Origin of the sequence: Photorhabdus sp. S10-54, assembly GCF_963878145.1 — a bacterium.
In the GTDB taxonomy this organism is placed as follows: Bacteria; Pseudomonadota; Gammaproteobacteria; order Enterobacterales; family Enterobacteriaceae; genus Photorhabdus; species Photorhabdus kayaii.
This window is the reverse complement of the sequence record NZ_CAWNXG010000028.1, coordinates 1-57,671: the sequence shown is the minus strand read 5'-3', so window position 1 is coordinate 57,671 and position 57,671 is coordinate 1. Positions and strand designations below refer to the sequence as shown.

The 57,671-nt window shown below is 43.1% G+C and carries 51 protein-coding genes and 5 pseudogenes (1 of these 56 running past the window's edge); 30 read left to right on the top strand and 26 right to left on the bottom strand.

Annotated features, from left to right (window positions below; all coding sequences use genetic code 11):
• A pseudogene (locus AACQ83_RS15395) lies at positions 1–169 on the bottom strand (recombinase family protein); its annotated part reaches 164 nt to the left of the window's first position; the annotation flags it as partial.
• A 191-nt stretch (positions 170–360) separates the two neighbouring features.
• Between AACQ83_RS15395 and AACQ83_RS15390 the strand changes: the two are divergent.
• Together AACQ83_RS15390 and AACQ83_RS15385 are read left to right on the top strand one after the other, a co-directional pair.
• Positions 361–951 (top strand): RNA polymerase factor sigma-70, encoded by a 591-nt coding sequence (locus AACQ83_RS15390; RefSeq protein ID WP_112878423.1) that lies wholly within the window; start codon positions 361–363, stop codon positions 949–951.
• Complete coding sequence (locus tag AACQ83_RS15385; protein ID WP_112878422.1) at positions 944–1,144, top strand: hypothetical protein; 201 nt, start codon at positions 944–946, stop codon at positions 1,142–1,144. Before AACQ83_RS15390 ends, AACQ83_RS15385 begins: the two co-directional genes overlap by 8 nt.
• A 10-nt stretch (positions 1,145–1,154) precedes the next feature.
• On the opposite strand, the gene AACQ83_RS15380 is transcribed toward AACQ83_RS15385, so the two are convergent.
• The 5 genes from AACQ83_RS15380 to AACQ83_RS24680 all read right to left on the bottom strand — a co-directional run bounded on the left by AACQ83_RS15380 (position 1,155) and on the right by AACQ83_RS24680 (position 3,881).
• Positions 1,155–1,649 carry a DoxX family protein gene (locus AACQ83_RS15380; protein WP_240000823.1) on the bottom strand — a complete coding sequence of 165 codons (495 nt, stop codon included), beginning with the start codon at positions 1,647–1,649 and terminating at the stop codon, positions 1,155–1,157.
• A 1-nt stretch (position 1,650) separates the two neighbouring features.
• Complete coding sequence (locus AACQ83_RS15375) at positions 1,651–2,400, bottom strand: HvfC/BufC N-terminal domain-containing protein (RefSeq protein ID WP_112878421.1); 750 nt, start codon at positions 2,398–2,400, stop codon at positions 1,651–1,653.
• Complete coding sequence (bufB, locus tag AACQ83_RS15370; RefSeq protein ID WP_112878420.1) at positions 2,369–3,292, bottom strand: MNIO family bufferin maturase; 924 nt, start codon at positions 3,290–3,292, stop codon at positions 2,369–2,371. Before bufB ends, AACQ83_RS15375 begins: the two co-directional genes overlap by 32 nt.
• A gap of 27 nt (positions 3,293–3,319) precedes the next feature.
• Positions 3,320–3,613: a BufA1 family periplasmic bufferin-type metallophore gene (locus AACQ83_RS15365; protein WP_112878419.1), complete on the bottom strand. Its 294-nt coding sequence runs from the start codon at positions 3,611–3,613 to the stop codon at positions 3,320–3,322.
• A gap of 133 nt (positions 3,614–3,746) precedes the next feature.
• Positions 3,747–3,881 carry a DUF4160 domain-containing protein gene (locus AACQ83_RS24680; RefSeq protein ID WP_112878418.1) on the bottom strand — a complete coding sequence of 45 codons (135 nt, stop codon included), beginning with the start codon at positions 3,879–3,881 and terminating at the stop codon, positions 3,747–3,749.
• Between AACQ83_RS24680 and AACQ83_RS15360 the strand changes: the two genes are divergently transcribed.
• Positions 3,828–3,959 carry a hypothetical protein gene (locus AACQ83_RS15360; RefSeq protein WP_255566984.1) on the top strand — a complete coding sequence of 44 codons (132 nt, stop codon included), beginning with the start codon at positions 3,828–3,830 and terminating at the stop codon, positions 3,957–3,959. The genes AACQ83_RS24680 and AACQ83_RS15360 overlap by 54 nt on opposite strands.
• Before the next feature lie 479 nt (positions 3,960–4,438).
• On the opposite strand, the gene trpS is transcribed toward AACQ83_RS15360, so the two are convergent.
• The 11 genes from trpS to pilM all read right to left on the bottom strand — a co-directional run bounded on the left by trpS (position 4,439) and on the right by pilM (position 13,892).
• Positions 4,439–5,476 (bottom strand): tryptophan--tRNA ligase, encoded by a 1,038-nt coding sequence (gene trpS, locus AACQ83_RS15355; RefSeq protein WP_112878417.1) that lies wholly within the window; start codon positions 5,474–5,476, stop codon positions 4,439–4,441.
• A gap of 4 nt (positions 5,477–5,480) precedes the next feature.
• Positions 5,481–6,185, bottom strand: a complete 705-nt coding sequence (locus AACQ83_RS15350) for a phosphoglycolate phosphatase (RefSeq protein ID WP_112878416.1) — start codon at positions 6,183–6,185, stop codon at positions 5,481–5,483.
• A complete protein-coding gene (gene rpe / locus AACQ83_RS15345) occupies positions 6,175–6,855 on the bottom strand; it encodes a ribulose-phosphate 3-epimerase (RefSeq protein ID WP_112878415.1) in 681 nt (226 codons plus the stop codon). The genes AACQ83_RS15350 and rpe overlap by 11 nt, the downstream gene beginning before the upstream one ends.
• A gap of 60 nt (positions 6,856–6,915) precedes the next feature.
• Complete coding sequence (gene dam, locus AACQ83_RS15340; RefSeq protein ID WP_112878414.1) at positions 6,916–7,728, bottom strand: adenine-specific DNA-methyltransferase; 813 nt, start codon at positions 7,726–7,728, stop codon at positions 6,916–6,918.
• Between the two features lie 84 nt (positions 7,729–7,812).
• Positions 7,813–8,739 carry an SPOR domain-containing protein gene (locus AACQ83_RS15335; protein ID WP_112878413.1) on the bottom strand — a complete coding sequence of 309 codons (927 nt, stop codon included), beginning with the start codon at positions 8,737–8,739 and terminating at the stop codon, positions 7,813–7,815.
• 181 nt (positions 8,740–8,920) lie between these two features.
• Entirely contained in the window at positions 8,921–10,009 is a 1,089-nt protein-coding gene (gene aroB / locus AACQ83_RS15330) for a 3-dehydroquinate synthase (protein ID WP_112878412.1), read from the bottom strand.
• 47 nt (positions 10,010–10,056) lie between these two features.
• Complete coding sequence (gene aroK / locus AACQ83_RS15325) at positions 10,057–10,578, bottom strand: shikimate kinase AroK (RefSeq protein ID WP_036779445.1); 522 nt, start codon at positions 10,576–10,578, stop codon at positions 10,057–10,059.
• 370 nt (positions 10,579–10,948) lie between these two features.
• Entirely contained in the window at positions 10,949–11,983 is a 1,035-nt protein-coding gene (gene pilQ, locus AACQ83_RS15320; RefSeq protein WP_112878411.1) for a type IV pilus secretin PilQ, read from the bottom strand.
• A complete protein-coding gene (locus AACQ83_RS15315) occupies positions 11,976–12,521 on the bottom strand; it encodes a hypothetical protein (protein ID WP_112878410.1) in 546 nt (181 codons plus the stop codon). Before AACQ83_RS15315 ends, pilQ begins: the two co-directional genes overlap by 8 nt.
• Positions 12,508–13,059: a PilN domain-containing protein gene (locus AACQ83_RS15310; protein ID WP_112878409.1), complete on the bottom strand. Its 552-nt coding sequence runs from the start codon at positions 13,057–13,059 to the stop codon at positions 12,508–12,510. Before AACQ83_RS15310 ends, AACQ83_RS15315 begins: the two co-directional genes overlap by 14 nt.
• 2 nt (positions 13,060–13,061) lie before the next feature.
• The gene (gene pilM, locus AACQ83_RS15305; protein ID WP_112878408.1) at positions 13,062–13,892 is read right to left on the bottom strand and encodes a pilus assembly protein PilM; all 831 of its coding nucleotides are present in this window, start codon (positions 13,890–13,892) and stop codon (positions 13,062–13,064) included.
• Positions 13,893–14,011: 119 nt separating this feature from the next.
• Between pilM and mrcA the strand changes: the two genes are divergently transcribed.
• Positions 14,012–16,540, top strand: coding sequence for a peptidoglycan glycosyltransferase/peptidoglycan DD-transpeptidase MrcA (gene mrcA, locus AACQ83_RS15300; RefSeq protein WP_112878407.1), 2,529 nt, complete (start codon positions 14,012–14,014; stop codon positions 16,538–16,540).
• 42 nt (positions 16,541–16,582) lie between these two features.
• On the opposite strand, the gene nudE is transcribed toward mrcA, so the two are convergent.
• Positions 16,583–17,131 (bottom strand): ADP compounds hydrolase NudE, encoded by a 549-nt coding sequence (gene nudE / locus AACQ83_RS15295; RefSeq protein WP_112878406.1) that lies wholly within the window; start codon positions 17,129–17,131, stop codon positions 16,583–16,585.
• A 351-nt stretch (positions 17,132–17,482) separates the two neighbouring features.
• Here nudE and AACQ83_RS15290 point away from each other — a divergent pair, with 351 nt between their 5' ends.
• The 4 genes from AACQ83_RS15290 to pckA all read left to right on the top strand — a co-directional run bounded on the left by AACQ83_RS15290 (position 17,483) and on the right by pckA (position 22,818).
• On the top strand, positions 17,483–19,615 hold the full coding sequence (locus tag AACQ83_RS15290; protein ID WP_112878405.1) for an intracellular growth attenuator family protein: 2,133 nt from the start codon (positions 17,483–17,485) through the stop codon (positions 19,613–19,615).
• 57 nt (positions 19,616–19,672) lie between these two features.
• On the top strand, positions 19,673–20,089 hold the full coding sequence (hslR, locus tag AACQ83_RS15285; protein WP_112878404.1) for a ribosome-associated heat shock protein Hsp15: 417 nt from the start codon (positions 19,673–19,675) through the stop codon (positions 20,087–20,089).
• A gap of 22 nt (positions 20,090–20,111) precedes the next feature.
• The gene (gene hslO / locus AACQ83_RS15280) at positions 20,112–20,984 is read left to right on the top strand and encodes an Hsp33 family molecular chaperone HslO (protein WP_112878403.1); all 873 of its coding nucleotides are present in this window, start codon (positions 20,112–20,114) and stop codon (positions 20,982–20,984) included.
• Positions 20,985–21,198: 214 nt separating this feature from the next.
• On the top strand, positions 21,199–22,818 hold the full coding sequence (gene pckA, locus AACQ83_RS15275; protein ID WP_112878402.1) for a phosphoenolpyruvate carboxykinase (ATP): 1,620 nt from the start codon (positions 21,199–21,201) through the stop codon (positions 22,816–22,818).
• 47 nt (positions 22,819–22,865) lie between these two features.
• Here pckA and AACQ83_RS15270 read toward each other — a convergent pair whose 3' ends face one another.
• Positions 22,866–23,561, bottom strand: coding sequence for a pirin family protein (locus tag AACQ83_RS15270; protein WP_112878401.1), 696 nt, complete (start codon positions 23,559–23,561; stop codon positions 22,866–22,868).
• A 718-nt stretch (positions 23,562–24,279) separates the two neighbouring features.
• Here AACQ83_RS15270 and AACQ83_RS15265 point away from each other — a divergent pair.
• From AACQ83_RS15265 to AACQ83_RS15230, 9 genes are all read left to right on the top strand, one after another.
• Positions 24,280–25,617, top strand: a complete 1,338-nt coding sequence (locus tag AACQ83_RS15265; RefSeq protein WP_240000822.1) for a sensor histidine kinase — start codon at positions 24,280–24,282, stop codon at positions 25,615–25,617.
• Positions 25,617–26,243, top strand: a complete 627-nt coding sequence (locus tag AACQ83_RS15260; protein WP_112878399.1) for a response regulator transcription factor — start codon at positions 25,617–25,619, stop codon at positions 26,241–26,243. The genes AACQ83_RS15265 and AACQ83_RS15260 overlap by 1 nt, the downstream gene beginning before the upstream one ends.
• Before the next feature lie 107 nt (positions 26,244–26,350).
• A complete protein-coding gene (locus AACQ83_RS15255) occupies positions 26,351–26,842 on the top strand; it encodes a GlcG/HbpS family heme-binding protein (RefSeq protein WP_112878398.1) in 492 nt (163 codons plus the stop codon).
• 261 nt (positions 26,843–27,103) lie between these two features.
• Positions 27,104–27,307: a hypothetical protein gene (locus tag AACQ83_RS24675; RefSeq protein ID WP_370446064.1), complete on the top strand. Its 204-nt coding sequence runs from the start codon at positions 27,104–27,106 to the stop codon at positions 27,305–27,307.
• Between the two features lie 369 nt (positions 27,308–27,676).
• Positions 27,677–30,949 carry a pullulanase-type alpha-1,6-glucosidase gene (gene pulA, locus AACQ83_RS15250; RefSeq protein WP_112878396.1) on the top strand — a complete coding sequence of 1,091 codons (3,273 nt, stop codon included), beginning with the start codon at positions 27,677–27,679 and terminating at the stop codon, positions 30,947–30,949.
• A gap of 408 nt (positions 30,950–31,357) precedes the next feature.
• Positions 31,358–32,818: a DUF3375 domain-containing protein gene (locus tag AACQ83_RS15245; protein ID WP_112878395.1), complete on the top strand. Its 1,461-nt coding sequence runs from the start codon at positions 31,358–31,360 to the stop codon at positions 32,816–32,818.
• A gap of 41 nt (positions 32,819–32,859) precedes the next feature.
• On the top strand, positions 32,860–33,777 hold the full coding sequence (locus AACQ83_RS15240) for a DUF4194 domain-containing protein (RefSeq protein ID WP_112878394.1): 918 nt from the start codon (positions 32,860–32,862) through the stop codon (positions 33,775–33,777).
• Positions 33,770–37,165: an ATP-binding protein gene (locus tag AACQ83_RS15235; RefSeq protein ID WP_240000821.1), complete on the top strand. Its 3,396-nt coding sequence runs from the start codon at positions 33,770–33,772 to the stop codon at positions 37,163–37,165. The genes AACQ83_RS15240 and AACQ83_RS15235 overlap by 8 nt, the downstream gene beginning before the upstream one ends.
• Positions 37,162–38,358 (top strand): Wadjet anti-phage system protein JetD domain-containing protein, encoded by a 1,197-nt coding sequence (locus AACQ83_RS15230; protein WP_112878392.1) that lies wholly within the window; start codon positions 37,162–37,164, stop codon positions 38,356–38,358. The genes AACQ83_RS15235 and AACQ83_RS15230 overlap by 4 nt, the downstream gene beginning before the upstream one ends.
• Positions 38,359–38,405: 47 nt before the next feature.
• On the opposite strand, the gene cynR is transcribed toward AACQ83_RS15230, so the two are convergent.
• Positions 38,406–39,308, bottom strand: a complete 903-nt coding sequence (gene cynR, locus AACQ83_RS15225) for a transcriptional regulator CynR (RefSeq protein WP_112878391.1) — start codon at positions 39,306–39,308, stop codon at positions 38,406–38,408.
• A gap of 418 nt (positions 39,309–39,726) precedes the next feature.
• On the opposite strand from cynR, the gene AACQ83_RS15220 reads away from it, so the two are divergent.
• Positions 39,727–40,386 (top strand): carbonic anhydrase, encoded by a 660-nt coding sequence (locus AACQ83_RS15220; protein WP_112878390.1) that lies wholly within the window; start codon positions 39,727–39,729, stop codon positions 40,384–40,386.
• 27 nt (positions 40,387–40,413) lie between these two features.
• Positions 40,414–40,884, top strand: coding sequence for a cyanase (gene cynS, locus AACQ83_RS15215; protein ID WP_112878389.1), 471 nt, complete (start codon positions 40,414–40,416; stop codon positions 40,882–40,884).
• Between the two features lie 255 nt (positions 40,885–41,139).
• Here the strand turns inward: cynS and AACQ83_RS15210 are convergent, their stop codons facing one another.
• A complete protein-coding gene (locus AACQ83_RS15210; protein WP_112878388.1) occupies positions 41,140–42,015 on the bottom strand; it encodes an alpha/beta fold hydrolase in 876 nt (291 codons plus the stop codon).
• A 760-nt stretch (positions 42,016–42,775) separates the two neighbouring features.
• Here AACQ83_RS15210 and AACQ83_RS15205 point away from each other — a divergent pair.
• From AACQ83_RS15205 to AACQ83_RS15190, 4 genes are all read left to right on the top strand, one after another.
• A complete protein-coding gene (locus tag AACQ83_RS15205) occupies positions 42,776–43,273 on the top strand; it encodes a hypothetical protein (RefSeq protein ID WP_112878387.1) in 498 nt (165 codons plus the stop codon).
• Positions 43,273–43,746 (top strand): hypothetical protein, encoded by a 474-nt coding sequence (locus AACQ83_RS15200; protein WP_112878386.1) that lies wholly within the window; start codon positions 43,273–43,275, stop codon positions 43,744–43,746. The genes AACQ83_RS15205 and AACQ83_RS15200 overlap by 1 nt, the downstream gene beginning before the upstream one ends.
• Before the next feature lie 571 nt (positions 43,747–44,317).
• Positions 44,318–45,508: an ATP-binding protein gene (locus tag AACQ83_RS15195; RefSeq protein WP_240000820.1), complete on the top strand. Its 1,191-nt coding sequence runs from the start codon at positions 44,318–44,320 to the stop codon at positions 45,506–45,508.
• 193 nt (positions 45,509–45,701) lie between these two features.
• Positions 45,702–46,640 carry a helix-turn-helix domain-containing protein gene (locus AACQ83_RS15190; protein WP_112878384.1) on the top strand — a complete coding sequence of 313 codons (939 nt, stop codon included), beginning with the start codon at positions 45,702–45,704 and terminating at the stop codon, positions 46,638–46,640.
• A 273-nt stretch (positions 46,641–46,913) separates the two neighbouring features.
• Here AACQ83_RS15190 and tnpC read toward each other — a convergent pair.
• Positions 46,914–47,547 (bottom strand): annotated as a pseudogene (tnpC, locus tag AACQ83_RS15185) (IS66 family transposase); the annotation flags it as partial.
• A 223-nt stretch (positions 47,548–47,770) separates the two neighbouring features.
• Here tnpC and AACQ83_RS15180 point away from each other — a divergent pair.
• Together AACQ83_RS15180 and ltrA are read left to right on the top strand one after the other, a co-directional pair.
• Entirely contained in the window at positions 47,771–47,980 is a 210-nt protein-coding gene (locus AACQ83_RS15180) for a hypothetical protein (RefSeq protein ID WP_146747905.1), read from the top strand.
• A 59-nt stretch (positions 47,981–48,039) separates the two neighbouring features.
• Positions 48,040–49,516, top strand: a pseudogene (gene ltrA / locus AACQ83_RS24670) (group II intron reverse transcriptase/maturase).
• 1,032 nt (positions 49,517–50,548) lie between these two features.
• Here ltrA and AACQ83_RS15165 read toward each other — a convergent pair.
• Positions 50,549–51,109, bottom strand: coding sequence for a hypothetical protein (locus AACQ83_RS15165; protein WP_112878383.1), 561 nt, complete (start codon positions 51,107–51,109; stop codon positions 50,549–50,551).
• A gap of 16 nt (positions 51,110–51,125) precedes the next feature.
• Positions 51,126–51,797, bottom strand: coding sequence for a papain-like cysteine protease family protein (locus AACQ83_RS15160; protein ID WP_112878382.1), 672 nt, complete (start codon positions 51,795–51,797; stop codon positions 51,126–51,128).
• A gap of 215 nt (positions 51,798–52,012) precedes the next feature.
• Between AACQ83_RS15160 and AACQ83_RS15155 the strand changes: the two are divergent.
• The 4 genes and pseudogenes from AACQ83_RS15155 to AACQ83_RS15140 all read left to right on the top strand — a co-directional run.
• Positions 52,013–52,559 (top strand): annotated as a pseudogene (locus AACQ83_RS15155) (IS630 family transposase); the annotation flags it as partial.
• Between the two features lie 224 nt (positions 52,560–52,783).
• Complete coding sequence (locus AACQ83_RS15150; RefSeq protein ID WP_112878381.1) at positions 52,784–53,050, top strand: hypothetical protein; 267 nt, start codon at positions 52,784–52,786, stop codon at positions 53,048–53,050.
• Positions 53,051–53,211: 161 nt separating this feature from the next.
• Positions 53,212–53,688, top strand: coding sequence for a plasmid pRiA4b ORF-3 family protein (locus AACQ83_RS15145; RefSeq protein ID WP_240000816.1), 477 nt, complete (start codon positions 53,212–53,214; stop codon positions 53,686–53,688).
• A 191-nt stretch (positions 53,689–53,879) separates the two neighbouring features.
• Positions 53,880–55,145, top strand: a pseudogene (locus tag AACQ83_RS15140) (IS4 family transposase).
• A gap of 19 nt (positions 55,146–55,164) precedes the next feature.
• On the opposite strand, the gene AACQ83_RS15135 reads toward AACQ83_RS15140, so the two are convergent.
• Positions 55,165–55,746 carry a plasmid pRiA4b ORF-3 family protein gene (locus AACQ83_RS15135; RefSeq protein ID WP_112879833.1) on the bottom strand — a complete coding sequence of 194 codons (582 nt, stop codon included), beginning with the start codon at positions 55,744–55,746 and terminating at the stop codon, positions 55,165–55,167.
• Between the two features lie 328 nt (positions 55,747–56,074).
• Here AACQ83_RS15135 and AACQ83_RS15130 point away from each other — a divergent pair, with 328 nt between their 5' ends.
• Positions 56,075–56,392, top strand: coding sequence for a hypothetical protein (locus tag AACQ83_RS15130; RefSeq protein WP_112879834.1), 318 nt, complete (start codon positions 56,075–56,077; stop codon positions 56,390–56,392).
• A 270-nt stretch (positions 56,393–56,662) separates the two neighbouring features.
• Here AACQ83_RS15130 and AACQ83_RS15120 read toward each other — a convergent pair.
• On the bottom strand, positions 56,663–57,671 hold a 1,009-nt coding region (locus tag AACQ83_RS15120), incomplete at its 5' end, for an IS4 family transposase (RefSeq protein WP_112879835.1).

Sequence of the window (57,671 nt, the reverse complement as noted above, 5' to 3'; positions counted from 1 at the left end):
GTTGTTCCTCATTAAGTACCGAACGGCGTCCCATGTGTTTTCCTACTGCTTTAGCTCGTGCAATACCAAAATGAGTGCGCTCTATCAGTAAGTCTTGTTTAAACTCTGCCATTGCAGCTATTATCTGCATGGTCACTCTCTCGGCAGAACTGGTCAGATTTACTTCTCCATGACGCTATGAAGTTGAACGAAAAATAGGTGACGCTGGGGAAAAGACACGTCCCCTGCTGTACAAAAAACAGATTTAATTTAGAATTGTCCCCGTTCCCCAAACGGTCCCTAAGTCATGTGAGTGAATTTAAACGATTCCGCCAGTAATACCCGGTTATCCCGAACAATCCTGTTGAGATAGAAACTAAGATGTCCGATATCAATAATCTGCTGCGGGATCCGCAGTTTTTTTCCATGCTGCATAAACAGATGTTGCAGTTTGCTAGCTTGCAGTTGAATGATTTTCATCAGGCGGAAGACGTTGTTCAAGAGGCGCTGGAAGGGGCGATGAAGAATGCCTCTTCCTTTGCCGGACGAGCCGCCTGGAAAAGCTGGGTGTTTACGATCCTGCGCAACAAAATCTCGGACGCCTTGCGTATGCGTTATCGGTACAGCAGCGTGCAACTGACTGATGATGTTGATGAGCAAAATTTCGAAGCGCTGTTTGATGAATCTGGTCACTGGCCACGAAACGAGCATTCTCAGCGCTGGCATTTACCGGATGAGGCGGCCGAACAGGAGCAATTTTGGACGGTTTTCGAGCTTTGTCTGACACAGTTGCCAACGCAAAACGCACGGGCATTTATGATGCGCGAATTTATTGGTCTTGAGACTCAGGAGATCTGTCAGGAGATGGCGCTCTCTGTCAGCAACCTGAATGTGATGCTCTGGCGTGCGCGTATGCGTTTACGCGAATGTTTGTCACAACGCTGGTTTTCCCAGGAGGATAAATATGCTTAGTTGTTACCAAGCTACACGCCTGATGTCTCAGGCGCTGGATGAAAAAATCGTGCTTTCTCAACATGTTCAGCTAATGCTGCATTTGAAAATATGCGACGGGTGCCGAAACTTCAGACAACAGCTTGCCGACCTGCGCACTATCACTTCCGCATTCGCTCGTGGCGAAAATGAGAATCAAAATAAAGTAACGTAGGGAGGGGGAATCAGGTACGATGTCGGTAAATCAGGCGATCAAGCGAAAACCTCCCACCGCCATAAGTCACCAGATACAACTGAGCCGTCAGCCAGGTAGCGTGAACAGGCCAGGCATCCGGATAAACAAATATCTGAATCACCAGCGTCATCACCATTAATGCTAGCGCGGAGAAGCGTGTCGCTAATCCGACAATCAGCAGCAGCGGAAACAAGTGTTCTGCGGTCGCGGCCATGACGGCAGCAACATCGGGTGGCAGTAGAGGAAGCTTGTACTCGCTGGTAAAGAGCGACACGGAGCTATCGGTAACTCGCGGAATCCCTAATTGCCAGGGTGTGCGTGTCTCCAGAATATCTATGTTTAATCCCACCACTTTGCTTTGGCCTGACAGCCAGAATGTTGCGGCAAGGCTAATGCGCGCCAGAAGGGGAATAACACTTTCCTGCGCAATGTGTTGCCCTTTTAACGCTAACATTTTGAGTAATGCTATATTGAGTAATGCCATTTTAGCGCTCCGTGTTGCTGTATAGAGAAAGGATCAGTCCATAGTGCTGCATGCGTTGTAAAACCGACTGAGGCTCAAAAGTTGCATCCTCCCTGGCGGCAATATCTAGGGCTTCGGTAAGACACCGACCGGACTGGAGCATAGCAACAAATTGCATTTCCGCACGGCTGAGCAACATTATTCGCACGTCGTCGTCAACGCGGCACAGCAACATATGTTCAGGCTGGAATGGGTCCAGCAGCATCTCGTTTTCATTTTGTTGGTGTGAGGCCCATAGGCTGAAGACGGCATAATCTGAACTAAAGAGCCGTACCGAAGGATGGAGCGCCATCAGCAACTGTGCGGGGTCGTCAACGGGGGCCGCTTCTGCCGTCTGTTTGGCAGGGTCCGCTGCATGCAGTGATTCGATAAACAACATTTCCAGCCGGGTGAGATCGCTCAGCCAAGGCCAGTCTGCCAACGGCTGAAATGTCGCAATCCAGTCCGGCAATTGTGCGCCATAGCTTGCCAAAACAGGAGAGGGTGGAGGTTGTTGACGTATAAACTCCGCCGCCATCGCACGAAAAAAGCACTCTCCGAGCTGGGCGAGAAGGACAGGGCAGTTTTCGGCCAGTGCGTCGATCAGCGACGCCATGACATTATTACGATAAACCGCAAAACGTACCGCTGGATCGCTATCGTTCCAGACTGTTAGCCCCTCTGGTACCGCGAGGTCGGGGTCAAGAAGTGCTTGATACAGTTGTTGTTGCATTTTTCGTGCTCTCCGTAATGTAACGCTGGGCATGGCCGGCTTCGTTTAGTAACACGTCTAATGGTGGGATATTGCTGTCCCATTCGATCAGGGTGGCGATCGGCCCTGTTTCATTCAGGGTCTCGTTATAAAGATCCCAGACAGGCCCGGTCACATGACTGTCGTGTGAATCAATCAACAGCAAGTCGTTTGCCCCATCGCGGCTTTCCGTATAGCCTGCCAGATGAATTTCACCGACACGGTGAAGTGGCAGTTCGAATAGCATCTGCCGTGGGCAGCGATTATGGTTGACGCCACTGATATAGAGATTGTTCACATCCAGCAGTAGTCCGCATCCGGTGCGGCGTATCACCTCGGAGATAAAGTCAGTCTCGCTCATGGTTGAGGCACTGAACTCGATGTAAGTAGATGGGTTTTCCAGCAGAATGGGGCGACGCAGCGCATTTTGTACCTGATCGATGTGTTCGCAGACCCGCGTCAGCGTGACGTCGGTATAAGGCAGCGGTAGCAGATCATTGAGAAATAGATCGTTGTGCGTCGACCAGGCAAGGTGTTCAGAAAAAACGGTCGGCTGGTAGCGTTCAACCAGCGCAGCAACACGTTGTAAATGAGTCTGATTCAGAGGACTTTCTCCTCCGATGGACATGCCCACACCATGAATAGAGAGCGGATAATCTTGGCGAATGGCGGTTAGTGCTTGATGAAACGGACCTCCCGCAACCAAATAATTTTCCGCGTGAATTTCAAAAAAACCAATGTCGGGTTTATCGCGCAGGATAGCGCGAAAATGCTCCGGCTTTAACCCGATCCCTGCTCTGGTCGGAAGCCTATTTAGCATGAGACAGTCAGGAGCATCACAAGAGACGCTATGTAAGGGTAAAGAAATTGTCATCGTATGAGCTCCTGCCTGATGCCAGAATTACGCTTCTTTAAATGCGCCCAGTTGACCAAAACCAGTTGGGGAGGTCGGAGACTTCATTTTTACGCAGGAACCCGCCGGTACCATTTTCCAGGCATTACCCTGATAATCCTTTTTTGAGGTACCAGCACAGGTGGTGCCTGCGCCTGCTTTACAGTCGTTTTTCCCTTTCAGAGAAACGCCATAGCATTTCTCCATTTTGCTGCCGGAATCCGCCATTGCTGAAGTGCCTACCGTAATCAGTGCGCTGCCTAAGGCCAGGGCCAGTAATGCTTTTGTCGTTTGTTTAGTCATAGAACGTTCCTTTTATATTGGTGTAGAAGGTGAATTACTGCTTCGCTGAAACGAGCATTTGCTTCACTCGATTAGTCGCACCGCACATCAATTTCTTACAGTGAATATGATAAAAAAAATGATTTTTTTATAGTTAACTGATTTTTAATGACTTATTTTTGTGAATCAGATATTGGTCTGTACAAGGAATAGGCTTTTTTAGGATGTTTTCCGTATGTTCATCGTAGTAGGCATGAAAGTGGGGTGGGTTGTGATCGTCATAGTACATCGGTATCAGGGTGACAAAGAACTTCCGATTAAACCGAATAAAAATCAGGTGATTAAAAGTGGTAAAAACAACGGTTAAAACCTTATACTATTAAAATTAAAACTAAATAACTTTCCAAAATGGTGCTACACCTTATCTACTAACAACCCTATGCATAACAATGGGTTGAAGGAAACCACGTGTAGCGGAATTATGAAACCTTATTTAGAGGGTAAAACAACGGCCTTTAATAATGGCTTAAAATTTGCCTGTCATAAAACTATCAATGGAAAATGAGAAGCAAAAATTGGTTTTGTTAATGGTTATATTCCCCGAAAAAAGTAAATATGAATAGGTTAATCAGGTAATATATTTTCCAAAATGAACCGCTTTAATAATATTTTCAACCGCAGAATAAACTTTTTAATAAACCAGTTAAATAATCGAATATGAAAAATCGGAATATCTTAAATAGGTCAGTTTAAGCTTGCTTTATACTGTTTTAATTTGTCCAATCGTATTGCTTTTCTGTAGCCTGAAATGTGCACGTGGTGATACGTGCACATTTTATCTCTTAATTAAGGGTGAGCAATAAAACCAACAGCTTCATACACTTTATCTAGCGTAATCTGAGCGCGGGCTTTTGCCTTCGCTGCACCTTCTGCCATGATTTTGTTCAGCAGGATTTCATCATTACGGAAATAGTGGAAACGCTCTTGTAACTCAGTCAACATACCGGAAACTGCATCAGCAACAGCACTTTTTAAATGACCATACATCTGGCCTTCAAATTCTGCTTCCAGTTCAGGAATGGTTTTGTCAGTAACACCCGCGAGGATATCTAATAAATTGGAAACACCCGGTTTTTGTTCCAGATCATAGCGAACACGAGGAGGTTCTTCTGAATCTGTGACTGCGCGTTTTATCTTTTTAGCGGCTGATTTTGGATCTTCCAACAGAGCGATAACGTTGTTACGGTTATCATCTGACTTGGACATTTTCTTTTCTGGGTCTTGAAGGGCCATAACACGGGCACCACCGGTTGGGATAAACGGCTCTGGTAAAGAGAAGATATTGCCGTAGATGGCATTAAATCGTTGAGCAATATCACGGCTCAATTCAAGATGTTGTTTCTGATCGATACCTACAGGAACCTGATTTGTTTGGTATACCAAAATATCCGCTGCCATCAGTACAGGATAGTCAAACAAGCCTGCATTGATGTTTTCGGCATGACGAGCTGATTTGTCTTTAAACTGAGTCATGCGGCTGAGTTCACCGAAATAAGTATAACAGTTTAGAACCCAGCTTAACTGAGCGTGTTGTGGGACATGAGATTGGACAAAAATAGTACTTTTCTCTGGGTCAATGCCACAAGCTAGGTAGAGAGCTAGTGTATTCAGAGTGCGTTTTCTCAACTCTTTTGAGTCCTGGCGGACTGTAATTGCATGTTGGTCAACAATGCAATAGATGCAGTCATAATCATCCTGCATTTTAACCCACTGACGTAACGCCCCCATATAGTTACCGATGGTTAGTTCACCGGAAGGCTGTGCGCCGCTGAATACAATAGGTTTTTGGGAGTTTAGTGTTTCAGATACAGTGGGTTTATTCATTTTATTATGCTTCCTGAAGTTTTAAATATGGGAGTCTAATTATGGATAGCAGATCCGAAAAATTCGTTAATATGCAATCTGGATTGCTTAATGCAATAGATTCACCGTAGTTATATCCATAAGTTAAACCAACACAAGGGCAACCAGCCGCTTGTGCTGCTAAAATATCATTACGGGAATCACCGACAAAGAGCAATTCTTCCTTACGCAGTCCGAATGTGCCCATTGTTAAATAAATAGGTGCCGGATGTGGCTTTTTCTCTTTAACATCATCACCACCTAACACTAATGAAAAATATTCACTGATGCCTAAAGAAGCCAGCAGAGGAGCAATGAAAGGTGTTGGTTTATTGGTGATGATACCCATTGGCAAATTGTGTTTTGCCAGTTCAGCCAATGTAGCTTTGACTTCTGGGAACAGTTGACTGCCTGTTGTTACAGTTGTTTCATAGAATCGATCAAATAGCTCACGGGTTTCTTTATGCAGTTGCGCGGTCAATTTGACTTTGGCCCATGTCAACGCCCGTTCGACCATAATATCTGCGCCATTGCCGACCCAGACAGCAACCCGCTCTTTTCCCGCAGCAGGGAGATCTTTGGCTAACAGCGCTTGATCCAGTGCATCAGCCAAACCATCGGCGCTGTCTACCAGTGTGCCGTCCAGATCAAAAGCGATAGCACGAATACCTTTTAATACCTTACTTGCCATGAGATACCTTTGACAATTCACTACGCATATTATCAATAACAGTTTTGTAATCAGGCTGATTGAAAATAGCTGAGCCAGCAACAAACATATCTGCTCCCGCGGTTGCTGCTGCGGCAATGTTGTTAGCTTTAATGCCACCGTCTACTTCAAGACGAATATCATAACCGCTTTCATCAATGATTTTACGAACCTGACGCAGTTTCTCTAGTGTTCCAGGGATGAAAGATTGGCCACCGAAACCGGGATTTACCGACATCAATAGAATGATATCCAGTTTATCCAAGACATAATCAAGATAACTCAATGGAGTTGCAGGATTGAATACCAAGCCAGCTTTACAACCATGCTCTTTGATCAGTTGTAAACTGCGGTCAATATGCTCGCTGGTTTCTGGGTGGAAGGTAATGTAAGTTGCTCCTGCTTTGGCAAAATCAGGGATGATGCGGTCAACCGGTTTTACCATCAAATGGACATCGATTGGTGCAGTGATGCCATAATCTCGTAGAGCCTGGCAGACCATAGGCCCGATAGTCAGGTTAGGGACATAATGGTTGTCCATCACATCAAAGTGAACAACGTCAGCCCCTGCTGCCAGCACCTTAACTGTATCTTCACCCAGCCGCGCAAAATTTGCAGATAAAATGGATGGGGCAATCAGAAAGTCTTTCATTATCTTCTCCAAATCGTTTCTATCATCCCTTAATTGCCAGGCAAAAGGGGAGTGGATAAATCAGCGATATAATGCCAAAAGTTCGTCTACCTTACTGCGGGCAAGGATATTCCTGCTGATAGTACGACGTGCTTTGACAATATGAAGTGAAGCCTGATAGTACCATTTTCGCGTCATTGGCGTATCGTGGTTGGATATCAAAACAGGAATTGCACGTTCTGATGATAACTTAAATGCAATATTTGCCAGATTTTCCTGATCTGCAACGTTAAAACTATTGGTGTGATACGCCGTAAAGTTCGCTGTTGCTGACAAAGGAGCATAAGGAGGATCGCAATAGATAACTGAGCCTTTATGTGCTTCGTTCAACGTGTGTTGGTAGTGCTCACAGATAAAAGTCGCATTTTGGGCTTTTTCAGCAAACCAGTGTAATTCTTCTTCGGGAAAGTAGGGTTTTTTATAACGGCCAAAAGGTACGTTAAATTTACCATGAGAATTATAACGACAGAGGCCGTTGTAACAATGGCGATTGAGATAAAGGAATAACACGCTGCGATGGAACGGGTCAGTGCTTTGGTTAAATTGCTCTCGTAACTGATAAAAATGTTCGGCTGTATTGTATTCTTGGGTAAACAGAGGCTGTGTGTGGACGATAAACTCATCAGCCCTGAGTTTTACTGTGTTGTACAGGTTAATCAGGTCACTGTTGATATCAGCGAGGATATAAGAATCGTAGTCTGTGTTCAAAAAGACAGAACCTGCGCCAACAAATGGCTCTATCAGACAACTACCGGCTGGCAGATGACGTTTGATATCATCTACCAACGGGTATTTTCCACCGGCCCATTTTAAGAAAGCGCGTTTTTTTTTCATGCTGTCAATTAATTACTCAATCATTCCAGAGCCGCAGATTGTACTCTGTTTAGGACAGCATATCAGCGCCTAATAAATATTGTTTTATTTTCTTAGGTCTTGTTGCACTTGCTGCATCGTTCTAACCCAAGGTTTTTTCGCCTGAATCTCGGCTGGTAGAGATGAAACGGCCCGTTTGGCTTCAGAAACGGAACGGTAATCACCATGAATTAAAACAAACCAAACTTTTCCATTACGTTTAGTTTCATAAACTTTGTAATGGGTAAGATTATGCTTTTTAGCAAAAGCGGTCAGTGTATCTGAGCGGCTGGCACTACTTAATTGCAAAGTGTAGTGGTTTGCCGGGGTTTTTAATTGATCACTACTGGTGCTACTGACCACATTGTTTTTACTGCTAGCATGACTTGTCGATGGTTTTGATTTAGCTGGTGTTTCTGATTTCAGTGGACGGATATTTTCTGATTTCTGCTGTACCACCGGTGGCGGTGTTACTGGCAGTGATTGTTGGGTTTGATTCAGATTCTGTACTGCGTGATTTATATTACTTTGTTGTTGAGTCAGTGCATCAGGAATATTTCCTGATAATTCAATGCGCTGATTTTGGGTTTCGCCATTGTTAGTTTGAAGCTGATGAGGTTGAGTTGAAGTACCACTGACAGGAGGAACATTGATTTCCTGTGGTCTGTTGATTGTATCTGTAGTGGTATTCTCTGATGTTATGGATTGATTGTCATCGTTGCTGGATGATGAACTTGATAAATCAATATTCTTCTCGGCAACATTTGGCGATTGCTGTTTTTCATGTTCAGTTGGGGCTTTTAAGGCAGAACTGATAGCAATAATCAGCAGTAGCAGCACTAAAATCCCAATGCCGAGCATCATTTGCTGACGTGAAACCGCAAATTTGGGTTTGTTTAATGGCTGACGCGAGCGTGAAGGACGGCGATCTGAGGTATCTGGCCTAAACTCGTTATTTGCTCTTTGTTCATTTTCTGATTTGAATTCGTCCATATGCCCTCCAAACAGAGCCAATACTGCCAATTGCAATTGAAGTCAGTCCGGCAGGCTGACTTAACGAAGATAGAAATTTGTCTGATAGAGTCGTTATTTTATGACACAACAACCAGATGGATGCAAAAAAACATTTAATTTAATGCTATAAGCATACAACTTACTTAAAATTTACACACTTTCATAGTAAACACTGACGGATAGCGTCAAGAACACAGTTGTGTTCAATATCTGAGCGAAGATCAGCTTTACCTATTTTTGTTGGAAGAACCAGTCGTAATTTACCTGCTATAACTTTCTTATCTCGCATCATATGTGGGAGGTAGGCTTCTGGTGGCATGTTTTGTGGCCCGCGTACAGGCAGATTTGCCCGCTCCAACAATCGGATAATACGTTGAGTATCCTGTTCAAAGAAATTATCAACAAGTTGAGCTGTTCTTGCAGCCATGACCATTCCGGCGGCAACTGCTTCCCCATGTAACCAGACACCATATCCCATTTCTGTTTCGATGGCGTGACCGAAGGTGTGACCAAGATTCAGTAGGGCACGCAAGCCACTCAATTCTTTCTCATCTGCTGCGACAACTTCAGCTTTCAATTCGCAGCAACGACGGATGCAGTAAGCCATTGCTTGGTTGTCAAGAGCCAGGAGTTTATCCATATTATCTTCAAGCCAACTAAAAAATACGCTGTCGAGAATGATACCGTACTTGATGACCTCAGCCAGACCGGAAGAGAGTTCGCGGGCTGGAAGCGTTTGCAGGCAATTAAGATCGACCATCACAGAGACTGGTTGATAGAATGCACCTATCATGTTCTTGCCAAGGGGATGGTTTACTGCGGTTTTTCCTCCGACAGAGGAATCAACCTGGGCAAGAAGGGTGGTAGGCATTTGAATAAAACGGACACCACGTTGATAACAGGCAGCGGCAAAACCAGTTAAATCACCGATTACGCCGCCACCGAGAGCGATAAGCGTTGTGTCCCGGCTGTGGTTATTTTCCAGCAAAGCAGAAAATACGTCATTTAATACGGAAAGAGATTTGTACTGTTCACCATCAGGTAGAACTACTTCATCTACCCGAATCCCGGTTTGCTGTAAGATAGCTTTTACTTTTGCCAAATACAGCGGAGCTAGGGTTTGATTTGTCACCAGCATAACTTGCTGGCCTGCTTTTAATGGTGCAAAAGCAGAAGGATCGTCAAATAACCCTTTTGCAATGGTAATTGGGTAACTACGTTCCCCTAAAGTGACAGTGATCTTTTCCATAAGCAGCCTTCGCCTTAATTATTTATCGCTGTACAGACTTGCTTAAATCAGTTCTTTTCCAGTAACTCAATGATTTGGTTAGCGACAACTTTAGCGCTTTGTTCATCGGTACGGATAGTGACGTCAGCAATTTCCTCGTATAGAGGGTTACGTTCGCTTGCTAAATTTTCTAAAACTTCGCGTGCTGGTGCATCGACTTGAAGTAAGGGGCGTTTTTTATCGCGCTGGGTGCGTGCTAACTGTTTTTCAATGGTGGTTTCCAAGTAGACCACGACACCACGGGCAGACAGACGATTACGGGTTTCTCTGGATTTCACAGAACCTCCCCCAGTCGCCAGTACAATGCCTTGTTTTTCAGTGAGTTCGTTAATCACTTTTTCTTCGCGTTCGCGGAAGCCTTCTTCGCCTTCCACATCGAATACCCAGCCCACGTCAGCTCCGGTACGTCGCTCAATTTCTTGATCGGAGTCGTAAAACTCCATATTGAGTTGCTGAGCTAACTGACGACCAATAGTGCTTTTGCCGGCACCCATAGGCCCAACCAGAAAGATATTACGTTTCTCTGCCATGTTTTTGGTATTACTAAGACTATTCGTTAATGATAACCCGCCCCGCTAATCAAAATCAGCAGCGGGACCTAAACTGAAACCTCATGAGCGGTAATGTGAGATCAGATAACAAAATTATCTCAGTACATCAGCCAGTTTTGCAACTATATAAATCAACGACGAGCTTTTTGTGACGGAAGCTCTGGTTTCATTGGCTGATTATTGTGATGTTAAACCCGACCACTCAATTAGTTAACTCTTGTATGCTAAATCGGACTCAGCGTCAAATCTATAAACAGGATTAGTTGGAAAAATCTGCGCATCATCATACGGAACAGTTAAGTTTTTTAGACCCAACTCACTGATATAATAGTTATATTTTTATTTTTGATCAAATGTCCATCAATTGAGGTGTAATAAATATGACTAACTCACGTCGGCTGTGTTTATGACCTTTTTGGTTGAATAATGAGCCAATTAGTGGGATGTCCGATAGATAAGGGACCTTCTGGGTTTGCTCGCCTTTTTTCTGTTGAAAAATTCCACCGAGAATAAGTGTTTCACCATTTTTTACAGTAACTTGAGTTATTATTTCCTGTTTGTCGATGGTTAAATTCTCACCTCCTCCTTGACTTATTGAGATCCCTGGCATGTTTTGACTGATTTTCAGAGAGAGCCTGATTTTGTTTTTTCTCAGTATATGGGGTGTGACTTCCATTCCTAGTACGGCTTCTTTAAATTGCACGGTACTTTTCTCTTTTTCTTGGCTGATGTAAGGAATATCAGAGCCTTGCTTGATGCTGGCTAACTGTTGATGTGAGGCGGTTAGTCTTGGGCTAGCGATAATATCTAGTTGGTTTTCTTGTTCTAAGGCACTGAGCTCCATTTCCAGTAAACTGGTGTGAATGCGGGCAATATTGAACGCAAATCGATGCATGTTATCGTTGGCTGCTTGGTTGATATTGAGGCGGTTTATACCAGTTGATGTATTAATCTGCTCTCCTATCGGCATACCCCAGTAAATGCCGAGTTCATGTAATGCTTCTCGGCTACTGGTCACGATATGTGCAGTAATCTGCACTTGCTGCTGTGGTGTATCTATCTCTTTCAACCAGCTTTTTATCTGTGCGATGGCGATGGGGGTATCCTGTAAAATCAAACTGTTAGTTTCAGGATCAAAATCAACTTTACCTTCTTTTGTTATCAGTGCGGGCGTATTTTGCCTGAGATTCATGGCGATTCTTTCTGCATCTGCATATTGTAATACGGTTGAGAGGGACTGAATTTCGGTCTCATTGACTGATTGATCAAATAACTCAACCGATTGCTCTTCTGGCTCTATCATCGGGGGAGCAAAAGGATTTCTTATTTCTGCAACAACAATAGCGGGCAGAAAAAGGATAAACAGAATAAATTTTTTAGTCATAAAATTCCTCATGTGAGGTTTCTGACAGGGTGATTTTGACGTTTAGAGATTCACCTGATGGTGAAATGGAAAGCTGTTTAATCAGCAGTGGTGGATATAACGCTTGTAACGCCTCAAGAAAACTTAGCATCTGTTCGTAGTTCAAACAAATTGTGATTTGCCAGAGCGTTTTTTCCCCTTCTTTTTTACGTTGCCACTCAAGAACTTGCGCGCCAGAGTTTATCAATGGCTGTTGTAATTGTTTTATTGTGGTAATTTTTACCTCATTTTGTCGCGGCTTACTGAGTACATTTTCTATTTGGTTGATGTGTTGTTGTATATCTTCCAATATCGGTAGCTGATTTAGTCGTTCATTGGCTGCTTTGGTATTGATTTGTTGAGCTGCTATTTTTTGTGTCAGGCTACTTCGCTGTTCAATTCTTTCTTGCCAGAAGAAAAGATAAAACAGAATCAGAAATGGCATGATAATAGCTTGCTGCCAGATAAAGAGCAGCCAGGTTGGTTTGGCAAACCACCATAGATAGTCACTTTTTATCATCGGATATCTCCGTCTGCCAGTTAGCGTCAATAATAAATTGTCTAATTTGTTGTTCGGTAGTGGTCATCTTTTTTAGTTGAATTTCAGACAATTGCCCGTTGTTTTCAAGATTATCCAGCAGAGACGTCATACTGGAATAATCCAGACTATTAGCAACCAGTTTTAATTGACCTGCCTGATCATCGAAAGCGGTTAACCAACTTCCTTCCGGTAATAATTCAGGTAATTCATTGAATAATTGCCAATGTTGTTGGTTCTGTTTCAGCCACGTTTGTTGTTGTTTTAATTTATAGGCCAGTTTGTTGTGAAGATTAACCGCCTCCTCTGTCTGAGTTATCTGTTGTTGCAAATATAATTGTTGCTGGTTGAGTTGCTGCCATTGTCTTTGATACTGGTTAATCGTTTCCTGTTGTTTTAATAACATCCAGACGAGCACTGTCAGCCACAACATCAATTGCAATAAGAGAAGAATCGCCCACCAACGATAACGATGTTTTAGCCGGGTTTGGCGCCAAGGTAGAAAATTAACCTGATACATCGTTACTTATCATCCGGTCTGAGTGCTAAACCACCAGCTATCACATATTCCATCAGTTGGATTGGCAGTGGTGGTTGATAGTGACGAAATGCTGTCAACATATCCCAAGAGTAAGTTCCTTCAGGTAGGGCTTCTTGTTGGTAGCTACTGAAGTAAACAGGCTGTTCAGCCATAGATGAAGCAAATAATTGACGGATAATCTGCTGTGGAGAAACAGCTGTATTTGCTGATACTAGATCATAAGCGAAGGGGACATTGGCAGGAGATACCCATAGCCAACCAGATTGTTGCCTGTGTAACAGCCAACTATCAGCGGGAACGCCAGCATATTGCGCTATATAGCGTAGGGCACAGGGGGCAATATCAATGGCGTCTGGAAATATTCCTGCTTGTGCAAGACATTGTAGCCAGAGGTTGAGATCTTTCTGGCGAGCGGCGCTGATGTAGGCGTTTTGTTCAATAATACGGTAATCCAGCGCTAGTTCTCGGGTGTTAAAGGGAAATTGTTTCTCGGCACTGGCGTTGATAAACCAGCCTTGTTCCGGCTCTTTAAGATTGATATCTGGAGGTAAAATCAGACTCTTCTGCAATGTTTGTTGTACAGGTAGGGCAAGTCTGAAACTGATTTTTTTAGGTAATTCTTGGCGCCATTGATTTAAAATATCACATAATATTTCTGGCCGTTGTAAACGGCCCTCTGGCATGACAGCGTCAGATAAAAGATATTGCCAGCAGTGGCGAAGCTGCCAGCCATCTCGGCGTTTTATAGCTGCGACGGCGCGAAGGATGCCATTTTGGATGTCCAATCCGACATACCATTTTGGTGAATACATATATCGATCTCCATATCAGTAATTTTAATAAAAGACCATATTCAAGGTGCTGTGTAACCTTTATACTACGCGCCGATTGTTTATAAACCACCCGACTAACATGGCATGGGAAATTTCAGGTGAAGTTCGTAAAGTATTTTCTAGTCTTTGTCGTGAGTTGCATTTTTCTGGGAACGGCCTCGATTTTTGGTATGTACAAATATATCGAGCCTCAGTTACCTGATGTGGCGACATTAAAGGATGTTCAATTACAGACACCAATGCAGGTGTTCAGTGCAGATGGCGAGCTTATTGCCCAATATGGTGAAAAGCGCCGTATGCCTCTTGAGCTGTCCGAAATTCCACCCATTATGGTGAAGGCGTTCATTGCAACGGAGGACAGCCGTTTTTATGAACATCACGGGGTTGACCCTGTAGGGATAATCCGGGCAGCCTCTGTCGCGATGAGTTCAGGTCATGCATCACAAGGGGCAAGTACCATTACTCAGCAACTGGCGAGAAATTTCTTTCTCACTCCTGAGAAGACGTTGATGCGTAAAATCAAGGAAGCTTTTCTGGCCATCAGGATTGAGCAATTGCTGAATAAAGATGAGATCCTCGAACTCTATCTTAATAAAATTTACCTTGGTTACCGGGCTTATGGTGTTGGGGCTGCGGCTCAAGTTTATTTTGGTAAGAGTGTCAATGAGTTGACACTGAGTGAAATAGCCATGATTGCTGGTTTGCCAAAGGCACCTTCTACGTTTAACCCGCTTTATTCTTATGGCCGAGCGATTAACCGCCGGAATGTGGTTCTGAGCCGTATGCTCAATGAGGGCTATATTACTCAGCAGCAATATAATCAAGCTAGAAGTGAAAAGTTGGTTGCTAATTATCATGCACCTCAGATTGCTTTCTCTGCGCCCTATTTGTCCGAGATGGTGCGTCAGGAGATGATTGAGAGTTATGGTGAGAATGCTTATACCGACGGTTATAAAGTTTATACCACGATTACCCGTAAACTTCAGTTAGCTGCCATGGATGCGGTTCGTAATAACCTCATTGATTATGATGTGCGTCATGGCTACCGTGGGGCGCAGGAAGTTTTGTGGAAAGTGGGCGAACCTGCTTGGGATCGAGAACAGATTGTTAAGAAGCTTAAGACTTTGGCTAATTATGGATCATTAATGCCGGCTGTGGTGACCAGAGCGGGTAGTGCTCAGGCGATAGTGATGTTGCCTGATGGCAGTAGTGCGGAATTGCCAATGGCGGGTGTCCGTTGGGCCAGAAAGTTCAAATCTGATAGTGCGCAGGGTGCGGTTCCTCGTAGTGTGAATGAAGTGGTTCAAGTTGGTGAACAGGTTTGGGTTCGGAAAGTAAAGGATATTTGGTGGTTGGCACAAGTGCCGGAAGCTAATGCTGCTTTGGTCTCTATTGATCCGAATGATGGTGCTGTGAAGGCGCTGGTGGGTGGGTTTGATTTCAATTTGAGTAAATTTAACCGTGTCACTCAGTCATTACGTCAAATTGGTTCTAATATTAAACCATTTCTCTATACCGCAGCGATGGATAAAGGGCTGACATTGGCTTCATTGCTGAATGACTTACCAATTAGTCGTTGGGATGCAGGAGCCGGTACTGACTGGCGTCCGAAAAACTCACCACTGACTTATGTTGGGCCAATCCGTTTGCGTCAGGGATTAGGGCAATCGAAGAACGTCGTGATGGTTCGAGCAATGCGAGCAATGGGAGTCGATTATGCCGCTGATTACCTGCAACGATTTGGTTTCCCGGCACAAAATATAGTACGAACAGAATCTCTGGCTTTGGGCTCGCCATCATTCACACCAATGCAAATGGTACGAGGGTATTCGGTTATGTCCAATGGTGGCTATCTGATCGATCCTTACTTTATTACTAAGATTGAAAACGAAGATGGCGATGTTCTCTTTGAGGCTAAACCTAAAATTGCATGTCCGCAGTGCGATATTCCAGTAATTTATGGGGATACGGTACGTTCAATCGAACTTTCTGAAAACTCGATTGAGAATGTTGCTCAATCTCATGTCAGCCAACAAGAGATATTGCCGTTACCTGAATTGGAAAGAGCTCCGGTAATTGATAGCCGTGAAGGTGCGCAAGAATATGCTCCTCATGTTATCAGTACTCAGTTGGCATTTTTGATCCATGATGCTTTGAATAGCAATATCTTTGGTGAGCCGGGTTGGTCAGGTACGGGTTGGCGTGCTTCACGCGATCTGAAACGTCGTGATATTGGTGGCAAAACTGGGACAACTAATAGTTCAAAAGATGCTTGGTTCTCAGGTTATGGGCCAGATATTGTCACGACGGTTTGGATTGGTTTTGATGACCATCGTAGAAGCCTTGGCCGTACAGCAGCCAGTGGCGGTGAGGCGGGTGCTAAGAGTGCGCAGCCAATTTGGGATGATTTTATGAAAATTGCGCTGGAGGGGGTTCCTGAAAAAGAAGTTACACCTCCTCCGGGGATTGTTTCTGCCGTGATAGATCGTAAAACAGGTAAACTTGCTGGCGGCGGCGGAGATACCCGTAGTGAATACTTCATTGACGGCACTCAACCTACAGAGAGTGCGGTGCAAGAAGTTGGCACGACTTTAATTGAGAATGGTGAAAGTCAGGAGTTATTCTGATGATAAAACAGGCACAACGAAGCGCTGTTGTGCCTGTGAACTTCAACGGTGTGTTAAGTATTTTTGTGCCAGAAATAGGGCGCAGACATTGCGTGCTTCGTTGAAATCACCGTGATCCAGTAATGACATCATATCTGCTATCGGCCAACGTATTTGTGGTAGTGGTTCAGGTTCGTCCCCTTCCAGGCTTTCTGGATAGAGATTTTCGGCAATAACAATGTTCATTTTGCTGGAAAAATAGGATGGGGCCATAGTGAGTTTGGCTAATTGTTCTATTTTTCTGGCACCAAAGCTGACTTCTTCTTTTAATTCACGGTTAGCTGCTTCGAAGATACTTTCCCCAGGGTCGATCGCGCCTTTAGGAAAGCCCAATTCGTACTGCTCAATGCCGACTGCATACTCACGAATAAGTAACAATTCATCCCCAATGACCGGGATTATCAGAACAGCTTCCCGATTGGCCGGACGCATCCGTTCATAAACGCGTTTTACACCGTTACTAAATTCGAGATCAACTGACTGAATATGAAATAAACGTGAATGGGCAATGTCCTCTATGTTTAGGATTTTAGGGTTTTTCAGGTCATTCATAATTGCCCCTGATGGTTTAATATTGGTTGAGTTGAGTGCCTGTGCATTATTACGTCATAAATTATTTCATTAACCTTAGATTTTATGATGAAATTAGGTACACTCCATAGTTTGACTAAATATGGCCGATTATTTTGATAAATGATAGTGATTATCGCTGGTTATTGTTGTTACTGTTATCTTTATCCTCTTTGGAAATAGATCTATGTTGTATATAGTTTAGTGCGTTATTATGTAGCTCATTGTAAAATAAATTAAAAAAATAAATAGAAATAACCTAATTCAGAACTTAACGTGTAGTTGCTAATTTGCAAACAACAATAGCAAGATTGTCATAGGTATAGGGATAAAATGAGAGTAACAGTCGTTATATTGGCTATTTTGATAATTAGCCTGATTGTCATGGCTTCCTTTCTGATTTTCAAATGGAAGCTACATGATAGCGCCCGTTATCTGCCTTCTGTTGCTGAACCAACTTATCGTAAACTTAATGCTGATGAATACCAGGCTATTGAATGTTATTTGAATCGAGTGTTGCCGGCAGTTGTAACAGACCGTATTAATAAAACAAGTTGGCCAATTCTGATGGGTAAAAATGATATGGTTTATACTATCTGTCATTCTATTACCCGGTTTTCTGTTGCCTCAGATGAACGACATAGCTGGCGTTATTATATTGATATAGCAGAAATTCATTTGCCGTTTTTCCTTGAGCCTTTTATTAAACAGCAGAATATTATTGATGTTGTTCACACCGCGACAATACCACTGGTTGTTTCGATTAATGGTCACTTTCTGAAAGATTTTCAACAGGATTTTCCTTCTGCTCCGGTAATCTCAGATATATCTCATCAGCAGGCATCGATCCAAAAAAATGGTGAAACTAGCGTAAAGTTACAAAATATTCGTAAAGAGACATTGGAGGAATACCGGTTGAATCACTCATCGGGTATTTGGGAGGGGGGATTTTTGTGTTTCGGATTTTTCATTTGGTTTCTTGCGTTACTTTCACCGGCACTGCTTTTGCCGTGGCTGATGTTGATTGCAGGTAGTTTAGTCGTTGTCAGTTTTTGGCCATTACTTTGCCCACTTTCAATATGCAGGCGCCAGGATATTCACTGTCTTACCGGTATACCAAAACGATGGGGATTATTTGGCGAATTTGAACAAGGACAAATGAGTAATATTTCTCTTGGTGGGATTGATTTAATCTATCCTCCTCATTGGGAGCCCTATGTTGCTCACTATTTTGATCAGAAAACCAATATTGATATTTACACTAACGGTCAGGTAGTCAGGCAAGGGCATTATCTCTCTTTGCATGATGAAGAGAAAAATTACCCTTATCGTCGTTATGGAAAAAATCTCATGATGATCGTTAGCTGCTTGCTTATTATGTTACTACTCTATTTTTATCAGCCAGTTAATGTACCGATGAAACTCAGTTTTGCTTGGTTGCGTGGCAGCATCACAAAAGTTATCACTGACGCTGATATGATAGAAGGGATGGAATTGCGAGTTGGGGATATCCTAAAAGCAAAAGGGATTGGTATGTGTTATATGCCCCCAAACAATATGAATGGTAAAGGCGACACCTATTTTTCTCCGTTAGATTGTTCGGGGATATATTGGAATAGGGTTAATCCACTGCCAATACCAGAATCAGAAATTATAGAAAATGCAGCTAAACTGATCGCGACTGTTAATAAACAATTACGTTTACAGGAAAATGACGATGTAATAAATTCAGACCTTACTCAGGAGATTTTCAAATCTAGTATGATCTTATTGGAAGATTTCTCTGATATTGTATTGAAAACTAAAAAATTATGTGAAAAAGAAACAGATTGTTTACGATTGAAAAATGCTTTGGTTAACCTGGGTAGTGCTATTGATTGGCTAACTTTGTTAAAGAATGCAGAAAGTGGCAAGCTGGATGGCACTCATGTTTTATTGCGCCCGGCAGGTGCTGAAGCTTTAGGGAAATTGGTTGATGCGACGACATCATCATTTATCTACCGGGAAATAGATAAAGTTGCAATGCTGCTTAATAGCCCTTCTCCTGGCGGTGTTCTACTTATCAGTGATGAAGGCAAACAACTGGTTGAATATATAACGCCAGCCATCATCTCTTATGACCATAGTGCCTTGGAAGATCATAGTGCGTTAGAACAATGGCGTGAGTTACAGCGGTTATCGGATATGGTATTGCAAACACCCTTTGAGACAACGGGAATTATCACGGAATTGTCCGTAGATAGTAATGGAACTCGCCGGATTGTGTTACATAATGAACTGGACTCTATGACGTTTGCTCGTTGTATTGGTACTACTGTTTTATTCTTAGCTCTTTTTACAACCTTAATCATTAATTTTGTGCTGGTTGTTAAGAAAAATCGGCAGAATAAACAACGTTTAAACAAAATCAGTCAATATTACGATAACTGTTTTAATACACTTTTTCCGCCTACGCATTGGCGATAATCGACAATGGCATGTTAGGATTTATTTTATTTGTCGAAGCTGATAGTGAGAGGAAAAATGAAGGGTAATTCAGACTCCGATCAAGCTGTCCGTCTGGATAAGTGGCTGTGGGCGGCTCGTTTTTATAAAACACGGGCTATTGCACGGGAAATGATAGACGGTGGTAAAGTTCACTATAATGGTCAAAGGAGTAAACCGAGTAAATTGGTTGAACCAAGGGCTGAAATTAAACTGCGTCAAGGTAATGATGAACGTATAGTTGAAGTTCTTGCACTAAGCAATCATCGGGGCAGTGCGCCGGAGGCGCAGCAACTTTACCAAGAGACGGAAGCGAGTATTGCTAACCGGGAAAAAATGGCAATTGCTCGAAAAATGAATGCATTAACTATGCCTCATCCTGATCGCCGACCGGATAAAAAAGAAAGACGCACGCTGATTAAGTTTAAAAACACTAAATTAAGTGGGCAGGAATAACTTGCTCGAATGAGAGATATTTATGTTTAAACACGACCAATTACACCGCTTTTTATTTGAGAATTATTCTGTACGTGGTGAACTGGTTTTAGCCAGTGAAACTTACCAGCATATTTTGGAAAATCATGACTACCCGCAGCCGGTACAGCAATTATTGGGAGAACTGTTGGTAGCAACCAGTCTATTAACTGCAACACTGAAATTTGATGGTGATATTACGGTTCAGATTCAGGGAGATGGCCCGGTCAAACTGGCAGTGATTAATGGCAATCATCAGCAACAAATGCGTGGTGTCGCTCGTGTTGATGGATTAGTGACTGAAAATAGCAGTTTGAAACAGATGGTTGGTACTGGCTATATGGTTATTACCATTACGCCAACTCATGGTGAGCGTTATCAGGGAGTAGTTGCATTGGAAGGTGAAACACTGGCGAATTGCCTTGATGATTATTTCAGACAGTCTGAACAGTTACCTACTCGTCTATTTATCCGTACTGGCATTCAGGATGGAAGAGTTTCTGCTGGTGGTATGTTGCTACAGATTCTGCCGACGGCGGAACAGGGGTGTACAGAAGCTTTTGATCATCTGGCGCAACTTACTGCAACCATTAAAGGTGAAGAGTTATTTTCATTGGAAGTTAAGGAGATCTTGCACCGCCTTTATCATGAAGAGGATGTCATATTATATGAACCGCAAGCGGTCGAATTTCGTTGTACTTGTTCTCGCCAACGTTGTGCTGACACATTAGTTACACTTTCCGATGAGGATGTTAATCATATTTTGCAGAAAGATGGCAACATTGATATGGAGTGTGAGTATTGTGGCACGCATTATATTTTTGATGCTGATGATCTTGCTGCAATCAGAACAGAAAAAAAGAATCGGCTCCATTGATATTCTATCTAAACAAATTTTCTCACCTCTTAAGGCGCGGATTCGCGCCTTGCTATCAATATCCATCATATTCAAAACTGCTTTTGTGCCTTTGGCCCCAGATTAAACTTAAAAAAATAGTGGGTTTTCAATTTTTTGATAACTATCGCTGTTAATTAATCATAACTATTTATTATTGCTCACAGAAAAAGCGTGACTACCCAGGAGCAATAACATGAGTGTTAAAGGTATTACCCCGCAGGAACTCGCGGACTATGGAATCCATGATGTTAATGAAACTATTTATAATCCAAGCTATGAGTTGTTATTTTCAGAAGAAACCAAACCTTCACTCGAAGGCTGCGAGAGTGGCACTCTGACCAACCTGGGGGCTGTGGCTGTCGATACGGGGATCTTCACGGGGCGTTCCCCCAAAGATAAGTACATTGTTCGTGATGATGTCACCCGTGACACTGTATGGTGGGCTGACCAGGGAAAAGGTAAAAATGATAACAAGCCATTACAGCAGGAAACATGGACATATCTGAAAGGTTTGGTAACTAAACAGCTTTCAGGCAAACGTTTGTTTGTAGTTGATGCTTTCTGTGGTGCTAATGCAGATACACGATTGAAAGTCCGCTTTATCACAGAAGTTGCGTGGCAGGCCCACTTTGTTAAAAACATGTTTATCCGTCCGTCAGATGAAGAGTTGGCTGAGTTCAAACCAGATTTTATTGTGATGAACGGTGCAAAATGCACCAACCCGCAATGGCAAGAGCAGGGTTTGAACTCTGAAAACTTTGTTGCGTTTAACCTGACAGAGCGTATGCAGCTTATTGGTGGTACCTGGTACGGTGGCGAAATGAAGAAAGGGATGTTCTCTATGATGAACTACCTGTTGCCACTGAAAGGCATTGCTTCGATGCACTGTTCTGCTAACGTGGGTGAGAAAGGGGACGTTGCGGTCTTTTTCGGCTTATCTGGTACAGGTAAAACCACACTTTCTACTGATCCAAAACGTAAGCTGATTGGTGATGATGAGCACGGTTGGGATGATGACGGTGTATTCAACTTTGAAGGTGGTTGTTACGCGAAAACCATCAATCTGTCCAAAGAAGCGGAACCTGATATCTACAATGCGATTAGACGTGATGCGTTGCTGGAAAATGTTACTGTACTGACAGATGGCACGGTTGATTTCCATGATGGTTCAAAAACTGAAAACACCCGTGTTTCTTATCCTATCAACCATATTGAAAACATTGTTAAGCCGGTTTCCAAAGCGGGCCATGCAACTAAGGTCATCTTCCTGACTGCGGACGCATTTGGTGTGTTACCTCCGGTATCTCGCCTGACACCTGAACAGACTCAATATCACTTCCTATCTGGTTTTACGGCAAAATTGGCAGGTACCGAACGTGGTGTGACTGAACCAACACCTACATTTTCTGCTTGTTTTGGTGCTGCATTCCTGACTTTGCATCCAACCCAATACGCGGAAGTGTTGGTAAAACGTATGCAGGCAGCAGGTGCTAAGGCTTATCTGGTAAATACTGGCTGGAACGGAACGGGTAAACGGATCTCGATTAAGGATACCCGTGGAATCATTGATGCCATCCTAAATGGTGATATTGAGGAGGCTGATACCATTACATTACCTATTTTCGATCTAGCGGTTCCGACAGCGTTGCCGGGTGTGGATACCGATATTCTTGATCCACGTAAGACTTATGCAGATAAATCTCAATGGGAAGAGAAGGCGAAAGATTTGGCTCATCGTTTTGTCGACAACTTTGATAAATATACCGATACCCCGGCGGGGGAAGCTTTAGTGAAAGCAGGCCCTAAACTGTAATTGTGAATTTTTTAGCCTCATCCGTTAGGGTGAGGCTTATTTGATATTTATATTGGAGGAAGGTCAAACAACAATATTTCACTATCACTGCTGGTGCTAAGTTGAAAATTGACTTCATCTCGAATAGCCAGACCATCGCTGGTGGTGGCTTTGACACCATTAACCGTTACTTCGCCACGAATGACTTGAATCCATATATAACGGCTTTTTTCTGTAACATATTCGGTGGTTTCGTGATCCTTAAGTACCCAACGCCATAAAGTCATATCCTGAAATACTTTCATTGAACCATCCTGGGCATCAGGCGAGAGCACCAATTGGCGGCCTTGTACATCATCAAAACGGCGTTGTTCATAGCGCGGTGTTAAACCCGTTTTACTTGGGATGATCCAAATTTGATACAGATGCAATTGGCTATCACTGTTCGGATTGTATTCTGAGTGGCGAATGCCGGTACCTGCGCTCATAATTTGGAATTCACCAGCAGGTACTCGCTCTTTATTTCCTATACTATCCTGGTGTTCAACGGCACCAGAAAGAACATAGGTCAGTATTTCCATATCCTTATGCGGATGGGTACCAAAGCCTTGACCTGCTTTGATGAAATCTTCATTAATGACTCTCAATGCTGAGAAATTCATAAAATTAGTATCGTAATAGCTGGCAAATGAGAAGGTATGCCAACTAGTTAACCAGCCATGATCGGCATGGCCACGATCTGAGGCTTTGCGTAAATGGATCATATTTAAATCTCCTCAATGGTTCTTACAGTCTAATTGAGAAGAGATAGCATTAAAGCTTAAAAATCTGACTTAAAAATTCAAATATTTTAAACAAAGGGTGATTGGATTAATTAATAAAAAGAAGCCAGCACTTGGCTGGCTAAAGTAAACACTGGAAGCAATGTGAGCAATGTCGTGCTTTCATCTGTACCCTGAAGGCAGTTCATCTGAAAGCGATACGAATGATAATAATTATCACTATCGATTGTAAAGTGTTTTTTCTGGTCAAATATAGAATAATGGTGAAGATTTATCTCAATTATTTGATAAATATTGCTATTTTTTTAGATATCGGTGTGATGCCCAAGGGAAAGAAAACCCTTTCATCGAGTCGATTTATTAGGTGATTACCTTAGATTATTCAGTAAATTTGACATGATATTAAGAGCTTTGATAGGGGTCACCGAAACCCTTATCTGGGGTCTATCTATCGAAATAATTTGATCAGGGGCATGAAACATGCTTAGACAAAATAAGCTAGAGCTGGAGTTTCATTTACCATAGGCAACTATTTATTTTAAGAAATGTTTTGATGAAATAATTACGCTATAACGAATTTTAATATGCTGCTCAATGCTAAATGTTCTCTAAAATTCAACTCATTCTGTTTAATAGCCGTTTCTTTTATATATTCTGACTGTATTTTAACGTCATGAAAGATATCTTTTCAGGTAATCATATGTGGCATTTTTTGGCGTGGGTTGTGTTAACAGGTTTGACTATTTGGGGAATGATTAATCATTCACTAAATCAGAATTATCAACAACAAACAGTTTCATTTAATATTCTTTATCGAGAGCTGAGTGAAAAGCTGGCACAACATGACGCGATTGTATCACTAACGAATACTAATATCGAATTAGATCAGCTACAGGAAAATTTTCCACAAATCGTCGGATTACAAGAGATGCCAATGAATGTATTAATATTCCCTATAATCAGTGAAGAGGGAGAGGGAAGATATTGGCTTAATAGTAAACGCGATAATATCCGGTTATTAATAGATCTTAATATCTTAATGAAAGATCTATCATTATTTTCACAATTTCGAATGGTACAACTGGATTGGAATAATCGCCCATTGATTACGTATGGGTTGGAGAAAGAGCACTATTTTTGGAACTGGGAGAAAAAATTAACTAATCGTTTTCAGTCTTTTGTGCTCAAAGTGGGTAACGATCAACAATGGTCTAAACTTCCGTGGGGCTATATTGCTTGTCTGAGTTTTCTATGGGCAGTGATTATCTGTTTTATCTTTTTAATTCAGAAGAATAAAAGGTTGAGGAAAATTTCTGATTTACGAGCACATTTCTTTGAATTTACCCGCTTAAATACAATGGATGAAGTGGCAACAGGTGTTGTTCATGAATTAAATCAGCCCTTGACGGCGATTATGAGTTATAACCAAACTGCATTGCGGTTAATGAAAAAGCAGCAATATGATAAAGTGACGCCGATACTAGATTCATCAATTTTGCAAACTCAACGCATCGCAAATTTATTAACGCAATATCGTCAAAAACTGACTGCCGGTAGTATTATTTTTCAATCTGTAAATATTCAATCGATATTAGGTCGAGTTGAGATATTGCTTGAAAATGAAATTAAGGCCGGTAAGATCAAGATAATAAAGCATATTTGTGATGAGTTGCCAATGATATCTGCCGAGCCGTTATGGATTGAGCAGATATTTCATAATTTAATCAGCAATGCTATTCAGGCACAGCAAGAGCAAGGTCAGCCAGAATATCAAAATTGGATCTGTATCGATATCGCTTATATTAATGAAATGATAAGAATCACGATAACAGATGGTGGTCCTGGATTAAATGATGAAGCTTTAAAAAACGTGTTTATTCCATTCTTCACAACACGCCAACAAGGTATGGGGTTGGGAATGACATTAACGGAAACATTAATTCATAAACTTGGTGGTGATATTAATGCTGAAAATTGTGAAACAGGAGGAGCGCGTTTTATTATTTGGTTACCAACTAATAAAGGTAAGGAGAAATAATGGCGGCAGTGATTTATCTTATTGATGATGATGAAGCGATCCGTGATTCATTATCTATGTTATTAGAAACAATGAATTGGCAGGTAAATTCATTTCCTGGTGCGCAACAATTTCTTGATGAAATGGGTAGCAAGAATATTGCAGCGCTTCAGGGATGTATTTTATTGGATATTCGTATGCCGGGAAAACCTGGATTGGTATTGCAGGCCGATCTATTGAAACTCAATAGTACATTACCGGTCATTATCATGACCGGACACGGAAATATTGATATTTGTCGTCGTGCTTTTAAAAATGGTGCTTTCGAGTTTTTAACCAAGCCTATTGATGCAGATTTATTAATTGAAACAGTTTCAAGTGCATTATTATTTCATCAGAAAGTATTTAAGCAACGTCAGATATATGAACAATTGAAGATGAAATTCAGCCAATTATCTGAACGTGAAAGGGAAGTGATGAAAATTATTTTGGAAGGTAAAACCAGCAAACAAATTGCTCAACAGTTATCATTATCACCACGTACTATTGAGGTTCATCGAGCCAATATATTTCATAAATTGGATATACATTCTTTACCGCAGTTAGTCAAAGAGTATGAATTATTTAAGTCATTATCTTATGACTAAGTATTTCTACTGAGTCGAATAAGTAATTGGCCGAATAGCTATAGCCGATAAATCTCATTAAGTTAGAACAGGATAATTCATCAACTTAAACTTAATGAGGTTTACCTATGAAACATTCTCTTTTCTATACTGTCCTAGCAGCAGGTTTATTCGCTCAATCTGCTTTTGCTTCATCATTAATTACTGAACGTAATATTACTCTTGAGGTAGCAAATAAATTAGCTTCTGAGGCAATTCAGTCCTGTAAATCGAATAATTATAACGTGGCGGTTTCTGTTATTGATAAAAGTGGAGTTTTAAAAGCGGTTCAGCGTATGGATAAAGCCGGGTTGCATACCGTTGAGGCGAGCAAAATGAAAGCTTATACCGCGTTATCTACCCAGAGAACGTCAGAGGACGTAATGAAAACCGCACAATCAAATCTTGGTGCTCAATATTTAGGGGATATCCCAGGCTTCCTATTACTTGGTGGTGGTGTTCCAGTTAAATCTGGTGATGAAGTGATTGGTGCAATTGGTATTGGTGGCGCACCGAGTGGTTCTTTAGACCAACAGTGTGCTTTTGATGCAATTCAGAAAATTTCATCAGATTTATCTTAATCATAACAAGTTATAAAATGTACAGGGATAACGATAATAAAATAAATCTCTATTTCTACTTATGATTAAAACATTCGTTGTATTGATATTAGGAATATAGAATTTAGGTTTAATATATTTCATTATCATAATTTGCACAGAGGCAATAACTGGAATGAAGTTATTGCCTCTCATTGATTTTGTTTATGGTTAACAGGCCATATTTAGTCTCAGTTTTATTTTAAAATAGCGACTTTATAAATAAGTATATTCTTGGCTAATGTGTATATAATTAGTTGTGTTATCGATAATATAAATAAACAAGGCCATATTAAAAACATAAGGAATTTTACATATCAAGATATGCAATATTATATTAATTATCCAGATTATAATCTTATTTTAGGCTATTGTTTTGGTCGCAATGATCAAGCTTTATGTTTTTACACAGGTGCAGGTCATGTAACAAATTACACTTATATCTAATGCAAGAAAAATGCAGGATTAGGAGGGAAGGAATTACTTAATAATCCTGCATTACGAAAAGTGTTTTTTTTTCAGAAATAATAAAGTTTGTGAAAATATATAAAATGACAATGACTGTATTTGACATCATTTTAATCTGTATCTAATGGAGTAATACAAATAAACTCACACATAGGCTTATGTAATAAAAGATCATTACATTATTATCGTGCGCAATATCACAAAAAAGTATCTACTCCTAACTCCTACTCCCTATTAATATCAAAACCAGGAGGATGCTGACTCATCTGAGACATTATTTAATATTTCATTCCTATTTTATTAACAATAATATCGGCGACGATTTATTTCTATTAAAAAGGTCTGATTATGGTAGCTCACTTCTGGAAAAGGGCTTACCTAGCCCTATTAAGCAGTACGTTCGTTTTACTACTGGCAAGCTGTGATAACAATAGTTCTTTACCCGAATCCCCGGAGGAACCGATGGCGCATATCCCTAATAAAGTACCCAGTGAGGCTGCTACTGCCGGCAATTTTCAGGCAGTGATCCACTTGGTGGACATTGCTAAATTAAGTCAAAGCCCAACAACGAACCGTGACTACAGTACCAACACCCTCTACTTATGGAATGATCAAAATTGTGATGCCTTGGCTTCCCCTTCATCAAGCTGGAACGACACCAGTGCAATTCCCACCGGCAGCGATAGCTATGGGCCTTACTGGGTAATACCGTTAACCAAGGACGAGGGTTGTATCAATTTTATCGTGCGTGATGGTAACAACACTAAATTGATTGACAGTGACCTGAAAATTTCCTTCTCCGATTTCAGTAACCGTACCGTCTCTGTGATACCCGGCAATTATCAAATCTATGGCAGCCGCGCGGCAGCCTTTAATTCCGTGTTTGGTGTTTCTCAGGCTTCGGCACATTGGGTCGATGACCAGACTCTGTTATGGTCGGGTGGAGCGGATAAGCCTTATGTCCGCTTATATTACAACCGAAATGGTAAGGTGGAAGCTAACGATGAAGGAAACTTCATCGATAACTATCTGACGTTAACGCCGACGACTCTGAACCAGAAGACGGCTGAGCGATTCCCGCACTTGAAGAAATTAACAGCGTTCCGCCTGCCAGAGAACACGGATGTTGATACACTGCTTACCGGTGATCTGGTGGCGTTGGCGACCAATGAAGCTGGCTTGCTATTGTCGGCTACTCAAGTACAAACGGCTGGTGTGTTGGATGATTGCTTCGCTAACGATGCTGACATGCTGGAATATGGTGCGCTGGTTAGCGATACCGGTGTTACCTTTCGCTTGTGGGCGCCTACTGCTCAGCATGTTGGATTGGTTATCTATGATGCAAATAAACAGGTCATTGCCAATCATGCAATGAACCGTGATCCTGCTAGTGGTTCCTGGTTATGGCAAGGTGATAAAGAGCTGGTTGGTGCTTACTACCGCTATGCTTTAACGGTATACCATCCATATTCCCGTAATGTGGAGCACTACGAAGTTACTGATCCCTATTCTCACAGTTTGTCCACCAATTCGGAGTACAGTCAAGTCATCAATTTGGATGATGAGGCGCTAAAACCACAAAATTGGAATAGCCTGATCATGCCGCGTTCGCAAAATACACCGGCGGACATTGCGCGTATGACCATATATGAAGCTCATGTTCGTGATCTCTCCGTTGCAGATAACACGGTACCGGAAGCTTGGCGAGGTAAATATCTGGCTCTGACTGCTAATGACAGCGATATGTTCAAACATCTTAAAGCACTGAGTCAGGCTGGAGTCACTCATATAGAGTTGTTGCCAGTATTTGATGTGGCTTCCATTAATGAATTTAGCAACGAAGTGGCCGATCTTAATCACCCATTTAGTCGTTTGTGCCAGGTTAATTCAAAGGTGAGAAGCAGCCGTTTTGCTGATTATTGCAATGGTTTACAGACCGTGGGTGAAGTGTTGCAGGAGTTGAAGAGCGGTGATAGTGCCAATAACCCGCAGGTACAAGAGCTGAATGCAATGATTGCAGAAACCGACTCCTACAACTGGGGCTACGATCCGTTTCATTACTCGGTACCGGAAGGTTCTTATGCTACAGATGCGGAAGGTTCGATACGTATAAAAGAGTTTCGCGCCATGATTCAGGCCATCAAGCAACAATTGGGGATGAATGTGATCATGGACGTGGCGTATAACCATACCAACGCAGCCGGACCGACGCACCGATCCTCGGTATTGGATAAGGTAGTGCCTTGGTATTATCATCGTTTGGATGAGATCACGGGCAATGTTGAATCTAACACTTGTTGTCACGATACGGCGCCAGAGCACCGCATGTTCGCTAAGCTCATTGAAGACTCATTGGTTACTTGGGTTAAGGACTATAAGATCGACGCATTCCGCTTTGACTTAATGGGTTTTCATCCCAAGGCACAGATGTTATCGGCGCTGGCAAAAGTACGCGCGATTAACCCATCGGTCTACTTCTTCGGTGAAGGTTGGAATTCCGGGCAGGACGACCGTTTCGAGATGGCTTCACAGATTAATCTTAAAGGCACTGGAATTGGTACTTTCTCTGATCGATTACGCGACGCGGTACAAGGTGGTGGGCCGTTTGATTCCGCTGACACTATTCGTATTAACCAGGGAGTGGGCAATGGCGCGGGAACGTTACTGAACGAAATGGCTTGGTTAGATGCTAATGAGGTGCGTCATCTGGCGGATCTGGTACGTCTTGGCATGGCGGGTAATTTGGCTGATTTTGTGATAATCGATAAAGATGGGACGGTAAAAACGGGTAGGGAAATTAACTACAAAGGCGCTATAGCCGGTTATGCCGCTGATCCCATTGAGGTGATTAATTATGTCTCTAAGCACGATAACCAAACGCTGTGGGACATAATCAGCTACAAAGCTTCACGTGAGGCGAATCTGGCAACACGAGTTCGTATGCAGGCAATATCCCTCGCCACGACATTCCTTGGACAAGGATTGGCCTTTGCTCAACACGGATCGGAGTTACTACGTTCAAAATCTTTTACCCGCGATTCCTATAATTCCGGTGATTGGTTTAACCGTGTTAGCTACACTTACCAAGATAACAACTATGATGTTGGTATGCCGGATCAGCGTGTTGATGGCGAAAATTATGCATTGATTGAAAAAGTGAAAAATGTGGTAGATAAACCGGGCCGGACTGAATTATTACAGATGGCGGTTTTTTATCAGGAATTGTTGCGCTTGCGTCAATATTCACCACTGATGACTCTTGGTGATGGTGCATCGGTTAAACAACGTGTTGATTTCCGTAACGTTGGGCCGCATCAGCAGCTTGGGTTGCTGGTGATGACCATAGATGATGGTAATACTACTGGTGATGACCGTGATTCGCGATTTGACGGTTTGGTGGTGATGATTAATGCGGCTCCACATCCTGCCACAGTAAGAGATCTTAACGTCAGAGGGTTGAAGTTGAATAATATTCAAAGGGAACTGGGCCATACATCTCTGGCGGCGGGTACCAGAATTGCGAAAGATGGCGCGGTCACGCTACCGGCTTGGTCAGTAGCGGTGCTGGTTTTGCCGCAAGATGGGAAGCGCGGTACTGGTTTGCCTGTTCGTAGAAAGTAACGCGTAGGCGTTTTCCATTGTTTGTATCGGGGCGGTTTGTCCAGACCGCTCATTTTTACCTTGAAAAGGTACTGCCACCGCTTTTCTTGTTGATGATAATTGAGACATTGTTTATCTCCTTATTATCTGTCTGCGCTAGCAGTTTTTGTTTTTCACCATCATGTTGTCGCTATTCTTCAAAAATAGGTGACTTTAATAAGTTTAATTCTCCCATTGGTCGCAACGCTGAATAGTTTAAAAGTCAGTAATTTGTGTTGACATAATAAAAAAATATGATGATATGGTTTTATTTGATTGTATCGATTGTAAATTATACAAAATTCTTGGTGGTGGCTTTTTGGAAAGGATGGCTGTGGGCTAATGCTCATCTAATCGCTCTTTATTCATCACCACACAGAGGGAGGCAAGTTGAATTTCCAAGGGTTACAGGCAAAGTACCGCCGTCTATTTCAGGAAAGTGCTGCCTGGAAACTGTTGAGAGCTGATAATGCTCCTGTAATTTTGGCATTTTTGGGGGAGTTATTTTCCGAGGATAGTGAAGTCCCTTTTGGTCGTGCCCGTGTGTCACTTGATGCAGAGTTGGTACGCTGTCGTGAACTTGGCATTTGGGAAACTGAAACGGGAGCGGGTACTTATCTCAATAAATGGATTCGGGAAGGCTGGTTGCGTGAGATGGATGACACATTAACTAAAACGGATGCCAGTGAAATTGCACTCCGTTTTAGCCAGGGGCTTGATGAACGCAATTCAGGAACCACTGCGTCTCATCTTCGAATTGTGCAGGAAGCGGTCAGGGACTTTGCAGTAGCGATTAGCCCAAATGCCGATGAGCGTGTCGCACTTTTGGAAGATAGAAAATCTGAGATCCAAAGAGAGATTGATGCTCTAAGGGCCGGCGTTGTGACCGAATTAACCGGGGCTGAACAGCGGGAAAGAATTCGTGAAATTTACCAACTGGCTTCTGTTTTAACGGGTGATTTTCGCCGTGTTGAAGATGAAATTCGTCGGTTGGATCAGGAAATTCGTATTCAAATTATTGAGGGGGACTCCACTAGAGGAGATATCCTGCTTGCTGTTTTAGAAAAAGAGGCATTACTGGCTAAAACTGACGCCGGTAGTGCGTTTGAAAGCTTTTTTGATTTGTTATGTGATCAAAATAGAACTATGGAGCTACGAGATCAGCTTCGCAGTATTTTAAGCCGTCCGGTCGCAGAACACTTAAGTGCCCAACAGCGGCAATTCTTAAGTCAGCTCATGAGAGAACTAAGCCGCGAGAGTGACAGAGTTTTTCAAATTAGGCGAAGAACGGAAGAGAGTTTGCGTGCTTACATAGAGAGTGGTACTGCTCAAGAAAATCGTGCGGTTGATAGATTGCTTGGTCAATTGGAACGACTCGCCATTGAATTAAAGAACTCAGGTTATGACTTACAAACGGCAACAACTCTGTCACTGCCCGTTGGCGCGGCAAGTATTAGCTCTCCTGAAAGCATGCTGCTTAAATCACCTGATGAAAAGCTGGATACTTCAGGTGCTGAAGAACAGCTCAACTCTCGGGAACCGAGTATGCAAATGCTGGATTGCCTTGATGTTGTTCAAATTCGATTAATTGCTGAGAGGGCGTTAGCAACGTTAAAAGAGTTTGGTCCAATGACAATTGCGTCTATTGCAAATTATCAGCCGATTAATTCAGGGTTGGAGGAGTTAGTTGCCTATTTGCGGGTGGCCAAATCTGTCGGGGCTGCATTATTGGAAGAAAAGGAATCAATTGAAATCAGTGACAAACGGGGAGTTCGCTTGCGGGCGTCTATACCCACTTTCTTGCTGAGTGCTGACCTGTTTCCAGATAGTTTGGATGAATTGGTTCTTTAGAGTGAATAGAAAATGGTTGTATATATATAGTGAGGGCTGTAATGCATGTAGGTAAAAAGTTGAATAAAGATAATGGCGCCCTCGCTACCTCTGGGAAGTCTCATTCCGATCCTCAGGAAGAACAGAAAACAGGGTTCTTCGATCAGTTGATAAAACACCATACTCAATCAGAGTATGATCCGCTTACAGATACAGCTGGCGTTGAATCTGATGTTGCTTTTTCGGTTGTCAACCAAAGCCCATCCGGTGAAGTTGATGATGTATTAGTCAGTAAGCACGTTGAAAACTCAAACAGTGATATGCCGCTGGATGCGCGCCGGGTGCTGGTTAGCTTGCTGCGTCAGGGCGTTATTTTGTCTTCGCAGAAAGCTAAATTGTTTGAATTACTTTGTCGATACCAATGTGCTGTGCGCAAACATCTGTCAGAAGTCTATTTGAAGTTAATCTTAGATGAAAAAGCAGGTGTTGCCTTTATAGCTGGCTTTCAGAATGAGGAAGATACTGAATTATTGGGTATAGATGATGAAGAGGTTGTCTCTCTGATTAGCCGAAGAACGCTCTCTTTATACGATACATTGTTGCTGTTGGTGCTGCGTAAACATTACCAGGACCGGGAAACATCGGGAGAGCAAAGGGTTATCATTGATATAGAACGTATAGAATCCCATCTGACACCGTTTTTACCGCTGACAAACAGTACTAAATCTGACCGGAGAAAACTCAAGGGTGCTCTTGAGAAAATGGTGACGAAAAAAATATTGAGTTCGGTCCGAGGAAGCGAGGATCGCTTCGAGATTACGCCGGTGATCCGCTATGTAGTCAGCGCTGAATTTCTCGAAAGTATGCTTAATGAATACCTGAAAATAGCGGGAGAGAAGGGTATTGAGCTAAATAAAAATGGCAGCGACGCTGTTGATTATCAAAATGAAGGGGAAGAGACAGGAGATGAAAATGACTGATCAAACTCTTTCGGCTAATTCATTATTTCATGTTGGTCAAATCAGATTAGCTGAACTCTCAGTTTATAACTGGGGGTCATTTAATGGCTTGCATACCGCGTTGATAGATCCTATGGGAACGCTAGTCACTGGAGATAATGGCGCCGGAAAATCGACATTTATTGATGGCCTTATGGCTTTGCTGCTTCCTGCCGGAAAGGCAACTTTCAATGTAGCTGCGGCACAGGGTGATCGTTCTGACCGGACTTTACTTTCCTATATGCGGGGAAGTTTTGGATCTGCCCATGACGGAGCGGGGACGAGAGTCAGAAGTAAGCGTGAGTCTGGCGTAGTGACTGGGCTTAGAGCTTTATATCAGGGTGATGATGGGTCAAAAATCACGCTTGCGGCGCTTTTCTGGATTACTAAATCGACGAATGTGCTCGCGGATGTGACACGAGTTTATGTTGTTGCCAAAAGAGACCTGGCTCTTAAGGAAATGCTGAATGCTTTTGGGAACGGTAATGCTCGGGCATTCAAGCAATGGCTTCGTGATGACCCGACGATTACGTGCTGTGATGATAATTTTTCTGATTATCAAGAGTTGTACCGAAAGCTCCTGTATATGGACAATAAGAATGCGCCTGCACTTTTGTCGCGGGCGTTAGGTCTGAAAAAAATTGATGATTTAACCGGGTTGATTCGTGAATTGGTACTGGAACCGAGTACGGTCAAGGATGATGCTAAAAAGGTCGTGGAAGAGTTTGCTGATCTGGTGGCAATTCATAGTCAATTAGTGGATGCAAGAGCACAAAAAGTGCACTTATCCAGGTTACCTGAACTCAACGCAATTATCGAAAAAACAACGAAAGAATTTGCGGAGCTGATAGCTGAGAAAAATAGTCTCCCGGTCTACTTTGGGGAGATTTTCGCACAATTGTGGAGTGAAAAAATTGCCGATATTGAGGCTGAACTGGAAGCGCTACTCCTCAAAATTAGCCAAGCTGAAGAGCAGAAAGTGGATGCGAATAAGTTGGTTGAGCGAAGGCACGAGGAATATCTTCAATTTGGTGGGGATAAAATAGAGTCGCTGAGAAAAGAGGTTGATCATACCCAAGCTCAATTGAGTCGGGTGGTTAGAAATTCATCGCAATATCAAACTCATGCTAACGAGCTGGCTCTTCCTTCTGTATTAGAGGAGGCGGTGTTTCTTAAAAATCAATCCGTAGCATCAACCCGGCTTGCCAGTATTCAGCAAGAAGAAGGAGAGTATCAGGACAGGTTTGCCACCATCAGTGCTAAATTCAGTGAGCTACAAGCCAATATCCATGATATCTCTCAGGAAATTCGTGAGATCGAGGCAAGACCCGATTCCAATATTGATGTGAAATATCAGCAACTGCGAGATGAACTGGTTAATTCTTTAGAATTAAGTAAGGACCAGTGTGTATTTATCGGTGAGCTTATCGATGTCGAAGATCGTGAAAAGAGCTGGCAGGGCGCGATAGAGAGGGCGTTAGGCGGGTTACGAACCACACTTGCTGTGCCACATCATTGTTATTCGATGGTGACTCGTTGGTTGAATACCCGACATACCGGTTTACATGTCCGTGTTCAAGTTGTGAATGATTCTACAACTCAAGATCAATCGGTGGTGTTTAAGTCTGATGGTTATCTAAGGAAACTGGTATGGCGTAATCACCCTTATCGAGAGTGGCTCAAGCACCATTTGCAGCGATTTGACCTGCAATGTGTTTCAAGTACGGAAGAATTGGATCAAACCCCGTTTTCGATGACACAGCAGGGGTTGATGCACATGGATAAGGGGCGCTTTGAGAAAAAAGATCAGCACCGGATAGACGACAGAAGGCGCTGGTGTCTGGGTTTTTCGAACAAGTCACGTTTAGCCATTCTTAATAACGATAAAAAAGAGTTAACTCTGCAACTGGCAGAAACCGAGAAAAAGGTGAGTCAAGCCCGTCAAGATTTGAATTCTGTTTCTGATCGTAAAATTCTTTGGGAGAAGATCCAAGGTTACCGCTGGGATGATATTAATGCTCCTTACTGGCACGAAAAGCTTTCTGATTTGCAGGCTGACCTCAAGGTGTTGGAACAGTCAGGGGGTGATCTTGATAAGGCCAGAGAGCGTTGGGAGTCGGCTAAAGGGCAGCTAGCTCAAATTCAATCGGTATTAAATCAGCTCAACTCTGATTCTGGTGGCGTTAAAAATACGCTGAAAAATGCAAAAGAGGAATGGAGCAAAGCGCAGGAAAAAGCGTCGAAAGGATTACCTGATTCAGCCCGGCAATTACTTGCGATTCGGGTTGGCGTACTTAATACAAACGATTTAGGCCGGATGTCTGAATTGGTATTGAGAGTTGAAGACGATTTAGAACGTCTGTTAGATATTAGCCGAAACAGTAAAGACAAAGCGGAAAGATTAGCCATTAGCATTATGGTCTCATTCAGGTCTAACGATAAATGGCAAGTCTTCACGGTTGACTGGCAAAGTAATATTGATGGCTTACCTGATTATCTTAATCATTTGCGACAACTGGAAGAGGAAGGGCTTCCCAACCTTGTGGAGCAGTTTATTGAGCGGTTGAATAAGCATGCAACGCAGTCACTGGCGCGGATTAAAACTAAGCTTGAATCTGAACGGGAAGATGTCCTCGAACGGATTGATATCATTAACCGGGTCCTTAAGCGTACAGAGTTTCGATCAGGGACACATTTAAAGCTGGGTTCAAAGAGAGAGAAATTCCCACATGTTAATGAGTTTGAACAGCATTTGCGTAAGGTGCTGAGTCAGGTAACCAGTGATGACCATGAAGCACGGTTCCGTCAATTGGCTAAAGTAGTTGAAATACTTGGGAAAGCAAGTGCGCCAGGTTCCTCAAATACATTAGAAAGTTTAAGGTTGCTTGATCCTCGTTATCAGATGTCATTTTATGCCGAAGAGTTGGATAGTAATACCGGTGAGATTCGTGATGTATTGGAGTCATCCAGTGGAAAGTCAGGTGGCGAGAAAGAGTCATTTGCGGCGACTATTGTCGCGGCAAGTTTGGCCTATGTTTTGACGCCAGATGGCTATGATCGTCCGGTTTACTGTACTGTTTTCTTGGATGAGGCATTCTCAAATACGGCTGAAACGGTAAGTCGGCGGGTGCTCCGAGTATTTAGAGAGCTTCATATTCACGTTAATTTGATTACGCCTTATAAAAACCTGAATCTGGCAAGGGAATCTGCTCGTTCACTGCTCATTGCGGAAAGAGATCAGGAAAACCATGACAGCCATTTATGTGAAGTGACTTGGGAAGAGATTGACCGGAGAATGGGCGAAGAGAAGGAGAAAAAGTTGCCTGATGAGGCTGCTGATCTGGGTATTGAGTTTGAGAAACTGACATGAAAAGAGGGCAGTATGAGGTGCGTTGGGGGTTATTGCCAGCACAAGTTAAAAGCATCATTAGGCAGCGTGAGTGGGATAGTCTTCCCTCACTAAAAGCCCGGTTACTGGGCATCAAGGCATTCCCTATTCGCGTTGGCTTGAAGCCACCCAAAGGGAATTCTGCCATATTAGATATAGTTCATTTCCAACGGTTTATTGATGAGTGGAAATCATTTCCCCATCAAGATGTCGTGGAGTGGTCTTCTAAGAATTTCAGGGAGCTATCTGAGCAACGCATTCCAACTTTTGTTGTCATTGAATCGATGCAATGTCTGATTCAATTTTTAGGGAGTGATGCCCTTTCCCGAAGTAAGGTATGGGAAAGAAATATGAAGCCATTTTTGTGGGTTAATAAAGATCTCTATCCTGCATTGGTTAAGTGCATAGATATTGTGGAAAAACTCTCGTTGAGAGATGCGGAATTATTAGCAAAGTTGCTGCCACAATTAAAGCAAGGCTTAGGGGAAGGGCAATATCTAAGAGCACTGCCACTCATTGGGATTGATACTAAGTTTCTTGAGAATCACCAAATCCTGATCGAAGAGTTGGCCGATATCATTCACAAGGGAGCTGTTTCGGCATCAGGTGGTCTTATTGCTTGGTTGGGGTGTTCAATAAACCCCAAAGGTTGGTTAACTATCAGGCCGCTTTGCCGTGCTGTGATGGCTGCACTTGGTGGAATACCGATACTACAAATACCCGGCGAATTACTTAGACAGTACGAACTTCCGGCATCGAATATATTAGTAGTAGAAAACCTACAGTCTGGTCTGGCATTACCCGAAATGTTTGACACGATCGCGGTGATAGGAGGAGGGAAAAACATTGCCTGGATGGATGCAGTCTGGTTGAAAGATAAACGTGTAGGATATTGGGGAGATATTGATACTTGGGGTTTGTCTATTCTCAGTGACGCCAGAAACAAGTTTGTGGATATTGAGCCTCTGATGATGGACGTTGAAACTGTTAAAGCCCATGAAGAGAGAATGGTTCCTGAATCAAATCCAGTTGAATCCAATCCTTCATCGCTAAATGAGGATGAAGCACAGTTGTTTAATGATCTCATTTCTGGCCGGTTCCAATCTTCACGTTTAGAGCAGGAGCGCCTTTCATCTGATTACATTAGAAACAAGCTTATGAATTGGTTGCCCTAACACAGAAGGGAAGCCGCCAGACACGATGTGTTTTCTATTTATCATTATCAGAAATCGTCACTTTCTTGGTATACATCGAAACGGTGCGTGATCAGATTGGCAAACGCCTGGCTCGCAGCGCTTCGATATGCGCCACGGCGCCACAACAGTACCGCATTGCGTTGCGGTAACGTAGGTTGAATGGCAATGGAATAGAGCCTTGTCTGTTCGTGGGCTATGACATCAGGCAACAAAGTTGCGAGTCGTCCCCGACGGATAATTTCTACGATTGCACTGACGGAGTTGGCCTCAATTGCAATGTGTGGCGTGATCCCCTGTTTCTGGAAGTACAAATCAATATGGTTCCGCGTTGCAAAGTCTTTACTTAGTAGCGCTAACCCTTCATGTTCCAACATTTTCGCCGTTAATGATGTTTGTTGACCAATGAGTCGATGCGATTGACCAACGATCAGGCTGAGTGTTTCGATGAACAATGGTTCGCTATCAATGTCGGGGGAGCGCACTTCTGAGAACGCGATGCCGAGATCGAGCTGGTTCTCTGCTAAAGAGACTTCTATCTGATCTTGTGTCATTTCCTTAATATTCAACGTAATTCCTGGATAAAGCGCGTTGAAACGTTCTACCCAAGGGCCGATGAAATAAGTAGTGAAGGTGGGTGTCATTGCTAGCCTGAGCAATCCGCGGCTTAAATCCTGCACATCATGAATCGCACGCTGTCCGGCATCCAGATCCTGCAACGCACGACGGGCGTAACTTGTGTATACCTCGCCAGCGTCAGTCAGTCGTACAGTCCTTCCAGAGCGATCGAACAGTTGCACGCGCAGTGACTCTTCAAGTTGCCTGATTTGTTGCGATAGGGTTGGTTGTGAGATATGAAGTTCCTCTGCGGCGCGTGTGAAGTTCTGATGTTTGGCAACTGCCAGCAGATAACGAATGTGTCGTAGCAGCATATCAATTAACTATTTGAAAATAATATGGAAGTAATGACATCCTGATCTTTGAGACTATAGAAATATTCGCTCATTTTTCACCTGTTGGCTGTCTTATCGGCCACGATGGGGTGAAGACTATAAGGGCTTCCTGAACATGTCAACGCCGTGTTGTACCTTTAGTGTTAGCGTTGGTGGTATTACCCCGTAGCTTATCTTGAGCTGATCACGAAACTTGGTTACATCATGTAAACACTATGGCGTCATCATTTGTCGTTTATAAGATGTAAATAACAAAAAACAAATACGTTGCCGCAGAACGACAATAAACTATTGGAAAATACTATAGCGATGATAGTAATCCGATCTTTGACGCTATAGATAAATTCGTTCATTCTTTATCCATTCGCTTTTTTATCGATCACGATGGAGTGAAGACATGCAGGATATTATTGAAGGTTTTTTACAATTCCAGCACGAGGTATTTCCAAAGTGTTGCGAGCGTTTCAAGCGGCTTGCCACCGGCCAAAATCCGCGTACTTTGTTTATTGCGTGCTCCGACAGCCGTGTGATCCCAGAGCTTCTGACTCAGAGTGAGCCAGGTGATCTGTTCGTAATACGCAATGCTGGTAACATCATTCCGTCGTACAGTGCAGAATCTGGCGGTGTTTCCGCTACCGTTGAGTATGCGGTCGCTGTGCTTGGGGTCACTGACATTGTGATCTGCGGACATTCAGATTGTGGTGCTATGACCACAATTGCGACCTGTAAATGTATGGATCACCTTCCCGCGATTACCAGCTGGTTACGTTATGCGGATTCTGCGAAAGCGATTAATCAGGCACGTGAGCATGTTAGTGAGATTGCTCGACTTGACTCGATGGTGCGTGAAAACGTAATCGCTCAAATTGCTAATATCAAGACCCACCCGTCCGTGGCGCTTGGGCTGGAACAGGGACACTTGAATCTACACGGCTGGATTTACGATATAGAGGCTGGTTCGATCGATGCTCTAGACGGCTTGGTCGGCCAATTTGTTTCGCTTGCGGACTATCCACATGTTTCTGCAACACAATCCGTGTTTCACCACGGCATTTAAATAGCTTATTAATCCAAAGGAATCATTATGACACAATCTCAATACTCCCAAACTCCCAGGCTGGTCCTTACTGATGCTATCATCGACGCTAAGATACGCAAGAATTTGACGTTTGAAGATATCGCACAAGGAACTGGTCTGAGTCTCGCATTCGTCACCGCAGCATTGCTCGGCCAGCACCCATTGCCAGCCGATGCTGCGAGGATTGTGGTTGACCGGCTTGAACTTGGCGAGGATGCACTCCTTCTGCTGCAAACCATCCCTGTACGTGGCAGTATTCCCGAGGGTATACCGACTGATCCGACTATTTACCGATTCTATGAAATGTTGCAGGTTTATGGTTCAACCCTTAAGGCGCTTGTCCACGAGAAGTTTGGTGATGGCATTATCAGTGCGATTGACTTCAAACTTGATATCAAAAAGGTCGATGATCCTAATGGCGGTTCGCGTGCTGTCATTACGCTAGATGGGAAATATTTGCCGACTAAACCGTTCTAAAGCAATTGCAATTGTTGGCATCAGCAAGAGGTTTGAATTTGAGAGACAAATCTCTTGCTGTTTCAAATTAAAGTTTATTAATTAGCCATTTCGGGTTTTTTATAAAATGTATTTGAGATTCAAGTATATAACTAATTGAGTTATGGGTAAGTGTCGCATTTGGTCCGTTGATAATAATTGCTACATCTGTGGCCTGTGATATATCTGTATTTGGTGTACTTTTATTCATCATAGTTCTCCAGAGGATTAAAGGGATTATGGCAGGTCTGAAGGGATTATGGTCCCGGCAGGATAAAACGACGGGTCCGCGCAGAACTGATCAATAACCTGCATCAACTGCGAAGGACGCTCATAAATGACCGCATGTCCACACTCTATCTCTGTATAGCGTGCGTCCTGAATGGCACCAAACAGATCTTTGCTGTGACGGATAGGTATCATTTGATCGTGTGTACAGCCGATAATTAGCGTTGTGGCTTTTATCGTAGGAACAAGTTGGGAGATATCAACCCGGCCATTAAGATCCATTTGTAACGCTTCAAATTCCCCCGGCACAGCATTTTCAAATCCGATTGCAAGCTGATCTGGAAGCATATTGACATGATTGGGAGAACTGAAAGCGCAAAATATCATAAAGTCTGCAATAGAGGGTGATTGGATCTCATATAACTGACGCCAGACAGATAAAAATCGTGCTAACTGTGAATCTGTTTTCACCCATCCTGCGATCAGAACCAAATTACGAACCAGGTCCGGACGCTTAGCGGCAACAGAAGCAGTAACGACAGCACCCAACGAGTAACCTATCAGTGTGACAGACTCCCCCGACGCCGCTGTTTCAATAACGGCTTCGACCTGTTTTTCAAGATGTTCAAGGGTAAGCGTTTCGTTTGCTTTTACTGGTTGAGAAAAATCCAGGGATATAACTCGATTTTCCGAGGCAAGTAGTTGAAAGAGATAACCGAAATGTATCTCTGTGCTGCCGCCAGTGCCATGTACCAAGACGATAGGATTTCTCTTGGCGCTATTCTTAATTGGATCGAGAGGTTGGGATGTGAAAAATTTTACATCTTTTCCATCTACGTTTATGACATTTTCGTTGATATTAAATTTTTGTTGGGACTTATTCATGGTAATTAAATCTCTCCTGATAGGTATGAGTTATATAGAAGCCAAATATATACCCGTCATCTTTCAAGTTGCCTCTTTGTTAGCTGCACTCACTCACCCCGGTCACATAGTTATCTATGCTCCCGAGGATTCGCTCCCTTGCCGTCGCGATGCATCTTGAAATCCATAGGGTATAGATAATTAAACAATGATCTTGTTAGTTGCTTAATTAAATTAATAACTAAGTATAGAGTTATTGTCAAATTATAAAATTAAAATAGTATTGCGCTTGAATATTCATATTATTACAAATTCCAATATTAGGTCTTGTTTATTGTATTTTTGCGATATTGCAGGCAGGGGAAATAAGTTGCAATCTATTAATTAAAATGAAAGTTTTTTGTCAGGCTGAATGGGGAATATCAAAATATTAAAAAGATCATATGCTGGATTGTCTTATTAATTTCTTATTTCACATTGACAGGATTTCATCCTCATACCATAGTGATTACATCACTTGTTTTATGTGATTGCATTATTAAATAATTTGATTAATCTATTGCTTGGATATTATTGATTATTTATATAATTAAGAGTTATCAGTAATACACAAAAAATTATTTTTCGAAATATTTTATAAAGTATTTTTTTCGCTCTGATAGCATTCTATTACAACGTTCGACTCGGTTTATACAATCTATCAGCGTGTGTAGTCTGCTTCGGAAAGATGAAATTGAATGGCATCATCGGATATTTAACGCACCTATCCAGGAGATGAAAAATGTCTACTCAAATCGTGAATGAACCCGATCCGCAATATGTGGTGGCAGAAGGTGAGAAACGTGCTATACGCACGATTAAGCTATTTATTTCTCTGGGCTTTATCGCAGAGGCTGGATTTCTTTTAATGAGTTTTATTTTATTTCCCGACAATGGCCCTCTGGTATGGCGTCTCGTATGGGCGCTTGGTTTATGTGGTATTGGCATGGGGGCCGCCGTTGGGGGACTGACTTACTTGGTATCAGCACGTTTCACGCCAGGAAGTACCGGCGCTTATATCATGACCGCCGTGAGTAGCGCTCTGTTATTCAGTGTTTGCCAAACACTTTGTTGGGGCTTGGACCACAACGTGGGGCTGAATTATTGGGGTTCAATAGAAATGCCGTTGCTATTCCTGATTAAAGGATATACTGCCGCACTTATTGCTGGCATTTTGGGTAGTTTTCTTCTTAACTCAGTAACTGGTGCGAGATTTCTTGCTCGTCTCAAGGTCTTTTAGTGAATAAGAAATTAACTTTGCCTAACAGTTTCGCTATTTCCATATTTCTGGCTGTGTTGGCTGCATGCCTGAATCTTATATTATGGCGCGCTGATATTTTGGAAATGGCACATAGCGTCCCGCTAAAGGGGTTAATGATTATTTGGTATCTCTTGGGATGGGGTTTTGCTCCGGGTTGCCTGACCGCGCTCACCATCAATTCAATCAGGGGAAGATTACCTCAGAGGGTAGGGGCGGTGGTTGCCATGCTTATAAGCTTTCTGTTGGTTACAGGGATTTGCGGCTTGGTTTATGCTTACCTGACAAACTCCGCTTTTATGCAAATTGCTATGGGAGGCATGGCTAATCATCATTCTTCGGTGAATCACGGAACTATTCTTGGTTTTATTACGCAATTGCTGCCCAGTTTATGTGCAACTGTTATTTCAATCATGAATGCTTTTTCGATAAAAATGGGGAAGCAGTTTAGGTGATAAGGTCCAAATAAATTCTTGGTGGTTAAACCGCTATTATTATGTTGACAATTTATTACTTGTGAATTCGCTTCCAAAGCGTAGCTAGTCGACGGTTCTTCTCCCATCTTATCATGGTGCTCAGTCCCCCCGTCATAAAGCGAAAGATATTAGGCCCTAGTTTTGCGAATGCAAGATTGGGGCTTTTTCACGATATAGCTTTACAGTAAGCTTTTTAAGTCCACTGGTGCTCCTTATCCTCTCTGTGTGCTGGATACAGAGTTCACTGGCGTCGACTCCTCTACTGTCGGATATTGTTAGATTTATTCCTCCAATTACTCTGGCTTTTCGTTACAGTCGTGCCTTTAAGCCCAAAGGAAAAATTTTGACTGATGTGTAAGAACGTCATAAATTGACAAATAGACGAAAAGGAAACCAGCAAATAGACGCTATGAAAACCAGCATTTAGACGATAGCCATAGCCAACAAATAGACGGAGCAATTTAAGCTTCATTCTCCACATTGAACATAAAAGAACAACCTTGAGTAACGCACTACACCCAAGATAATAGCACCACAGCTCAAGGCAGCATTGGCTGATACACCAGTGGTGTGCTTGCTTGGTCCTCGCCAAGTCGGCAAAACAACGTTGGCGAAATCTCTAGAGCCTGGGCGGGCTTACCTAACTTTTGATGACAGCACTCTGCTTAACACAGCTAAAACCGATCCCACTGGATTTGTACAAAGCTTGCCAGAACGTGTCACACTGGATGAAGTACAGCGTGTGCCAGAGATCTTGCCTGCCTTAAAAGCAACTATAGACATTCATCGTCGACCGGGGCGGTTCATACTAACTGGTTCAGCTAATTTGCTGTTGCTGCCTGGAGTACAGGAATCACTAGCAGGTCGCGTCGAAGTAATCTTTTTGCAGCCACTTTCTGAACAAGAAAAGCAACATAGTCCAACATCGCTACTCGAACAGCTGATCACTAACAAAATTTCTCCTTCAATCAAAGGGGAACAAATCCTCATTGAAGGCGTAGCAGAAGCTGTAGTACAAGGAGGTTATCCAGAGCCGAATATGCGCAGTGAGGCGCGAGCTCGTCAGTGGTATAAGCAGTACCTCAACGCCATTATTCAACGTGATGTGAAAGACGTTGCAGCGATTCGAGATGAAGACGAATTACTGAGACTCATTAAGATCCTCGCATTGCGTACTGGTAGCCTTTTGAACATCAGTGGATTAGCGAAAGATGTAGGTCTTCAGCGAGAAACCGTTGACAAATACATCACCATTCTAGAGCGCTTGTTCTTAGTGAGACGCTTACCGGCTTGGCATAAAAACCAAGCCAAGCGTTTAATAAAAGCTCCTAAAGTTCATGTAGTAGACTCCGGTTTAGCTTGTGCTTTAAACAATATGAGAGTCGACGATTGGCATAACCTTAGTAATGACTTTGGTGCAGTACTCGAAAGCTTTGTGGTGCAACAATTGATCTGCCAATCAGGTTGGGGAGAACATGAACTGCACTTCTCCCACTATCGTGATAAAGATCAGGTTGAAGTTGATCTGGTTATTGAAGATGGTCGAAGAATCTGGGGGGTTGAAGTTAAAAAAGCGGCCAGCATACAGCCGAAAGACGGTATGGGGTTGGCAAGATTAGCTTCACTGGCTGACAGAGATTGGCAGGGAGGCATCTTACTTTACACAGGTAACAATTGTCTGCCAATTAGCCACGTACCGAACACATTTGCAGTACCAATGAATGCGCTTTGGGGGCATTGATATCTACCACGTTCTAAAGGGCGTCTTAATTTAGCCCAAACTTCACTTGAAACCAGCCTCAATGCAGATAAATACTGAAAAATTAATAAATTGCAATTTTTTAGTAAAAAATGATTGAAATATACTAAAAAATAAGCAAGACTGTTTTTACTACATTGTTAGATATATTTAGTAAAAAGAAAGGAACCTCACAATGATAAGTGAAGCTTTGGTAGAACTAGCCCTGCGTACTTTATCCTGCACCCAAAAAGAATTGGCCAGTCGACTTGGGGTATCTCCCACTCAGATCACTAAATGGAAAAAAGGTGAACATATGTCGCTGGATATGGAAAAGAAACTCCGGGATGTAGCAATGATAGGTGAACTGGACCCTGAATTTATTCTCTGGGCGGGTTCTTATGAAGAAGCTGTTAAATGGCAAAAACTCATATACCGTCTTGCTGACATGGCTCACGAGAATGCAGAGACTGGGTATATTACTGACCCCTTGCAGGACGAGATGGATCTCTTATGTTCAAGTGTTTCCAGTGTACTTACAAGTATGGGGATAAGGTCGCCGAAGTCATTCCCTGAAGAGCTGGACGTTGATGAAGATGAAGAATTCTGGGATGCAGTAGAAAAGGATAATTACGCTAATATCATCTACAAAATCTTCAATGCACTTAATAATGTTTATGGCTTCTACGCTGCTTACATTTCTGACTTTATCTATGATGAAGAGTTAGATTTATTTGAAACAGAGGCAGGAAACATTGAGTCCTGCTTGGTTGATCTAGCGGCCTGTAAAATTGAGGTTGATACAAAACTGGCTCCTAGGTACAAAGAATTCAAATATAATGTTATGAAAGATTACGAAGAATGGCTCAATATTGTTAAGGATAAAGCGTTTCGGTCCGGCGTTCCTCTTAGGGCAGAACTGCTCGCGTTAATTTATGATTCTGGTGACAATCTCGGTCTTGAAGCCGAAGCAGAAAGTTTGGGGTTCAATTCTTCACGTATTCATCCAGATATTTATATGAACGAACTTCTGGTTGGCATGCGTACGATTCACCAGGTTCTTCCCGCGATATTGAAAAAGCTGGAAATTGACAAAGAATTTCAACTAGATCCATCTGCTTTTCATATAGGATGATTCTGCTATTAAACACCCGCTCATCTGGCAGCCCCCTAAAATCAGGGTGTTCTGCCAGATGTATAACGAGTGATGGGTATTTTCATCCAAGCAGATCACCCAATAACCCCCTGTGATATCAAGATGCTTGCTAGCCTGTATTTCTCCCTGATTGGTAAGATTATCACGGATTTTGACTGACAGGATTGCCTTCTTTATCGTAAGGCTCCGGTGAACTCACCTTGCGTTGTCAGATAACAACAAAATGGGATGTTAACTGAAGGGATTCTCCGGCTAGGGGAGCAGCTCATTCAACCGATTGTTCGGCCAGGCCGGTAACCGGGTAAGGACATCACGTAACCAGAACCAGGGCTCATATCCGCTGGCTTTGGCGCTTTCCAGCAGGATCATTATCATGGCGGCCCGTTGCCTCGCAGGCAGCAAGCCCGCAAAAAGCCAGTTCTTTCGGCCGACCGTCACACCCCGGCGGGCATTCTCTGCCCGGTTGTTGTCTATCGGCACCCGGCCATCATCCAGATAACACACAAGGGCCGACCAGCGCTTCAGGGGATAATCTATCGCTTTGCGTAACCCGGAGTTGGGGGCCGTTTGGGCCTGAGTCGTCTGCAACCAGGCTCGAAACTCATTCAGCCACGGCCGGGCATAACGCTGCCGCCACTGACGCCGTTTATCCGGAGGCCGGTGTTTGATTTTTCGCTCCAGCTTGTACAGTTCACGAATACCTTCCAGTGGCTGTCGTATTGGCGCTGGCCAGGTATTGTTCAAAGAACTTGCGGCGGGCATGGGCCCGGCAACCCGCTTCGGTGATATCAGCCCGGGCATGCAGCGCATTGTAACCCGCATAATCATCCGTCACTAATGTGCCGCCTGACCAGTCTTTCGGCATGCTCTGCGCATAACGGCCACTGTGCCGCCATTGGGTCACAGGGTGTTGTTTTTGCTCCGGGGTATATCGGCTACGGCTCATGGTGTCAGTCTCCAGGTGAAGATAAGGAAGCGGTAGCGTGCAGGGGCTGGAAGGGAAAGACAAGGTGAGTTCACCGGAGCCTTAGTACGCCAGGCAAGCTGGCGATAGAACAGAGGGTGAAAGTCCCTTCCGGGTACGCCCGGTCCTTTAGCTATGCGCGACTGTGGGTAACTACTGTCGTGAAGTATTAGCGAAGGCACTCACAGGCCAGGTATTGAGCCACGAAATCGGTAAATCGGAGGTGGTGATGCAGTTAAGGGAAGCAGAAACTTACAATGGTCAGGGTGTATTGGCGAAACCTGACCATACCTCCCGGGGTCGGAGACCCTGTGCATGTGAGGAAGTTCGTCGCGTGGAACCTGGGAGATCCTGAACGGTTTCCCATCGTGAGCAGTTGGGACGATAAGGTCTAAGTGTCAAAGCAGAAGCCTTATGGAGTTCAGGAAGTCGGACGGGAGTATAGTACCGGAGAAATCAGTGAACAAAACAGAAAACAATGTGGCGGAATTGATGGAGGGAAGGCTCCCGACCAAGGGGAACAGCCAACAGTGCGCCCGTATCCGGACACAGAGCCGGGGAAATACGACGTTACGCCTGCTGGCTGTGCGAAAAGCAGCAAAGAGGGATAGGAAACAACAGTTTACTCACCTTTTTCATCACATCAGTGAAGAACTGTTATGTCAGAGTTTTCAGCAACTTAAACGTCAGTCTGCCCCGGGCTGCGATGGTATCACATGGGAAAACTAGGCAGAAAATCTGCAAAACAACCTCCATGCGCTCCACGGCAGACTTCATCGGGGGCAATACAGGCCCCAGCCGGCAAGGCAGGTGATGATCCTGAAAGAAGACGGGACAGAAAGGCCATTGAGTATCCTGTGTCTGGAGAACAAAATCGTGCAGCAAGCGGCTGTCACGGTCTTAAATCAAATCTACGAGACCGATTTTCTCGGCTTCTCGTATGGGTTCAGACCGGGCAGAGGGCAGCACGATGCTCTGCGACGCGCTGAATGTGGCAATAATGGAGAGGAAAGTCAATTGGGTGCTGGATCTGGACATCAGTCGGTTCTTCGATACCGTGGAGCATGACTGGCTCATCCGGTTTATTCAGCACAGGATAAGGGACGGTCGGATGTTGCGATTAATCAGGCAGTGGGTCACGGTGGGGATAGTTGATGAACACGGTCACCGACAGAAGTCGCATTGTGGCACGCCGCAAGGTGCTGTCATATCGCCACTGCTGGCGAATATCTATCTGCACTACAGCTTTGACCTCTGGCTCAACGCATGGCGAAAGCAGATGCAAGGAGATGTGGTGATGATCCGATATGCCGATGACGCGGTTCTGGGCTTCCAGAAACATCAGGATGCTCAGGCGTGCCAATTCCTGCTACAACGACGTCTGATGCAGTTTGGGCTGAAGGTACACTCAGCGAAAACCCGGTTGGTACGATTTGGTCGCTTTGCGTTAAAGCAATATGAGGAGCGACCGGAGAGGGGCAAGCCGGGGACGTTTGATTTTCTGGGATTTACGCATTATATAGGACGACTACACACGGGCAAGGATGCGGTGATGCGCAAAACTCAACGAAAACGACGTCAAACACAACTGAAGCGAATAAAGCAGGGGCTGCGGCAACGGCGGCACAACCGCCCGGAAGAAACGGGACGGTGGCTGAAACGAGTGGTAGAAGGGCACATCAATTACTATGGCGTCCCCTTCAACAGCAGAGCATTGTGTCAATTTGTGGAAGAAGTGAAGCGGATGTGGCTGAAGTCACTGAGACGGCGAAGCCAGAGGCACAAAATGACGTGGTCGCGTTACAGTCAGTTAGTGAATAAATGGATACCGTCCCCCCGAATTGTACATCCTTATCCTTTGCAGCGCTTTTACGCCAAACACCCGAGGTAGGAGCCGGATGCGTTAGTAGCGCACGTCCGGATCTGTGCGGGGGGGTAGCCGGTAACGGCTATTCCTACCGCGACCCGTTTGAATAAAGGTTTGTCATCTGCATATACAGGCTGAATAACAAATACAGCCCATCCGGCCAACCCTGTCATTATTTTGCCAAGGGGCACCATTGCCATAATTAAACCGATATCATGATCTTAATTGTGATTAAAATTTTTAGGGAAAATTTGAGAGGCAGTATTTTAGATTAAGTTATGTTATTTTCGATATAGTGATTTGATTTTGAGTCAAAAATGGAAATATTTAGATTAACCAGCTTTAAAACACAAAAATACCGCACCAAATTAGCATTAGATCAATCCATTACAGGTCAAACTAAGTGATTATGTAGTGGCGTATGAATTTTCGACACCTCACAAGCCTGCTATCAATCTTCATCATATAATTATTATCCCACTCTACCTTCTGGCGCCTGGTTTTCACGCTTACTTTAGCTGTTTTCTCATTTTTGGGTAGGTTAAGGGCTATTTTATTCATGAATGCTATGTTTTCAGCTGCATGACTGCTGCTGTCTTTATGTACTGGAAACAACACTGTGGGTCTGATTGTTCAAATTAGACCCACAGTGTGTTTCCTTCCGTACTGTATTGACGGGGGAATCAAGCCCGTCTATGTCGAAAAATCCCGGCTTTGAGCAGACTGTTTCCTCATCACGGGGAGCATAAAAATTTGTGGGGCACTTTAGTTAGTTGGTGGTAAAATAGGAAACGCAACCCGCCCGCTATCAATTATCGAGCCATGAATATTGATACCGTTGACATGGCTCCTGCTTTTAGGCACTATAAGAAGGCTAGGAATCTGAGAGGATCCACACCTCATCTCCCAATTTCAGTACAGTGCCAAAGGCTAAGTGGTTGGAATACGTTCATTACATTCTCCTACCTTTGCCATAGAAAATGAATATGGCGATTAAAATAAAGTTAAAAAGATGCCCACTTTTTTAACTGTGCACTATAGCTTAGCATCTTAGAGTCAACCTGTTTGCGCTATAATTTTGTTGGAAATTTCTTCCACCTCATACAATTTGTGGATCGTGATATCATGAATTAATGTTGGCTTAAGCGGGATGATAATGTCGTGAATTGGGTTGTGTAACCACAGAGCTACAAAATAACACCAAGGTAAATTAAGTTGCCTCACTTCATAGCTTTGCTGTTGAACTCTGCTATCCATTTCTGCTGCAAGGAGCGCCTCAACTGTCGAGACGGGTATTGGGCCATCAAGGGTCATTGAAGAGACGATGAGATTTTCATCGTGCATGTTCAAATGGAGATCGGACACAACAGAGCCGTCTGACCACAATAGATACCGCCAACCTGTAGCGCGGGCAGCCTTGATCAAGGATTTCGTTTTTTCAAATTCATTGCAATCGACATAGTACATTTTAATCGGGTTCGACGATGAGACGTCGTTGGTATTTATTTTATTGTTTGTATCAGCTTCGCTAAGCGAGCCTCCATCTATAATATCTTGTAAAAAAGAAACTATAACACTATCTGCCCCGCTTGGAGCACTCACAAAGTTAATAGTCATTTGCGTACCTCATGTATTATATTGGTTTTTTAGTAAAGTAGGTCTCTTGCCATTTAGCCATTGGATCACCATAGTAATATGACGGGAATGTATCGAAATTCTCCAACGTTCTCGTATTGCTCCACGGGTCGCATACTTCCCAAACTCCATGATACGGCTTTTCATTGAATACAGATGATATCACCACTGCGTGCGCCTTAGCGTTACCTAATTTGGCAATTGGGTGCGAGAAAGAAACGGCAATGACAAATGGCTTATCATTTAGTAGTTCTGTCATAAGAGCAGGTACATAACCTTTTCCTAGTATTTTTTGCCCCAACGCCCCTATCACCGCCAAGGACTTGTCTGGATCTCCCACATCATTACAATCATTCTTTGGAAGGGTGCGATAGGGAGCTACACAAGTTCCAGGCGGCGTAATATTGTTGGATTTCTCATAAATTGACGCTTGTCGGTGAGAATACGGCGTCTGCGCATAATAACTGCCTATACTTGCAGCCACAGCGACCCAGCACCAATACGTTTGCTCCTGAATCTGCGAGTACCCTTTACTCCAGAAATCCGTTAAGTAGCCTGTCTTCCCATCAGAATACAAGATGTTGGTTTCTATGCTACGTTTGGAAGCGGAAAGCGCCACTTTTTTTAAAGAAAGGCATCTCGGTAAATTGCCATTTTGAATATCAGTCATGTTGTCCTCACTTGTTGAAAATGTGACTCCAGTTTTAGAGTTTTAAATCACGAATCTTATTGGATTGTATGTCTGAAAATACAATATAAGATTTATTTTTTGTTATAAAAATGTAAAATTTATCAGAGGTACATTAATAAATTAACCTTATATCTTGATTATTCTAATTTTCGCAGAGCGGTAATCTCCTGACTGATCATCAGGAATGCTATTGATTGGATGAATCCTTATCCAACGTGTCAGAACAACATCCTGTGTTTTACGAAGATGAAGTTGATATTGACCTTATACCCCAAAATCTGAGCGGACTGGTGTCTGAAAGGGCAACAAAAACGGGTCATGACGCCGGGAAAAAATCAAAAATACTACCTTGCGGACTGCCTTGACGCCCAAACAGGCCAAGTGACTTATGTCAGCGGTATAAAGAAAAATTCTGATTTATTTATCAAAATGTTAAAGAAACTGAATTGCCAATATCGCCATGCAAAAAACATCACGTTGATTTTAGATAACTATGGCATTCATAAAAGTCGGAAAGTCAGGGCATGGCTAAAACAAAATCCTAAATTTAATCTGTTGTTTTTATCGGTCTATTCGCCATAGATAAATAAGATTGAACGCCTATGGCAATCATTGCATGAAACTGTCACATGGAATCATTGTTGTCAGTATATGTGGCAATTCTTGAAAGGCGTTGAAAAATTCATTAACTTATTTATAAAAACTTATTTATCTCTTATCCCCAACCATAATTTACGTTAAAATAAATATAAACAACTAAAAACAAACATACACTATAAATAAAAAATAATATTATTTATCAAAAATAAGAAGGGGGCACGTATTCAAAGTGTGTATTATGAATTTAATTGTATTGCATCTAATGCTGTTTAGTGCATATAAATTGCAGTAAAACCTTAATCGTAGAGTTGTACTGCAATCACAGTTTTCAACACATTAAATACATAACCAAGAAGGGATAAAAAATGTCACATATTCTTCCAACGTCAATTTTAATAAGTACATTGCCAAACAATAAAATTGCATTTACTGCACATAATGCAACAACGGTTATTAATTTTGAACCACTAGATTATACCTCAGAAATAGGAAATACATTAATTCTCGCTGGGCAGGCTTTGATCACAGCAAATTCTCGTAATGCTCCAGGCTTTTTCTTAATTGAATATGAAACAATCAATGGTTTAAATTTTTATAGAAGAATGGTTATACCAATTGCAGAAATGCCTTAATACTGACCCTATAAGCAAGAGAGCATGAAAAAGCGTGGGGCAGTCATCATCAAATGCTCCCCGCTGACGATAGAATACTGACATTATTTCACTACGTCTCCATCATCCGCTTTGCTATGAAAATGTACACGATTAAGCTCGCTGTTCGTGGTGTCAGTCCCATGGTCTGGCGTCGGCTGAGGATTGCTACTGATACGTCACTGGCTGCGCTTCACTACATTATCCAGATAGTACAGGGCTGGGATGATGATCACCTTCATCAGTTCCACATTTATGGCAAAGACTACGGCATCTCTTACGAAGGAGGCATCGCTTTCCCGGATAATCCGTACAAGGTCGTGATTGATGATTTTGCTTTTGATGTCGGCGATCGCTTTGCCTATCAATTCAACTTATTTGATAACTGGCTTCATGACATTCGCATTGAGACTATCCATGATAATTCAGACCTGAAAACACCATTTTGTCTGAGTGGTCATGGAATGCCGGGGGGGCGACATGGGCTGATGAAGTGGACAAAGTCCTGGCATTATTTCGTGCGATTGCGGATGACTCGACCACGGTCGGTGATATTCGTCCCTTTATTGATGCACTCGATACCGTCCGGTTCAACCGACAAAAAGTCAATCAACGGCTGAGGCAGCTTAATCTTTCTGCTCCGGCCCTTGAGCCGGAAGTACTCTGGCTGTAGGCCACCTGTCTATAAAGGTATACCTTTATCATAAACAGGATCTTTAGCGCCAACTGGTTATTTTAGATAGAAAAAAGGCTTTATTTATGATCTGATAATTGTCGCCAAACAAAATACCGAGATCAGAGAATAAAGCCGATGACAATTATCTCCACAAAACTTCAGTTAATGCAATTCTTCAGTAACACTTTTCTTGAAAAAACCGCCCGCCGATGTGGCTTTATGGAACGACTCAGAAATATTGGGCCACAGTCTCTGGTTCTCAGTCTGATAGCCGCACTGAGCAAAGGAAACTGTCCCTCCATCGCTGACCTGCACCGGTAATTTAACGGCATGTGTCTGAGTGAAAAACACACTGTCGCCTATAAGCCCTTTCATAATCAGTTGCGTAAAAGCGCTTTCGCCGATTTTATGAGGACACTGGTGACGTTCGCCATGACTCAGTTGATTGAAAAAGCTTTGCCCCCTTACCCAAAAATTCAGCCAGTTTGACGATATCCTCTTGCAGGATGGCAGCTCATTCAACGTTCATCCCGAGTTAGCCGGGGTTTTTCCCTGTCGTTTCAGTCCCCTGAAGGCGGCGGTTGAGTGCCATATGACCCTGTCTTTGTTCAGCCAATCGCCTATCGCCATGACGGTGACCGCAGACACGGCCTCCGAGCGGGCTTATCTGCCTGCCCCTCACACCTTACGCAATACATTGCTGTTGGCGGATGCCGGTTACGTGGATTTCGGGTACTTCGAGCAATTTTCCCTGTCCGGGGGGCATTTATCGTGCGGGGAAGCCAATTGCTTAATCCCCTGATTGTCAGCGCCCGAAATGGACAGGGGCGACAATTACCGACACTGGCGGGCAAAAAACTCCGGGAGATTAGTCGCAAAAACAACCGTGCTGAAGTACTGGATTTCACCTGTCGGCGTGGCCGATTCGAATTTCGGGTCATCCGACGTTGGTTTGCGCAGGAAAAACGCTTTTGTTTTTGGCTCACCAATCTGCCGCCATCCCACTTTACCGCCGATGACATCATGGCGGTTTATCGCTGTCGCTGGCAGGTCGAACTGCTGTTCAGGGAACTAAAATCCCACACCAACTGGACAGGTTTTGCGACCGGCCAGAAAGCGATAGCGGAGGGGTTCATTTGGGCAAGTCTGCTGGCGTTGATAGTCCGGCGCAGTCTGGCGAGGCGGTTTTTGCCTTCAGTTTCCTTTCTCAAGGCAGCCAAAAATGTTGATGTCTGGTTGTTGCCGATATTGGGCGCGATTATTCATCATGCCGGGTCGGAAATAGAACACCCTCTGGATTGGGCTCTGAAATATCTCGCCAAAAATGCGTTGAAGTTGCCCCAAGGAAAATCCAATAAAAATAATGGGTTGGAGGGTATTTTCGAGAGACTTAATGCTTAAGGTTCAGTGTATGATACCTTTATAGAGTCCAGTCTAAGCCTTGTGACCCGTTAGGCGTGTAAAAATCATAGTTCTTTAGTAATCGGTTGAGTCGATGGCGATTACATTTAACGCGATTGAATTCGTCGATGAATTCTTGGATGTCACCCAATGTTGTACTGTCATCACTTTCGATAATAGCTTCTAAGAGCTTCAATGTCGCTTCGGTTTCATCATATTGATTGGCATCAGGCATACCTTGCCCGCTGAGACAGAATGGCGTACTTTTATTTGAATGAAGTTCAATCACGTCGATGCGGATGTCCAGTAACCAATGCCGAAAGAGATTATACTCATAAGTGAATTTATCACGGTTTTCGAAATGAAAAGACTCAAGGGAAATTGTCCAGGGATAATCATAAAAGCTGAGGCCACCTTCATAGCAGATGCCATAGTCTTTGCCGTAGATATGAAAGGTGTGGAGGGAGTCATTATCCCAACCAAAAGCAAATTGTAGTAGAAAATGGAGGGCGCCCAATGACATATCACTCTTTATTCGAAAGCGTCGCCAGATCATGGGGCTGACACCCCGAATGGCGGCTTTGACTATGTATATGGGCATAATTTTCCTTTCACCATGATGATAAAGCGAACGATCATACTCATTGATGAAAGGGATACCCCACAGATTTTTATGCTCTCCTAGATCCTCTAAAGGATCGTCAACGATCCTTTAGAGACCTTTCTTCTGGCGTCAAACTTGCGAGGCTACTGTTCGTGTTGAGCATGATATAAAAGATTGGCATAGCATAAATGTTACATGTGAACAACTTATCAAAAGATTAGAGGAAGCAGGGTTTACTCCCGCCATAGTATATTCTTGGAATTGTACTAATCAAAACCAGATCTCTAAAAAACTTACTGAATTTCTGATGAAACAGAGGCCATAAATGTTTATTAAAATTGCTGTTGTAAATAAATCAGGTAATGTTGGAAAATCTACTATTTGCAATATTCTTTTAAAACCTCGTATTGAAAGTGCCGAAGTTATCAGAGTTGAGTCAATAAACTTTGATGGCAACGAAGAAGAAAAAATTAGCGCAAGAGAATTTAACGACATTCTTAAACGAATTGATATTTCAGACAGTGCAATTATTGATGTTGGTTCATCCAACATCGAAATATTTATCAATCAAATGGAAGCCTATAAAGATAGTCAGGAAGATATTGACTACTTTATTATTCCTGTTACTCCTCATCATAAATAGCAAGTCGATAGCGTAACTACAATTGCCAATCTTATTGATCTAAGTGTAGATGAAAATCGTATTAAATTCGTATTTAATCAAGTTGACAAAAATATACCGTTAGAACGCCAATTTTCAGACTTTTTTAGTGGTATTAAAATATTTAAGTCCATCTTGGATTCACATAATAAGTGCAACATCGTTAATCCGAAAGTAAACATGTTCGTATTCCCTTAAATAATTCATTCGGTGTTTTCCCACCCCGTGTTTTTCCTGTCTCTTGGTCACATCTCAAAAGCCAAGAGACTTCGCTATCAAATGGCCCTCAATCAGCACTTGTACTAAAAACCAGCCTTCCCACAGAGCTTCCCATCCAACGCGCCCATTACGCTTCGAATCTTGCCAGCCCGCCAGTTTGCCCAGCGTGATATATGCCCAGTGAACACTGGGCACTTTCCCCGGCAGTTTTTTCTTCTCGACTTTCCGCCATAATAACTTCCCCGCCAGGGGGCTCAGGAGCGTTTCGCAGCTCTGTTGTTCCGCCTCTTGCCTGTTCAATCCCGGATAGCGCAATTGATGAACCCTAACGGCGATAAAAGCCTGTATGACTATCATTTTCTCCAGGTTATCCTTGCTTTGCATACGCAGCTCTTCAACCTGCGTTCCGCCGCTTTTCCACGCTTTGTGGAACTCTTCAATCAGCCCGCGTTTTTCATAGTAATCCAGGATACGTTTAGCATCTTCTTGATTATTGACGGGTTTTGATGTCAAAAGATGCCAGCAAAGTGGTGAGTCAGGGTTGATTTCCTGACAGCCGACATAGTACAGCGGGACTGACTTACCTTGTTTTCTCATCGGCATTTTGATGGTTACCGGCGCATAACGTATCTCACAGAGCGCCTCCCGGGCTTTGCGGCCGCCCCGTTGCCTGACCTGAACCTGTCTTTCTCCTGCGGACTGCAAAGTATCGCTGAAGGTATAAAGAGTCTCTTCACTCTCTGCTATCCGCCGGCTTTGCATTGAACGAACAACAAAACGCTGCTGATTCATGACCTTATAGGCCAGGTATTCAATCACATCAGATTCCCGATCACAAACACTGATCACCTTTGTCATCTCCGGCCCCAAACGCGCCGCCATCGCCCGCGAAGCGGCTTCCCACTTCGCGCTTTTTTTTTCTTGATACGGGCGGGTCTCACGCTGTTTTTTCTTGCCATAGTCATTGATGTTTCTCACCCCGCGTTTTTGTTCAATCAACCCGACAACCTGTTGTTGATTGGGGGCAAAAAGCAGTACTGAA

Coding starts and splice junctions, on each gene's coding strand:
- hslR (WP_112878404.1), top strand. CDS start 19,673: ATGAAGGGTAATTCAGACTCCGATCAAGCTGTCCGTCTGGATAAGTGG.
- AACQ83_RS15290 (WP_112878405.1), top strand. CDS start 17,483: ATGAGAGTAACAGTCGTTATATTGGCTATTTTGATAATTAGCCTGATT.
- bufB (WP_112878420.1), bottom strand. CDS start 3,292: ATGACAATTTCTTTACCCTTACATAGCGTCTCTTGTGATGCTCCTGAC.
- AACQ83_RS15385 (WP_112878422.1), top strand. CDS start 944: ATGCTTAGTTGTTACCAAGCTACACGCCTGATGTCTCAGGCGCTGGAT.
- aroB (WP_112878412.1), bottom strand. CDS start 10,009: ATGGAAAAGATCACTGTCACTTTAGGGGAACGTAGTTACCCAATTACC.
- cynR (WP_112878391.1), bottom strand. CDS start 39,308: ATGCTGCTACGACACATTCGTTATCTGCTGGCAGTTGCCAAACATCAG.
- AACQ83_RS15190 (WP_112878384.1), top strand. CDS start 45,702: ATGATAAGTGAAGCTTTGGTAGAACTAGCCCTGCGTACTTTATCCTGC.
- AACQ83_RS15310 (WP_112878409.1), bottom strand. CDS start 13,059: ATGTATCAGGTTAATTTTCTACCTTGGCGCCAAACCCGGCTAAAACAT.
- AACQ83_RS15220 (WP_112878390.1), top strand. CDS start 39,727: ATGCAGGATATTATTGAAGGTTTTTTACAATTCCAGCACGAGGTATTT.
- AACQ83_RS15230 (WP_112878392.1), top strand. CDS start 37,162: ATGAAAAGAGGGCAGTATGAGGTGCGTTGGGGGTTATTGCCAGCACAA.
- AACQ83_RS15375 (WP_112878421.1), bottom strand. CDS start 2,400: ATGCAACAACAACTGTATCAAGCACTTCTTGACCCCGACCTCGCGGTA.
- AACQ83_RS15160 (WP_112878382.1), bottom strand. CDS start 51,797: ATGACTGATATTCAAAATGGCAATTTACCGAGATGCCTTTCTTTAAAA.
- hslO (WP_112878403.1), top strand. CDS start 20,112: ATGTTTAAACACGACCAATTACACCGCTTTTTATTTGAGAATTATTCT.
- AACQ83_RS15210 (WP_112878388.1), bottom strand. CDS start 42,015: ATGAATAAGTCCCAACAAAAATTTAATATCAACGAAAATGTCATAAAC.
- trpS (WP_112878417.1), bottom strand. CDS start 5,476: ATGAATAAACCCACTGTATCTGAAACACTAAACTCCCAAAAACCTATT.
- AACQ83_RS15365 (WP_112878419.1), bottom strand. CDS start 3,613: ATGACTAAACAAACGACAAAAGCATTACTGGCCCTGGCCTTAGGCAGC.
- AACQ83_RS15255 (WP_112878398.1), top strand. CDS start 26,351: ATGAAACATTCTCTTTTCTATACTGTCCTAGCAGCAGGTTTATTCGCT.
- AACQ83_RS15130 (WP_112879834.1), top strand. CDS start 56,075: ATGTTTATTAAAATTGCTGTTGTAAATAAATCAGGTAATGTTGGAAAA.
- AACQ83_RS15240 (WP_112878394.1), top strand. CDS start 32,860: ATGCATGTAGGTAAAAAGTTGAATAAAGATAATGGCGCCCTCGCTACC.
- nudE (WP_112878406.1), bottom strand. CDS start 17,131: ATGAATGACCTGAAAAACCCTAAAATCCTAAACATAGAGGACATTGCC.
- cynS (WP_112878389.1), top strand. CDS start 40,414: ATGACACAATCTCAATACTCCCAAACTCCCAGGCTGGTCCTTACTGAT.
- AACQ83_RS24680 (WP_112878418.1), bottom strand. CDS start 3,881: ATGTACTATGACGATCACAACCCACCCCACTTTCATGCCTACTACGAT.
- AACQ83_RS15315 (WP_112878410.1), bottom strand. CDS start 12,521: ATGATAAAAAGTGACTATCTATGGTGGTTTGCCAAACCAACCTGGCTG.
- AACQ83_RS15205 (WP_112878387.1), top strand. CDS start 42,776: ATGTCTACTCAAATCGTGAATGAACCCGATCCGCAATATGTGGTGGCA.
- pulA (WP_112878396.1), top strand. CDS start 27,677: ATGGTAGCTCACTTCTGGAAAAGGGCTTACCTAGCCCTATTAAGCAGT.
- AACQ83_RS15235 (WP_240000821.1), top strand. CDS start 33,770: ATGACTGATCAAACTCTTTCGGCTAATTCATTATTTCATGTTGGTCAA.
- AACQ83_RS15165 (WP_112878383.1), bottom strand. CDS start 51,109: ATGACTATTAACTTTGTGAGTGCTCCAAGCGGGGCAGATAGTGTTATA.
- AACQ83_RS15260 (WP_112878399.1), top strand. CDS start 25,617: ATGGCGGCAGTGATTTATCTTATTGATGATGATGAAGCGATCCGTGAT.
- AACQ83_RS15135 (WP_112879833.1), bottom strand. CDS start 55,746: ATGCCCATATACATAGTCAAAGCCGCCATTCGGGGTGTCAGCCCCATG.
- AACQ83_RS15145 (WP_240000816.1), top strand. CDS start 53,212: ATGGTCTGGCGTCGGCTGAGGATTGCTACTGATACGTCACTGGCTGCG.
- AACQ83_RS15270 (WP_112878401.1), bottom strand. CDS start 23,561: ATGATCCATTTACGCAAAGCCTCAGATCGTGGCCATGCCGATCATGGC.
- AACQ83_RS15390 (WP_112878423.1), top strand. CDS start 361: ATGTCCGATATCAATAATCTGCTGCGGGATCCGCAGTTTTTTTCCATG.
- AACQ83_RS15150 (WP_112878381.1), top strand. CDS start 52,784: ATGTCACATATTCTTCCAACGTCAATTTTAATAAGTACATTGCCAAAC.
- AACQ83_RS15265 (WP_240000822.1), top strand. CDS start 24,280: ATGTGGCATTTTTTGGCGTGGGTTGTGTTAACAGGTTTGACTATTTGG.
- AACQ83_RS15335 (WP_112878413.1), bottom strand. CDS start 8,739: ATGGACGAATTCAAATCAGAAAATGAACAAAGAGCAAATAACGAGTTT.
- rpe (WP_112878415.1), bottom strand. CDS start 6,855: ATGAAAGACTTTCTGATTGCCCCATCCATTTTATCTGCAAATTTTGCG.
- AACQ83_RS15360 (WP_255566984.1), top strand. CDS start 3,828: ATGTTCATCGTAGTAGGCATGAAAGTGGGGTGGGTTGTGATCGTCATA.
- AACQ83_RS15350 (WP_112878416.1), bottom strand. CDS start 6,185: ATGGCAAGTAAGGTATTAAAAGGTATTCGTGCTATCGCTTTTGATCTG.
- pilQ (WP_112878411.1), bottom strand. CDS start 11,983: ATGACTAAAAAATTTATTCTGTTTATCCTTTTTCTGCCCGCTATTGTT.
- aroK (WP_036779445.1), bottom strand. CDS start 10,578: ATGGCAGAGAAACGTAATATCTTTCTGGTTGGGCCTATGGGTGCCGGC.
- AACQ83_RS15380 (WP_240000823.1), bottom strand. CDS start 1,649: ATGGCATTACTCAATATAGCATTACTCAAAATGTTAGCGTTAAAAGGG.
- dam (WP_112878414.1), bottom strand. CDS start 7,728: ATGAAAAAAAAACGCGCTTTCTTAAAATGGGCCGGTGGAAAATACCCG.
- pckA (WP_112878402.1), top strand. CDS start 21,199: ATGAGTGTTAAAGGTATTACCCCGCAGGAACTCGCGGACTATGGAATC.
- pilM (WP_112878408.1), bottom strand. CDS start 13,892: ATGTATTCACCAAAATGGTATGTCGGATTGGACATCCAAAATGGCATC.